The following is a 57,671-nucleotide window of genomic DNA, read 5'->3' as shown; positions in this document are numbered from 1 at the left end:
ACATCTTCTGGTAAAAAGGGGCAAACTATATCTTTTGTGTTATATAACGTTACCTCCTCCACCACCTGATTAAGATCATTTTCTAAACGATCGATAGAGACATGTATCCCCGCCGTTCCTAAATTGTTTTCCTGTAAAGCTTTTGCCACCTCGACTGGGTCATAACCAGCAGGCAATGCAGACAATTGAACTCCGTCCCAGCCCATCTCTTTCAACTCTTTAAATACAGGGGCAATCCCTCTTTTTAATTCCTCTCTTAATGTAAACAATTGTGCAGCAAACTTATATTCCATCGGACTCGCTCCTTTTTTTGAAAAATAAAAGTCTATAACTCTATATTAATCGGTATACGGGGAAAGACATTATCTTATCTTGTTCATTATTGGCAATTATTTTACTCTTATTGCTTTTCCCTAACCTTCCAATGAATCAAAAAGCATATTACATGTTCACTGATGCACAAATATATAAAATAACCAATCTTGTGTTATTTTATTTCTTACATACTACATATCTCCTAGGCTTCTATTTGAAATAAGAATATCATCTATTCTAATTTCCCTTTTTTCATTAGACGATTGGATAATAGCATCAATCATTTGCAAGGAAGGAAGCGCATCTTTAGCGTGAATATAATCTTGGCTATTCGCTATAATGCAAGTATAGAATGTATCAATTAGTTTTGTATGACTCGCTCCATAATAGAATTTCGAGCCATCCAGCTTTGTATCTTCTTCTATCATGACCTTTTTGCCATTTTCATCTAGCATCGTTAACCTATTGTCCTTAATTGTTAATTTTTGATTTTCAAAAATGATTTGAAGTTCAACACTGGAATTATTTCCATTTGCATTTGTTGCAAAAAAGAAGCCGTTTGCTCCGTTTTCAAATACAATTTTAGCTGTTGCTGTATCTTCTGTTTCAATCCCATAATCAAGAAGCTGATCAACAGAACCTCTTATCGTTGCTACTTCTCCTCCAAAAAGCTGCATTAAATCCAGTGTATGAATCGATTGATTAATCATTACTCCTCCACCAGCCAAGTCTAATTTTCCTCGCCACGGTTTCTTGTCATAATAGGATTTAGGTCTTGCCCAAGTAACAATTCCTTTTATTCCAACGATTTGCCCATATTCATTTGAATGGATAATTTGCTGCAGTTTTTCCACCGTTTCATTCAAACGATTTTGGAAGCATACACCTATTTTTACCTTTTGGTTAGCTTCTTCTAGTCTCACTAATTTAAGCCCTTCTTCTGTATTTAAGGCCAATGGTTTTTCTTGAAACACATGGATACCTTTTTCTACACAAGCCTTTGTTACAGGATAATGAAGATAATGCGGCAAACATATATGTACACAATCCAAAGACTCCTGTTCAAGCATTTCTTGATAGTCTGTATAAAAATTAACCCCCTGAACAATCTCCCTACGCGTTTCATCGATATCACTAACTGCCACTAACTCAGCTTTTGGATTTGCTAGTATAGCAGAGAGATGAATACCGGAAATATCGCCGAGACCAATCACAGCTATTTTTAACATAAGACACTCTCCTCTTTTTTTATAAAAAAGAGGTAGAATGGATACCCTTTAATTTCTTTATTTACATTCATCTCAAAAGTTTGAAGTATCCAAACTACCTAATTTCATTCAAAATAAAACCTATTCTTCTATCGATTTTCGACCCACTCTGTACTTTCTTTTTGCGCTTTCTCAAGGGCTGCTTCTGCACTTCTTTTTCCCGTTAATGCCGCTTCAATTTCAGATGTTAAAATATAGCGCGGTTGTGATGAGCCCCATGGATATCTTGGTGTTGTCGGCGTAGACATTGCTTCAAACACGGGAAGCATTAATGGCTGCTCTTTCACACTTGCCCATTCCGTTGCCGATTTCACAGATGGCACTAGACCAAGTTCCTCATAGACATATTTTTGGACAAAATCACTTGTTGCAAATTTAAGCCATTCCCAAGCCAACTCTTTGTTTTTGCTATCTTTTGCAATCGTGATTGGGCTTCCAGCAAATAAGCCTCCTTGACCATCGTCATTCTTAAATTCTTGCGAAATGCCAATTCGATCTCCAAGGCCTTGTGCATAAGCCGGTTTCACCGTATCTCCAGGACCTTGGTTTAACATAATCGCAATATTATTGTCTTTTGTTAACCATTTTTCATTCCCTTGGTTACTCACAATTCCTTTTGGAGCATAACTTTGCATATCTAGTAGCCAGTTCAATCCATTCAACATTTCTTTCGAATTAAAATTAAATTTGACCTCATCCCAAGCAAATCCTGTTCCCCACTGTCCGTTTTGCCCTTCCGCAAGATCTACTAAAGTGAAGGCAGAAGACCAATCCCCGCGGAACCAAATACCATAGTTTTGTTCCCCTGTTTTTGGATTTTTCCCAGTCATTTGTTTAGCCTTTTCTGCAACTTCCTCCATCGTTGGATATTCAGATAAATATTCTACTCCCCATTCATCAAATAGCTGTTTATCATAACTGATAAAACGCGCATCTCCCAAAAATGGAAGTCCAAAAATATCCAACTCCTTGCTATCTGGACCTAAAGCTTGCCAACCTTCTATTTGATTATCGATAAAAATATCCAAATTAAAATCTGGATCTTTGTCAATCCATGGCTGTAATGGTTCTAATACACCTTGAGGAGCGAAATCAGCTACACCTGGCATCTGATACACATCCGCTTCTCCTGATGTGATCATTGCTTGCGTTTTCTCTGTGTATCCTTCCCATGGCATCAGAACAAATTTCACAGTGGCGCCAGGATGCTGCTTTTCAAATTCTTCTTTTAATACTTTTACTCCTTTTGCAGACTCACCAGTAATCGGGTCTGTCTTGTCTTCCATGGCAAAATCCCCAATCATCATGACTGTTATTTGTTGCCCTGCCCATTCTCCATCTTTATCAGAACCTTGGGAACCCCCTGATTTCGAGCTACACCCTGCAAGCACAGTACCTATTAACAGCATTAATACAAAGGCAAAAGTAGCCGTCTTAGAAAATATACTCTTTTTCATTTTCTAACCCCCTATTTATTTAACGTATTGTCAAAACTTTTATAGTAAATAGGTTATTAAATCCTATCTGAGAGGGCTTTATAAGCAAAAAAATTGCCACCCCCTGAATTCTAAGGATAATTGAGGTTACGACACTCTCAACAACCTAGAAAAGGAAGTGACAATTTGTACCCTCAAATTATAACCTATTTATTAACTTTTATAAACTATCAAGAACAACTAATTCGAACATTGCTTACTTTATTGATTGGTAAGAGTATGTTTGATAAGCCTACTGAACAGCCAGTAAATAAACCATATCGAAAACTTCAAGTGGACGACCTTCCGGTCATTGAAGTTCTGGAACAGCTTGATTATCGAGTTCTTCTTAGTGAATATCTAGAGAAGAACGGGAAACCACTTAAACCTGTTCAAAGGCGTAAGAATGCAAAAGTTTCCGTACCTAAATCCATGAACTGCCCAAAGTGTGGTGCTCCATCAGATTATCTTTATGCCAACAATGGAGATAAAGGCCAGTATCAATGCAAGGTGTGTACAGAGCTCTTCAGTGAAAAGAACCGTTATTCTAAGGAAGCCATCCTGAAGTGTCCTCATTGTTCCAAAACTCTCGAGAAAATAAAAGAAAGAAAAGATTTTCACGTGTTTAAGTGCAAGAACAATGACTGTTCTTATTATCAAAAGAAGCTCAATGGGATGACTTCAAAAGAAAAGAAAAGGTTCAAAAAGGACCCTCAAGCATTTAAATTAAGATACATTTTCCGTCAGTTTCATATCGATTTCCAGCCGTTATCCAAGGAATCACCAGAACTGCCGGCCGTTGACTTATCAAAGATTTATGCATCACCACATACATTAGGATTAATCCTAACCTATCATGTAAACTATGGCCTTTCGGCCCGTAAAACAGCTGCGATTATGCAGGACGTACACGGAGTGATGATTTCACATCAGACTGTATTGAACTACGAAAATAGCGTAGCTTTATTACTTAAACCTTATGTGGATCACTATCCCTATGAACTTTCAGACCAATTCTGCGGTGATGAAACGTATATCAGAGTAAACGGTCGATGGCATTATTTATTTTTCTTTTTTGACGCCGTGAAAAAGATTATTCTTTCGTATCCGGTGTCGCCTAATCGAGACACAGCAACAGCCATTCGAGCAATTGATGAGGTCTTAATCAAGATGAAAGAGATTCCAGAAAATCTGACCTTTGTGGTAGACGGGAATCCAATCTATCTTTTAGCCCAACATTTCTTCGCTCAACATGGGATTTCATTCGATGTGAAGCAGGTCATTGGATTAACCAATGAGGACCCTGTTTCGACCGAATATAGACCACTGAAACAAATAATTGAGAGACTTAACCGCACCTTTAAGGGCAATTATCGCTCCACTCATGGATTCGGCTCTGAACATGGTTCCATTTCATACGTCACCTTATTTACGGCCTACTTTAACTTTTTGCGTCCGCATGCCGCCTTAGAAGGAAAAGTGCCCGTAGTGAATCCAGAACTCAAGGGGCTTCCAACAATGCCAGCACGTTGGACAAAGCTCATTGGATTAGCACAACAATGGATAGTAGAACAAAGACAAGCCTAACTTTTTGTTTAGCTGAGCCCTTAAGCTAATTCAGCAATCGGCGGAGCGAACTCTTGACAAACCGAACTTGCCAATGGTTTAAAATGGAAACAACCAAGGGCTTATTTGGTATGCCTTCTTTTGTTCCCTTCGCCCTTGTTAAACAATCCTCAAACCATTGGCGTGTTTGTCAAGAGCGATTGCGGCGCATCTCCATCCAGTAAATAGGAGAGAAACTAACCCTTTAGGTAGTTTTCATAAATCTTTTGACACTACCTTATTTAAAATCTCCTACTCTCCTTTAACTCCACTTAATGCAATACTTTGGATAATGTATTTTTGCAAGAACAAATACACGATGACAATTGGTAATACACTTACTGTTGCTAGAGCCATTGTTAAACCACCTAGACTAGAGCCATTTTCCAGCGAGAAACTTGCTAAATAAAGAGGAATCGTTTGTAAATTTAAATCATTAATAACAACTAATGGCCACATAAAATCATTCCAGCTCCATATGAAGGACAAAATGACCATCGTCGCTGCTATTGGACCTGCCAGTGGCAAATACACACGGAAGAAAATTTTGAATTCTCCAGCTCCGTCGATTTGTGCCGCCTCTCTTAATGTATCTGGCAGCTGGTCAAAAAACTGTTTACATAGAAAAATAAGCATTCCACTAATAATAGATGGAAGAATTAATGGCCAAAAAGTATTTAATAGACCAAGTTTATTGAAAAAAGTATATAAAGGAATTAACCGTGGCTCCATTGGAATCATTAATGTACAAAGGACAATCACAAACAAAATTCTTTTTCCCTTGAATTTTCCTTTTGAAAATGCATACCCCGCCAACAAAGAAGCAGATACACTCAAAAAGACAGAACTTACAGTAACAATGGCGGAATTTATATAAGACTGGATAAGTCTCCCATTTTCAAAAACGATGCCATAGTTAAAAGATGAAATAGCCTCTGGTATTAACCTTGGTGGAAAAGGCATGACTATATTAGCAGTTCGATCAAACCCTACGCTAATCATCCATACAAATGGAGCCATTAAAACAATCCCAAAAAAGAATAAAACAAAATATTTAATAACGGATGTCATTCTCTCCAACTTTTTCATTGAGATCGTATTTTTCATCGTCTCCCTCCCCACTAAGTTAGATTTTCATTTTTGACATTTTTAAGTTGATAAACGTAAATATTAAAATAATAATAAACATAATATAGGTGGCAGCTGACGCGATTCCAAATTCAAACCCCGTAAAGCCACGCTCATATATAAATGCTCCCATCGTTTGGATAGAACGAGCAGGACTTCCATTTGGCCCCCCAATTACATAGACCTCATTAAAACGTTGCAGGGCTCCAATCCAACCAGTAATCAGTAGAAAAGCAAAGGTTCCTGTCATATTAGGAATCGTAATAAACAGCCATTGTTGAAATCCACTAGCTCCGTCAATTTTAGCTGCTTCATACATTTCAGATGGGATTGCTTGAAGGTTAGCAAGACATATAATGATAACAAAACCAATCCAATGCCAAACAGCCAGCAAGATAACTCCCCATTTAGAAGTGCTAGGTTCAGAAAACCAACCTGGCGTTGGCAATCCGATGGAATCTAGCGCAAAATTAACAATTCCCATTTCCGGATGTAAGACAAATTGAAAGATCATTGCTGCAGCAACAATGGAAGTAACATTTGGCAAGAAGTAGATGACTTTAAAGAAGTTCTTCCCTTTGCCAACAGAGTTAATTAAGGTAGCAAAAATGAAGCCTAATGGAATCGTAATTATAACTTGAAATATTCCGATAAAGAAAGTGTTCCACACAGCATTCCAAAAAGGTCCTGATGTTAAAACAGTACGAAAATTATTTAGGCCAGTAAAAGTTTCAATTGTACCATTCGATTTGAAAAAGCTTAATCTAAATGATTCTAAAACTGGATAAACCATAAATAACAAAATCCCTAAAAAACTAGGAATTAAGAAAATATACCATGTCCATTGTGTGGTTCTTTTTTTCTTTTTCTTCCTAGTTGACTCCATGTAAACCCTGGTTTTCACACTTGCTTCCGTCGTCGAAACATGATTGTTTTCCATAAATTCTCCTTTCCCTAATGGATTCATTTTTACTTTTCCTAATTATGACAACGCTTTCAATTTTATAGAAATATTCACGAGATAATTACCTATTTATCTCGCTCACCCATTCTATAAACAAACTAATTAGATTCCCTAACGAAGTAAAATGGTTATGTTCCCTTCTGATTCCATTGTATGAAAGTTATCTATTTTTAACGTGGATAGAATTGTGTAATCTGAAGAAGAAATTGTTTTTTATTGCTCTTTTAAATAATCATATTATGTAGAGACATTGTGGGCGAATTAGCTTAATTCGTGTTTTTCATACGAATTGCTGTGCTATTACGGTATTCTGTAGGAGTTAGTTTCATTTGTTTTCGAAAAAAACGACTGAAATGTGAGGAATCTTCAAATCCTGATTCGAGAGATACTTCAAGAATCGATTTGTCTGGATGGATCTCCAGTAAATATTTGGCACGGTTTATTCGACAGCTCATGATATATTGCATAATTGTATATCCTGTTACATCTTTAAAAATTCTCGACATATAATACTTGCTAATATTTAAATGATGAGCAATATCATCCAATGTGATAGGCTCACAGAAATGTGTATCAATCCATTCAATCATTTTTTTGACATGAATATTTTTATCAGATTCAGCATGAAAATTATGTTCAAGCTGCTGCTTACTTAACTCATAAACCCTAAATAAAAGCTGCATCAGCATACTTGTTAATTCACCAATTTGAAATCGATTTTCGACTATATTTTCTTGCTTAGAGCTTTTCAATTTCTCCGCCATTTTCTTTATTAACACTTTTACTTCAGCAGATTTTTCTTTGTCTTTTATATGGAATAAAGTATTGCTTAATTGGTTAAAAGGAGATAACAATTCTGGAACATTTAAATTATTCAAAACCGGTCGCAACCATTCAGAAGAGAACTCAATAACACTTCGCTCATAAGGAATTCCTGGTTCAGGATAAGCGCGATGCAACGTTAATCCATTCATAATAATTAAATCATCTTCTTGTAAACGATAAATACGGTCTCCAATTAAATATTTACATTCCCCGCCATGAAAGTAGTATATTTCATACCTATCATGAGAGTGGTAACTAAAATCTTCATAGCTCTCCACCTTATCCATTAAATGATAAGCAGCGATTATTTTTTCCGTCATCTCTAACTCCCCCTTTTTAAAGCGGTTTCATAAATGGTCAAAATATAACTTGCTAATAACGAAAGACATACCCTTGTCTATAAATTATTTCACCTTTTGATTTTTTCTCTTATTTATTCTCTATTCTTATGATAGTAACCTTTTAAAATTACAAAAATAATGATTTCAATTGGTTAAAACGAATAATCATAAATTGTATCACTCGTTTCACTTAGACGGTTTAGAAGTCATTGTAACAAATTCTCCTTTATTTCTATTGCGTTTAGATAAAATGTACTCTTGAATGTGTATCTTTATATCTCCTTACGTTTTGCAGCAGCACTTGAAAATCCCCAGTACCCTGCGTATACTATTTAAATATGCCTCATTATACTGGATATCTTTATTATAAAAAATCTGTGTCTACTTTTTAGTCCAGCATCAAGATTACTAACATTAAGAGCGTCTCACTCATAAAGAGTGCGACGAAAAATTCTTAGAGATTTATAGTAAGACAATGATTTCAATCCACGCACTCATAAAGAGTGCGACAAAACCAGTCCTACGATTGTTTCTAGCGTACTTATATTTCAATCCACTCATAAGCCCCAAAATGAACTTGGACAATAAGAGTAATATTTATTATACTGCTTAATGTACCAAGGAGGCTGACATCATGAAACGAATAAAACATTCTAAAGAATTTAAATTACAAGTCATCAAGGAAGCCCAAGACACAGGGAAGAATACCCTTGTAGCTCGCCGGTATGATCTGAATCCCAATATGGTTAGTCGCTGGGTTCGTGAATACAAAGATGGTAAATTTGGTGAAGTAGATGTGGCTGTGCTGCCAGATATAGACTCCAAAGAATTATCCAAAGAAAATGAAAAACTTAAAATGTTATTAGGTGAAAAAGACCTTGAAATAGCGATCCTGAGGGATCTTATAAAAAAGAAAAACCCTCACTTGCTGAAAAGCATGAAGTAGCTAACAAATGGATTCAAAAAGGCTACTCGATTTCAAAGGTGCTTAAAATCATAGGTATTCCTCGATCCACATACTATTATCAAAAGAATTATCGTGTTGAGGAGAAAAAAGTAAGTGAGGGACGTCCAGCACCAGGTTATTCGATCCAAGAGGACGGTCAAAAGATATCAGACGAACAGATTAAAGAATTTCTAATAGAAGAGATTGCCGGTGATTGCTATAACTATGGTTATCGCAAACTCACTAAGGTCTTAAGGCGAAAATACAAACTTAAAATTAACAAGAAAAAAGTATACCGGATTTGTAAAGAATTGGGCATCTTACGCCCACAGCGCCAAAAGAAAGTCTCATACCCTAGGAAACTAGCAAGAAATCGCATTATTACAAGATCTAATCAGCTATGGGAAGCTGACATTAAATATGGCTTTATCGAAGGTGAGGATCGCTTTTTCTTTGTCATGTCCATCATCGATGTTTATGACAGGGGCATCATTACCTATCATATGGGATTAAGCTGCACTGGAGATGATGTCAAACAGACACTGAAAAGGGCATTATTAAAACGCCAACAATATGATGAATTGGAAAAACCTGTAATCCGAACAGACAATGGACCGCAGTTTATTTCCCATACTTTTGAAAAGTTTTGTGAAGATTCCAAAATTGAGCACGAAAGAATTCCACCAAGAACACCAAATATGAATGCTCATATTGAGTCTTTCCATCGCATTTTTGAGGACGATTGCCTATCCAGATGGCAGTTTGAAACCTACACAGAAGCATATCAAGAAGTCATGAATTTTATGGAGTTCTACAACGAGAGACGTATGCATTCTAGTATACTAGATTTGTCACCAAAGGAATTCTATCAAAAACAAGATTCATTGGTGATCAAGGAGGTTCGAGTGTAATGGATGTATTCATTCAAAGCATCAGCTTGATTTGGAGTGGCGGGCATGATAGCCTCGTTCGGCGATGCCAATGTTGTAAAACAGCTGGCTTCTTGGCAGGAGAATCATGCCCGCAGAGGCTCCATGTCAAGCAACATGGCCTTTTTGAAGAATAATGAAAGAAATCTATAAAATAAAAAACTGAGGAAATGAAAGAATAAGAGAGTTATTGTCCAAAATTCGGGGGTTAATCCGATAAAGAGTGCGACGGTGAATTGATTAGTAATAATTTGAGTTTAGCACATATTTCAATCCACGCACTCATAAAGAGTGCGACTGAAACATCTTCTGATTCTTATGTTTTTTTTACATTTCAATCCACGCACTCATAAAGAGTGCGACAACAAAAAGGATTTGGTAGCAGAGGGGATTCTTATTTCAATCCACGCACTCATAAAGAGTGCGACAGGGTGGGGCATTTTTTAACAGGGGTGAATTATATTTCAATCCACGCACTCATAAAGAGTGCGACAAACAGGAGACACTACCGTAACCTCTTTGTTAAATTTCAATCCACGCACTCATAAAGAGTGCGACTTCAACAAACTCTTCATTTGTTATCATTTCTAAAATTTCAATCCACGCACTCATAAAGAGTGCGACATAAAAGAGCTTTACAAGCTTGTTATGAGCTTGTTATTTCAATCCACGCACTCATAAAGAGTGCGACGTTATCTTAATCCTTTTTCTAATAAGTTTTTGCTATTTCAATCCACGCACTCATAAAGAGTGCGACTGTATCACTTAGAAATCACTGGTCAAGGTTGTAGGATTTCAATCCACGCACTCATAAAGAGTGCGACATATAACCTCCTTCCCTCATCGCAACCATTGACATTTCAATCCACGCACTCATAAAGAGTGCGACCCAAGGTGGCTCACCTTGTCGGGTTTGTTAAGGATTTCAATCCACGCACTCATAAAGAGTGCGACGTTGATAAAGGTAAATCAGTACAATCATACAATATTTCAATCCACGCACTCATAAAGAGTGCGACCTTCTAAATGCCATCTTTCGAAATTCGATTTTTATTTCAATCCACGCACTCATAAAGAGTGCGACAATTTTTAAATAAGTAGGAGACGAAAAATAATATATTTCAATCCACGCACTCATAAAGAGTGCGACACAATACGAAACCCCGGATTAGCACTTGCTTTTGATTTCAATCCACGCACTCATAAAGAGTGCGACGTTTGTATAGATCATTAAGCCTTTGTCTTGTAGTTATTTCAATCCACGCACTCATAAAGAGTGCGACGCTCATAAACATCTATCGCAATATCTGCACCAGTAAATTTCAATCCACGCACTCATAAAGAGTGCGACCGGTTCGATAGTTGGTGGATCGATAAAGATTTTTGATTTCAATCCACGCACTCATAAAGAGTGCGACAGTTATTCGCGATGACAATAGCACTGTTACAAGAATTTCAATCCACGCACTCATAAAGAGTGCGACCTCTTTCTCTGCTTTTTTGGTTTCTTGTCCTTTTATTTCAATCCACGCACTCATAAAGAGTGCGACTATTTAAAGTTGCTATTAATGCTGCTGTGGATGATATTTCAATCCACGCACTCATAAAGAGTGCGACTGATGTTAATGTATCGAATGAATCTTTAATTGTTATTTCAATCCACGCACTCATAAAGAGTGCGACAACAATGTGTTTTGGAAGAATAAAAGGGTACTCGGAATTTCAATCCACGCACTCATAAAGAGTGCGACATGGAAACTGTAAATAATCAAATTGGGTTTGTAATTTCAATCCACGCACTCATAAAGAGTGCGACCATAATCTTAGTATTAGTGTTTGTTAGTTTGAGAATTTCAATCCACGCACTCATAAAGAGTGCGACGGATATCCAGATGCAAAATAAGTACCTTCACTAATTTCAATCCACGCACTCATAAAGAGTGCGACCAGTTGGACATTTCTAAAATGATTAACGTGTTAGAATTTCAATCCACGCACTCATAAAGAGTGCGACGGGAGAAATTAATGCATGGGGCTATTAGACAACAAATTTCAATCCACGCACTCATAAAGAGTGCGACTTCTTCATTCCACAGTTTCTACATTCTCGAAGATTTCAATCCACGCACTCATAAAGAGTGCGACGAGATACCTAAGTCAATTCCTAATATGCGATTAATTTCAATCCACGCACTCATAAAGAGTGCGACAAAGAAGGTGAGGAAATGATCTGGTGGATATCAGATTTCAATCCACGCACTCATAAAGAGTGCGACTATTACATACATAAAGCAAACGATCTCCAGTAGATTTCAATCCACGCACTCATAAAGAGTGCGACATAGTAAACATGAGTGCCATAACCACTGTTTTTGATTTCAATCCACGCACTCATAAAGAGTGCGACATTTTTCCATCTTCTTGAATTGAATATTCTTTGATATTTCAATCCACGCACTCATAAAGAGTGCGACAAAACAAAAGTATATGCAACAAATTGAGGAATTATTTCAATCCACGCACTCATAAAGAGTGCGACTCCATTTAACCACCTATTACTTAAAACTACTTTTAAATTTCAATCCACGCACTCATAAAGAGTGCGACAACATATGTAGATAGTGCTTGGACTACTGGCTTATTTCAATCCACGCACTCATAAAGAGTGCGACGTAAATATAGGGGGCATAGTTTACATTTTTATGATTTCAATCCACGCACTCATAAAGAGTGCGACGGGATAAGATTTCCTTTATACAAATGTTAGGGAATTTCAATCCACGCACTCATAAAGAGTGCGACTAAATCCTCCTTAGTGATTATGATATTTTCTAATTATTTCAATCCACGCACTCATAAAGAGTGCGACTGTATCAACTACATTCGAATAGTTATTCTTACGATTTCAATCCACGCACTCATAAAGAGTGCGACCCTATCCTGATAGCTGTATGTCCCTGCTTGAAAATTTCAATCCACGCACTCATAAAGAGTGCGACGTTCTTCTGCTCCTACATCGTCTATAGCGACCTTAATTTCAATCCACGCACTCATAAAGAGTGCGACCTTCAGATTAGTTTCCTTAGAAATTCGTCTCATGATTTCAATCCACGCACTCATAAAGAGTGCGACAACGCAGCAATTACGAGGTCGATTCGTTCGAGTATATTTCAATCCACGCACTCATAAAGAGTGCGACAAAGAGGTTGGCTTCTATTTCGTATTTATCAGTAATTTCAATCCACGCACTCATAAAGAGTGCGACCTAAATCTATGTCTACATTCTTCGGCATTTTTTTATTTCAATCCACGCACTCATAAAGAGTGCGACCGCATAGGAATGCTCAATAAATTGTTTATCAAACATTTCAATCCACGCACTCATAAAGAGTGCGACCCTACATATTCATTAATAACTTCATCAGCGATAAATTTCAATCCACGCACTCATAAAGAGTGCGACTGGATCCAGCGAAGAGGCGTTTATGTAGTAGTAGATTTCAATCCACGCACTCATAAAGAGTGCGACCACTTATTGATAGGGGGGGCATTGAAATAATTTGATTTCAATCCACGCACTCATAAAGAGTGCGACAACACTGTCTTTACCATCTAAAGTAAAACTAGAATTTCAATCCACGCACTCATAAAGAGTGCGACGAAACAAAATTTCGTCTATCGTGTTCGACTGTAACTATTTCAATCCACGCACTCATAAAGAGTGCGACTAGATTACTAGTTGCAGCAGAAAGATCATTTATCGGTAGCATTTCAATCCACGCACTCATAAAGAGTGCGACGTGCACGGATCCAAATTAAAGCAGATGGTGATTTGATTTCAATCCACGCACTCATAAAGAGTGCGACATAATAGTGGTCAATTCATACTGATAAGGAGCATATTTCAATCCACGCACTCATAAAGAGTGCGACCTTGATGGACTGATTCTATTTTTCTTCTGTTTTGAATTTCAATCCACGCACTCATAAAGAGTGCGACAATATACACAAGGCGAGTACCGTAATCCCAATAAATTTCAATCCACGCACTCATAAAGAGTGCGACATTCTTTTACTTCTCCATTAGTACCATCTTTAACAATTTCAATCCACGCACTCATAAAGAGTGCGACTTTTCCATCTATATAAATAGAAGGTTCTATCTGTATTTCAATCCACGCACTCATAAAGAGTGCGACTTTTTGGTGGTCATATATCAGCTTTAACGTTGGAATTTCAATCCACGCACTCATAAAGAGTGCGACCTCTTCTTCTTGTTTTACAAATTGACCATTTATTTTATTTCAATCCACGCACTCATAAAGAGTGCGACAGAAATATTAGGTACTGATAAACCAATAATAAGAATTTCAATCCACGCACTCATAAAGAGTGCGACCTTTATGGCAACTCTTAAACCTTTAGGGTAATGAATTTCAATCCACGCACTCATAAAGAGTGCGACCTTTTTCAAACTCTCGTTCTTTTTGTTTTACTTTATTTCAATCCACGCACTCATAAAGAGTGCGACGTTTGGACATAGTACAAAGCGTTCTTTCCTATCAATTTCAATCCACGCACTCATAAAGAGTGCGACATCGGCAATCATACCTTTATCTACAAACTGTTCTTATTTCAATCCACGCACTCATAAAGAGTGCGACTTGTAAATCCCTATATTATTATTTGTGCTCCTAATTTCAATCCACGCACTCATAAAGAGTGCGACATTATAGAAACTCTATTAGATAGTGACCAAATGATTTCAATCCACGCACTCATAAAGAGTGCGACAGCTAAAAAGGGGTGTTTACTTTGCATGAGTGAATTTCAATCCACGCACTCATAAAGAGTGCGACTTTTCTTAGTTCTTCTTCCATTGCGTTAAATGCTTATTTCAATCCACGCACTCATAAAGAGTGCGACTTTCTCTACTCACAAGGTTTATGGTGGAACGGAATTTCAATCCACGCACTCATAAAGAGTGCGACGTTCTGTTGGTGAAATTAGATTACGGATAAGTCATTTCAATCCACGCACTCATAAAGAGTGCGACAATATTTACTCATTTTTAAATCTCCTTTTCTAATATTTCAATCCACGCACTCATAAAGAGTGCGACTGATAATTCAAATATAGATGTAGTACCTAGTGTATTTCAATCCACGCACTCATAAAGAGTGCGACTCATAGTCATAATTCACTTCTGATGACCCCTTGGATTTCAATCCACGCACTCATAAAGAGTGCGACTATATTATGTAGATTTCGTTCCCATCGTTTATTCAATTTCAATCCACGCACTCATAAAGAGTGCGACCAAAGGAGTAAATAAGATGCCTAGTATTTGCACTATTTCAATCCACGCACTCATAAAGAGTGCGACTGTCTTTTATTGTCGAAATCATAACTTTATTGTCATTTCAATCCACGCACTCATAAAGAGTGCGACAATAAATTTGTTTGTGCTTATTTCGGATTACCATTTATTTCAATCCACGCACTCATAAAGAGTGCGACTTAGAGCGTGACTATAGGCTTCTGAATAGGTGCTATTTCAATCCACGCACTCATAAAGAGTGCGACGTCTCTTTAAGTAAAGTATACCATTTGAGATAGATTTCAATCCACGCACTCATAAAGAGTGCGACAAGGAGAGATAAATATGACAAGGTATCCTAGTAAATTTCAATCCACGCACTCATAAAGAGTGCGACGATATTTCTTTTACCCATTCAATTAAATTATAACTTATTTCAATCCACGCACTCATAAAGAGTGCGACGGTGAATATAGGGGGGCATAGTTTACATTTTTATGATTTCAATCCACGCACTCATAAAGAGTGCGACTGGAATAGGTGACGATTTAGTACACTTAATAATAATTTCAATCCACGCACTCATAAAGAGTGCGACATCTTCATATAAGTATTCTCGTTTCTTCCAATCGATTTCAATCCACGCACTCATAAAGAGTGCGACGTTTTATATTGATTTGTTGGATTCCCGTTTATTATTTCAATCCACGCACTCATAAAGAGTGCGACTGGAATGTTACGTTTGAATATAATCGAGATTATATTTCAATCCACGCACTCATAAAGAGTGCGACACAAAGGAGGGGTAAAGGATGAAATACGTAGTTTTATTTCAATCCACGCACTCATAAAGAGTGCGACAAGAAAGAAAAACCAATTATTTTAACTAGAATTTATTTCAATCCACGCACTCATAAAGAGTGCGACTATTATAGTCACATAGCACGACAAAGCTATTTCTTATTTCAATCCACGCACTCATAAAGAGTGCGACTCTATTGGATGCTGCAAAATAACGAAAAAGCGAAAATTTCAATCCACGCACTCATAAAGAGTGCGACTTTTGCATATTTAGATCACATCCTAGAGATATGATATTTCAATCCACGCACTCATAAAGAGTGCGACATTAACTCGATATCTCGCTCTCCTAAATCGATGAATTTCAATCCACGCACTCATAAAGAGTGCGACTTCGCTCGTTGTTTAAGTATCCAAAGTAGATTATATTTCAATCCACGCACTCATAAAGAGTGCGACAAGCTGGAGACGAATTGTATTTTATATTTTTCTTATTTCAATCCACGCACTCATAAAGAGTGCGACACTTTCTCATGAAATTTAATGTTTTCGGTAGTCGATTTCAATCCACGCACTCATAAAGAGTGCGACTTCGGTTCCCGATCATCCTTTAAAATCGTTGTTCATTTCAATCCACGCACTCATAAAGAGTGCGACTGATGAACGTGGGCATGGTATAAAAGATGTTGTTATTTCAATCCACGCACTCATAAAGAGTGCGACATCCTTATCCGGTTAGGTTTATAAGGTAAAATATAATTTCAATCCACGCACTCATAAAGAGTGCGACGGAAGGTTCCCTCTGCTCCGTCGGCATAAGGTACATTTCAATCCACGCACTCATAAAGAGTGCGACATTTACCTTTCTTTTATTCGATCACCAAAAATGTGGTACATTTCAATCCACGCACTCATAAAGAGTGCGACACCTTTAACCAGCTACGAGCATTATTCGAAAGTATTTCAATCCACGCACTCATAAAGAGTGCGACGTTTTAGGGGGAAGTGCGCTTTTTTATTTGTTCGGATTTCAATCCACGCACTCATAAAGAGTGCGACGGTTAGGATTAGATTCAGTTTTTGTTTATCTGATATTTCAATCCACGCACTCATAAAGAGTGCGACAATTACAAATTAGTTATTAATGCTACTGATACCATTTCAATCCACGCACTCATAAAGAGTGCGACTGTGGCAAGGGGCAGGTTCTACAACAGTAGCAATATTTCAATCCACGCACTCATAAAGAGTGCGACACATGGGCATGAGGATTATTTTGGTCATCTCTATATTTCAATCCACGCACTCATAAAGAGTGCGACTCTTTCATATCATTGTTTTTTAATGCAGCAATTTATTTCAATCCACGCACTCATAAAGAGTGCGACGAGAAAGACAAGCCCTTATACTTAGGTATCTTGGGATTTCAATCCACGCACTCATAAAGAGTGCGACCAAATGACATTGATTTTGGAGATTATGTACAAATAATTTCAATCCACGCACTCATAAAGAGTGCGACTAAAAAAGGTCAAAAGGCTTGGAACGATGGTATATTTCAATCCACGCACTCATAAAGAGTGCGACGATTAAACTTTATCAAAATTACGATTCTAAAATATTTCAATCCACGCACTCATAAAGAGTGCGACCTACAGCATCATTAAAACCTTTTGCTAGTTCTTATTTCAATCCACGCACTCATAAAGAGTGCGACAAATTAGTGGTAAAGCATAGTGTGTCTCAGTTTGATTTCAATCCACGCACTCATAAAGAGTGCGACAGGACGACGGAAGTACTCCTGCTAATTCTCAAGAATTTCAATCCACGCACTCATAAAGAGTGCGACTTTCGAGAGTTTTCCTCATACATTTGGGATGAATTTCAATCCACGCACTCATAAAGAGTGCGACGGTATATCCCATATACTTGTCGGATACCTTTCTGTTATTTCAATCCACGCACTCATAAAGAGTGCGACTAGTCGCTACATCATTAGCACTTGATACCGTTATATTTCAATCCACGCACTCATAAAGAGTGCGACAATAGTGTCATGGTCTATCATCTTACAGTTTTGAATTTCAATCCACGCACTCATAAAGAGTGCGACTAATCAAGATTTCCTTACTCACAAGTTCACTTGATTTCAATCCACGCACTCATAAAGAGTGCGACTTAAGTTTGCTAAGTTCTGTCAGCACTTTTAGTTATTTCAATCCACGCACTCATAAAGAGTGCGACTTTTGTGACGCTGATGAATATATGTACCTTACGATTTCAATCCACGCACTCATAAAGAGTGCGACTCTAAAAAGCTGTATACCTTATCAGAATCCATAAAAATTTCAATCCACGCACTCATAAAGAGTGCGACATGGACATGGTAGAAAAAGCTTGTATGGACGTTACAATTTCAATCCACGCACTCATAAAGAGTGCGACGTTTTCCAGTTCTTTATTAACTGTTTGCATAGATAATTTCAATCCACGCACTCATAAAGAGTGCGACGATTAGCGCGGATGGTGGTATCTAATATTTTGGATATTTCAATCCACGCACTCATAAAGAGTGCGACGTATGCTTGCCTTGCTACTTTCGTTATTTCTTCTTATTTCAATCCACGCACTCATAAAGAGTGCGACTTCGAGTCTCTGGATCACGTTTATATCTATCATAATTTCAATCCACGCACTCATAAAGAGTGCGACATTCCATAGTATCTTCTTTAGTCGATGTAATCATATATTTCAATCCACGCACTCATAAAGAGTGCGACGCTGTAGGAACTGCCATCCGTTACCCCCCTTTCATATTTCAATCCACGCACTCATAAAGAGTGCGACACTCTGGATAATCTTTTAATTCTTTTATGTGATATTTCAATCCACGCACTCATAAAGAGTGCGACTTCATTCGGATTGTTAGTAAATACTCCCGATGTCATTTCAATCCACGCACTCATAAAGAGTGCGACAGCGGGAACGCGCCCACGAAACCCAAGTTACTAATTTCAATCCACGCACTCATAAAGAGTGCGACGGGGCATGTAACGGTTATTGACGGTTTCGCATCAATTTCAATCCACGCACTCATAAAGAGTGCGACCGTTCGTCAAACAGATTCTACACCTCGTACGGTTATTTCAATCCACGCACTCATAAAGAGTGCGACTAGTTTGCTATTCGCAAGGGTTAAATCGTCGTTCATTTCAATCCACGCACTCATAAAGAGTGCGACACTAAACGCCCATCTTTTTAAACCGTATATAATGATTTCAATCCACGCACTCATAAAGAGTGCGACGGGAAAACCAAATGCGGGAGGTGTCATCGTACCATTTCAATCCACGCACTCATAAAGAGTGCGACTTGCCATCCAATACAAATCACGCAACGTTACTTTATTTCAATCCACGCACTCATAAAGAGTGCGACAGTAAAGCAAGTGCTATTTGGTCAGCTATTAAAGATTTCAATCCACGCACTCATAAAGAGTGCGACGTTTCTTTACCGTCCACAATTGATTGCTTACCTTTATTTCAATCCACGCACTCATAAAGAGTGCGACAGCGTTTATTTTACATATAGTGTTAATTTACACACAAAAAACGCTATTTTCCTAATTACGTTAGGAACTATAAAACTTTGCTAAAGAAGAAAGCGAAAAACGAAAAGAAATCAAGGTGCGAAACCCTTAGTGGATTTATGTTAGCTTTAAATTCGCACTACAATATTAACGGTCCCTCTATATCCAATGAAGCTTTTGCTCCAATATGAGTTACCTTATTTTTATAATTATTACCTAATTGATAAAAACGGAGACTATCGCTATTCTGATCAATAATACCAGTTAATTCTATTTTAAGCGAAGTAAACTGAGTTGCATCTACTATACATTCAAATACCGAATTTTGAACCCTTTGTCCGTAATTTTGACAAACTTTGGCTACCTTTCTCAGTCTTTTTCGCCCACTACTGGTTGTGGTACTTACATCATAAGTAATTAAGATGAGCATTTTACACCTACTTCCACAGAAAGGATGGATATTCATCCAAATCCCCACGTAAATATCTAGCTAACAATAGGGATTGGGCATACGGAACTAATCCCCATTGAATTTTCTCACCTAAGTATGGATGTGTTATTTTTTCTTGTTTTTTGCTTTGCCAAGCCGTCAAAAATTTTCTTCTTGCATCATCTGTCATTAACACCGAGCCATTTTCTTTTTTTATAAAATCTTTTTTATTAAAGATCTTTTTATTTATCAATGATAAAACAAATTTATCAGCATATATGCCCCTTAATTCTTCCATTACATCCAATGCTAGAGATATCCTCCCTGGTCGATCTCTGTGTAAAAATCCGACATAGGCATCCAACCCGACACTTTCTAAGGCAGCCCCAGTATCATTGGCAAGCAACGTATACGCAAAAGATAGCATTGCGTTTACATTATCAAGTGGTGGTCTTCTTGACCTTGAACGAAAGAAAAAATCTTCTTTTTGTTGCAAAATCATTTCATCAAAAACTCTATTGTAACTGATTGCTGCTTGCCCTTCTAAACCTCTTAATCTCTCTAAATCTTCACATTCTCTAACTTCTCTTATTAAAGATGACAATTGTTTAGAAATACTTTTAAATTTAGCTACATCTATTCTTAATGGATAATCTCTTGTCATTCTTTCTAAAATCCATTTACTATTATATATTTTTCCTGCAATAAAATTTCTTGCTATTCGAGCTGAAGCAACTTCATCTGATGAAACTTGATACTGTTTTTTTCTCAAAATCACATTCCCGTTACTTTCACCAATAACTCTAGCAAGAAATCGCCCAGTAGAAGATAAAAATACAATAGAAATATTCTTTTTAGAGCAATATCCCATAAGTGCTGGGCTTGCTCCCTTAAATCCAACCGTAATAACTGATTCCAAATTATGCAAAGGTACTCTTCCTATTTTCTCTTGATCTCGTATTAAAACTATATTATCGCCATCCAAAGACAAATACACATCTGGTTGAGTAATATATAACGAGTTTAATAATCTCTTCATTCAAATAATCTCCCATCTAAATAACTCTTAACCGAACGTTTATGCATAATATTCGGCAAGCAAAGATCCTGAAGAGAACAACTTTTACAGAAAGAACCAGTTTTCACTTTTGGGGTATAAGATTTTTTATAATACTCATACATTTCACTAACTATTTTTCTTAATTTCATCTTATTCTCTTTAGTAATAGGAACTCTCACTCTATGTTTTATCTCATTATAAAAGATATATCCTTCTGTTACTTCGCAAAGCAGCATCTCTTCTAAGCAGAGTGCCTGGGCAGTTAATTGCATAATATCTGACTCATCTGTTTTTGGCTTTCCCCTTTTATATTCGATCGGATAAGCTAGATACTTCCCAACTTCATTTGTTAATTCTACTCCTTCATCACTTCGGACAAATTCTACCACATCACATATTCCCGTTATTTTTAATTCATTTGATCTAACATGCATAGCTCGGACAACCAGTTTATCTCCTCTTTTTTCTCGAATAAAAGGTTGATCCGCTTTCTTATGTAATGCATTTCCTTCAACAGTTTTCACATTTTCTTCCCATTGTTGTTCAATATGTATTAGAGCCCATTGCCTTCTACAGAAAAGAAAATGTTGTATCCCTGAAAGCATTAAATACTGGTCTTCCTCATTATAGTCCATCCATAATCTCTACTTTCAATCCTTCTAACTCTTCTACGTTAATATTATAATGCTGAGCTTCTTTTGGTTCATCAACATTTGGTGTAACTTTAAGTAAACGGTGAACTTTTGCAGAAGAATACTGACCAAGTTTTGAATTATGTTCCCACCAGCATACCTTTAAAACTTCCATGCTGCCTTCCGGACGAGCTGAAGAAGAATCATTTTCAAACAAAGTCACTAAAACATTTTTTATTTTTTCAGCATCTTCATGAGTAAAACCAGTTTTCTCCGCTAATTGGGTATTTATACTACCATAAAACACATATACGCCAAAATCCACTCGATGTTTCATTCCCATTGTATCTGAGCCTTTTGTTGATCCTGGCTCGGAATTCACACTTTTTGTTATTTGCATGCTAGTTATGTCAATGGGATTAACACTTGTTGCAGTGTGTATAGATACCGGTCCTCTTACTCCTACAGACACACCTTTATCAGTTCCTCCTTTAAAAGCGAATACTTGTCCAAAACTACGAACATCAAACCAAGCTTTGCATGCCGATTCCGCAAACAACTCATTTTTATTATTTTTTGCTTTTAATGCTTGCTTTAATTCTTCATTAGCATCTGCTCTTTCTCTTAAACTACCAAAATCATCTACTTTTTTATCATTGGATTGTACGAAAACAGTTTCCCCCATGTCTATCAAGCGATTACGAATTTTTCGTTTAATCGCTACATCGGAAATTTCTCCAAATCCGTCATAGTTTTGTCTGGGTCTATTACCATTTAATGGATCCCCATTTGGATTTGCCTTTGTAACAGATAGTACTACTGCAAAATCAATTTTATTCTCTATACTTGCCATTTCTAAATTTCCCCTTTCTCTTCTAAAATTTCTTCTGTAACTGCCTGCTTATCATTTTTCTGAAGAATATCATGCCTTTGACTATAAAATCCTAATAGATATTTTCCAGAAAGAGGCTTATTATTAAAATCTCCTGGATTTATCATAGAACCCACTTCATCAATTAATTTGTTATAATACCAAACCTTTTCTCCCAAACGGGCTTGATACGGTTGAAGGGCTTTTTGAATAGTTAACCATGTTCTTTCTGGATGCTGTGCGAACGAACTCATAAAACGGCGAGCATTTGTCGCACGATTATCTCCTTCTAAAGCTCTTCTTTCTAATACATCTGCGATAGCTAAAAGCCTACCAAATAAATAATCACGATTAGTATTTGTTTTGTCTAGTGCCACTGAATATCCCTCCTCTTTTTTATTAAATAACGAACAACAAATACTAAGTGTTTTTTCCCATTCCCAAGGCTCCATCGAAACAGGGTTAGATGCACGATAAAAAGCACTTCGAATAACATCCTCAGGTATGATTCGTCTGTCAATAATACATGGAAGCATTCTTTCCATCATGCCTTTTACTACTTTTTCATTCACTTTCGATCCATACGCAGCAAATGCAATGTCTTTTAAAGAAGGTGCACCAAAGAATGAAATAACTTCTCCATTGTTATTTTTCCGATAGCGATGCTGCCAAGTGCAAGTTAAATGCCATTCTTTTAAATTATCTAAATAAGTAGATTTATTAATACTGCGGTAATATAACACAGCCATTCTTCCAGTTGTCGCTGAATCAAGCACCATAATTTGCACATTTTCATTCAATGATAAATCGCTTTCATATCCGCTTATTGCTTTGGAAACTTCTCTAGCACTGTGCTCAAATGTATAGGATCCGCCTTTACTTTCTTCCTCTTCTTGAGTACTTTCTCCAGTAATCAATGCCCATGTATCTTCCATTAAATCTGGAACTTCACTTCCCCATACAAGAAAAACTCTTTGATCAATAATTTTAGCTTGCTTATTGATTAGCCATTTTAAGGCATTATGAGCTTTTTGCGATACCTCATAGCTTATATTTACAGCATCTGTCGGTTTTAAAAATCTGCCTCTATAAGTAAAACCACTCGAATCATTTGCTGAAATTAATTTTGCTTTATCTCCAGCGTTCCTAATCTTATTTGCGTGTTTTTCAGTGCTAGGTAACATTTCACCTGTAACATAGCATAGTTCTTCCTTGCCAAGTAAATCTTTGTAATATGAAATAAATGAATTGTATAATTCTAAATCATTCCACGGTTTAGGTAATTCTGCGTCAGGTGAATATATACTAAATCTTATAAATGCACTTTCTTGTCCACCTGTTACAGTAGAGAATATTTGCGGTTTCTCACCTATATATTCTTCCGTTGCTTTATCTAGTTTGCTAAATAATTGCCCTTTCTGATCTAACCAAATTATTTTTTCCTCTACTAAATCTTTTATCAACCGTCGTTTACTTAAATATTGATAAATTGATTTTACAGTATCGGTAGCATAAGGTGATTCCGACCATTCTTTTAATTGTGCGATATAATAAGAGAATGGCTCTTCTTTTTTTATCTTTCCTCCATATGCAACAAAGTCACCTGCTACATAGGGTAATTTATCATGAAGAGGATATGGTGCTATTACAGAGCCAGCTCTACTTGCGGAATTTTCTGAACTTGGAATTAAAGTATTTCCACTCGACTTATCTAATAAAAACGCAGAATGAAAATCACCATCTCCGGTAATCATTACTTCAATATGAGCAGTTTGAGTAGTATGAGAGATTGGAAGTAATGTAAATTCTTTACCGTTTTTTTTAACTTCTTTTTTTCCTACAATATCTAAGTTATCTTCATATGTTTGATATAGATTTAACATCCAAGTCATTTATAGTCACCTCCCCTCCTCTATTTGACTCCAAAGTATGTCTGCTGTTTCAATATTTGTTTCATCAAAGCGTTTAACATCCATTTCACGAATCTGATGAATATTAGTACATTCATCTGGACGAATAAATCGGATAACTCCATTTCTCACAATCGGATTCCATAACCGCACTTCAAGTTGCTTTGAACCTGTTTCATCTGGATAACTCAGACCGTGAAGCATTGTGCCGATATGCATCTCATCTAAATCATCATAAAATCCTTTGCCTTCACCAAATTCACAAGGTTCTACATAGCCTTGACATTCTCGTGTTCCTAAAAAGATATCTCTACGACCTCCAACTTTTAGAGAACGTTTAAGAATATTATGATGTTTATGTTCGTTACGATCAAAGGCAAGATCTGGGCGGTTAGGATTAAAAATAAAATGTGCTTTTACCTGATATCTTGGATTTTTTAGATATGTGTAATTAGCTAGAGTATTTCCACCACCATATTCAATAGGGCGAATACCTTTCGATTCCATTTGAATCGGATTCATTATTCTTATCTCATCAACAATATACATAATTGTCGGTTTCCAATAAATCGATTCCACAATCCCCTTAACACTTCCATAGCTTGGAACGCTATAACTCATCTTCTCCCCACCAATTTTAGTTAATGGATCAGTAAAAAGAGCATAATTACCACACACCTCAAATTCGATTGAATTCCTCATTAATAATTCACCCCCTACCAAAATATTCTATTTTATTTCCAACAATTTGATTTTACTGTATTTTTCTGAAAAATCAATAATCATTTATAATATATTATATGAAAAATATGAATTTTTCTTGAACATATTATTTCTTTCACCAATGTGCTATACTTTCTTTAAAAAATGTCGTCTTTAAGACGTGGGTTGAAAAATATAGTATATGATCAAGGATTCCAGGGGCGTTTAATTCAAAATGCCCCCTTCTCCTCAAAATAGCAAATTGGCATATCCCCCTTTTCCACTTAATTCCAATCCATACTCTTCATTGTAAAATCCTTCTTTTAAAACAGCTATCTTCCCATCTAAGTAATAAACCAATCCATTAGCCTGTATTAATTGTTCCTTTTCATACCTAAAGATTCCAATAGAATATTGTTGTGCTCTCCGAAGCAATTCTCCTAAATCCTTAATAGAGTGATCTCCATTTAAATCAGCTATAATCTCATCCCCGCCTTTATAAGGAACAATTACCGTAGTTGTCACCTGATCAATCACCTCAAAAAACTTTGCAGCTGTTCCATAGCTATTACTTAGCATCAGACTAAACTTTTCTTTTTTAGTAGCATTATATCCCTTTAATTGTTCATTTTGATTTCTTCCTGCCATTAAGAGATCTACTAAATTAGTATTGTACTCTGGTAAAGAATAATTTAATTTCATAGAAAATTGCTGATAAAATCCTTGAAAGTATCTATTCATTGCCTTCTCTGATAGAATATCCCCACCAAAACTTTCGGGATTTTTAGCAATTTCTTTAAAGATCGTTCTTGCTTCTACTTTACCTATTTTTATCTCTGGCAATTTATCGAGATTTTCTTCTGTATGATCAATAACATAGACTTGCTTTATTCCCATTTCTCCATGACGGTTACAACGACCGGCAGCTTGGGCAATGGAATCTAAGCCAGCAAGTGAACGAACAACACATTCAAAACTAACATCAACACCAGCCTCTATCAATTGAGTACTTATACAGATAACTTTTTGTTTTTGTTCTAATAAACCTCTGACTTCTTCTAGAATCTCTTTTCTATGAAAAGGGCACATAGAGGTACTCAAATGATATATGGGAATGCCCAATCTTTTCTCCTTTAATAGTTCATATAACTTTTTAACTACTGTTTTTGTGTTTAAAATCACTAACATGCTTGTTATGTCTAGTAATTTTTCTTCTATGAAACTAGCTAATCTTTCATTATCGAATGATTGTTCACTTGTTAAATCAATAATGTTCACACGTTTAAATGCTTTAATTACTTTATCGATTTGATTTATTATTTCTGCATCTTTATTTATTGCTAGTTTATGCTCTACAAAATCCAGAGCAGGTTGTGTTGCTGTACAGAGCACTATACTACTTTGTCCATAACTTTTTAAAAAATTTAATGCATGGTTAAATAGAGAGACACACGACGTAGGAACTTTCTGAACCTCGTCAAAAATAATAACTGACTCAGCTAAATTATGCATTCTTCTTATATTTCTTGTACCACTCGCATAAAATACATTTAAAAATTGTACCATCGTTGTAAAAATAATTGGTGAATCCCAATTATCTTTTGCAAGTTTTAACTTTTGCGTTGTACCCATTTTTCCATCTTCATTTTCATCATCATAGTTGTCATCGATTACATTGGAATGATGCTCTAGAATATTGGCATCATCATTCAATATTTTTCTTACCTCTTCTGCATTTTGTTCAATAATTGTTGTAAAAGGGACGACATAAATAATATGTTTCTTTCTATGCAAAACAGCATGTTTTATAGCATATCGAAGGCTAGCTAATGTCTTCCCTCCACCGGTTGGTATAGATAGCGTATATATACCGGAAGCTTTTTCACCAAATCGATCACATTGATCAGACATTTCTCTTCTTAAAACATTAATTGGTGTATCACTATTATCCTCACATTGAAATTCTCTTAATTTCTCCAGAATTTTTTCGTGATAACCTTTAAATAAAATTTCGTGATCCTTTTCTTGACGGTATGGCTTATTTTCTTCAAATAATCTCGTATTTGTTCTATCTCCATCAACTAATGCGCTAAATACATATTTTGTTAAGAACATACACTTTTCTTCATTAGACATATTTTTATCCTTGCTGAGAAAACCTTGTAGTTCTTGAGCTGCTTCATTTACATATTGCTTGAATTCATCCTGCTTCATTACCTTTTCAAAAAACTTTTCTTTTGATAAAGAAAATTCCGTTAAATCAGATTTCCTCACTCTTTTTAAGAATTCCGAATTCAATTCTAAATCTATATAATCTTTTAAATAGGAATGATGAGAAATAATTGCGTTTCCAACTATTTCTGCTAAAAGAGAGAAAATACTAATTTTTTTATCCTTATGATACATTTCATAAAGCAACTTTCCTCCTGCAGTTGAATGGTCTACACTTCCCCTTCTTTTAGCATTTGCTGGATCATTTACTGCCGTCCAAATATAAATTCGAAACTCCTCTGTATATTTCCCTAAATCATGTAGCATACCAGCAAGACCAGCAATATGCGGTACACCAATTTTTCTGCCTATAGTCTCTGCGATTTGCTTAACAGCTAGTAAGTGTTCTTTTACTGATTGGATTTCTCCATTTTCCTCTCTAATGTGGGCAATAAACTCCATATTAAACACCCTCCCTTTTTCTTATTATAAAAACCATTACTTTTATCCTATATTTTCCTATTTTTCCTCTTATTTCGCAATTGATTTAAAAAAATAAATAAAAAAGGATCTCAAAAGTCAGTATATGTAGTTCAGTTTTAAAGTAGAAAAAGAAAAAATATTCTAATTATCAAGGGTTTTAGATGTGCTTTCTATAAGAAAATAGCAAATTCTCTATTCTTATGATTGTTACCTTTTAAAATTACAAAAATAATAGTGAAAAAATGTTTTAATTGATAAAGTATTAATACTTCATAGATTCATAAAAAAAGACCGGCATGGCCGATCTCTCATAACTGAGCTTAACACGAGATAGAATGTGATATATCACTCTCACATCTCCTCGATACACAATCGAATCCCTCTAACCAAATCAGCATGAGACATACTTGGTATTTTCCCATGCTGAATAGCAAGTTCATGGGAAGCCGGAATATGAATAAATCCAGATTTCACATTAAGTTGATTTATCTTAATATGATATAACATTCGATACATAACATGATTACAAAGATAGGTACCTGCTGTGTTGGAAATATCAGCTGGCAAACCATTTTTTGTAAGTGATTGTACCATTTTGCGAATAGGAAGCGTACTGAAGATTGCATCAGGTCCTTCTTCTATTATTTTTTCATCAACTGGCTGATTGCCATTGTTATCTTTGGCTCCATCATTACAGTTAATCCCTATTCGTTCTGGTGTAATTTTAAATCGGCCACCGGATAATCCTAAAGAAATGACGGCATCTGGCGTAACCGAATCAAAATGATCTAATATTTCATTACCAGATTTGGAGAAATCAACCGAAAGAATTTTACCCACTATTATATAATCATTTATCGCAGTTCCATCCAATTCTTCTACAATTTGCTTTGTAGGATTAATGGAAAAATCTAAAAATGGTTCAAATCCAGTTAGTAGTAGTTTTTTCATATTACTGCACCTCATTAAGTCTTATTGGTCTTTTTCTATATATTGCACGCTTCTTCTTATTAACTCGATGATTCACTCGTATATTACCTTGAATCATCGTTTCAATAATAGCTGTATGAAAAAGCTTTTGTGCTTTTATACAAGCTTCTAATGTTTTATCATACACTGTTTCGTCTGCTGCTTCTGATATAATATCAGCTGCTATCCAATCTGGAAATCTAGACACGGCACTGGTCGCAGAAGCATTAGCTTCTACATTCCAGACGTAAAAAATCAAATCCTCATGCAATTGAAGGGGGAAAATATCAGGAATCCAATTATGACCATATTTTTTGTATCGATTTAGCCAATAATGGTTCTTTTTTTGAATATCCGTTCCTACAATTTTCTGTTGAATACTTTTTATAATATTCTTCAAATTCTCAACATGGAGGGAACTATTATTTAACTGACGACCTATTCCGTATATTAGGGCATTCGGGATAAAGTATGAAACCGGAAATCTTGGAGGACTATTATATCCTGCAAATGGCTGTACCCACTCATGTGAAGGGATTCCATGTCCATCAACGATTACATCTGGTGCCCATTTTTTCATCACTGCTGGAATAACATCAGCCTCTCCAAACTCTGTTTCCTTGTAAAGGACATCACGATATTCCAATCCCACTGCATTATAGCGGGCAGCATGATGTTTCCATTCCGGATTATCTTTTGTCATTTTTCTATGTAATTCTCTCCCATCAGGATTTGCCATAGGAAGTACGACAAGATTAACCTTTTGTAACACATCCGTTTTTATTTCCTGAATTAACTCCAAAATAGCAGGTGTGCTGGACACTTCATTCGCATGATGTCCTGCTTCAATAAAAATAGTAGGTTTATAGATGGATAGTTTTATGGAAGAATGAAACTCTTCCTTCATTGGAGCAGTAATCTCTAGTATTTGCAACGGATTCCCTTTATAAGAAACAGCAGGATACCATTCCCGTATCTGTTCTGATTGTCTGTGCTTATAAATTTTATTTACTTTAATAGCAACCTTTTTACGCTTGTTTGTCTTTACATCTACTAGGTAAGCAAATCTAGCATCACCATTCTTCGTAAAATCAATTTTTTCTGTTAGCCACCTATCTTTACTCTTTGATTGCCACCTGTAGGCAATTATTTCGGCAAAGGGAGTCGCAGCTTTTACTGCCTTCACAAAAGGGTGCACACCCCCAGGGGCAGTATACCCCTTCCCAACCGTTTCTTCCCCTTTTAGCATAAAGTAATCTAATGTATTAAAATAGATATCTTCATGCAATGCCTCCATAGAGGAGATTCGTTCTTCATTCAGAAAAAGCTTTCTTTCTTCTTCACTCATCGTTATATAAACATCTATTCGATCAAATAATGGTTTGGAAAATCCTTGGCCTTCTTCTATATTGCCAATCTCTTTAAATAGTAACTCCATCACTTCATGTTGGTAATAAAAATAAAAAGATTCTCTGTCGGTCATGTGTAACTTTTCATAAAGGCATTTGTCATTTTCTCTAATCCGTAGCAATCCTGTTGTAGGGAAAACTTTCTTACCCTTATCTATATAGGGAAATTCACGAACAGGAACGGTCAGCTTTTCACGTACGATTATTTGCTGCTCTCTATTATATGCTGTCAAACAATAGGTAGAAGGAGGACTTTCTACTAGAGAAAAATGAATATTTCCCTCTAAAATTCCTATCTCTCTTTCTATTAATAAATCAACTGGATATAACTCTTGAATCCATCTAATTGGTAATTCTACTCCTGCTAATAAATCTTTTTCACATTCAATCATTATGTGGCTAATATTGTCAGCATGTTGCTTCAATAATGGAAGAATCTCTTCCTCAATCCAGAAAAATCCAGGTTTGAAAGCAGAACGAACTTTTACATGGTTGGTGTCGAATATTTCTTCTACTTGTTCTTTCACTTGTTTTCGAACCTCTGTTGGTTCCGATAGAAAGATTTCAATCATAAGATTTTTTCTCCCTTGATAAATGCTTGCCTGTTGCTGACATAGCTCTTCCATTCTTTGTACTTCCCCTTTATCCTCATCCTCCCATCTTAGATGAAACATCACCTCTTCCTTCATTGCCTTATTATTATCTTCCAGCTCTTGTTCCCATGATAGATAGGATCCCCCTTCGATTGAGTCAAGTTTTTGTGGGAGTTTTTTTAGCTCCCTTTTTTATAAAGTAAAACCTCTAAGTTTGTATCCGCTTTCCAATTGGTTTTGTTCTTCCAACTGTTGATTCTCTCATTTTTTAAAAACCTTTTAATCCCTGTAAGGCAAAGTGAACGGGTTTTCCAATCGCTTGATTTAAGTATGGCATGTTCTGACGCACGGTTTCTGTTACTAATTTTGTGGGTATTTTTCTTTTCGCTCGATGCTCTTTCTTTGATTTTTCCGTGGCTTTTTCCCATTTCCCATATATCGTTTGGATGGATAGGTCATCCTTCAATCCAATCCACAAGCGCGCCATGCTCATGACTCCTTTTTTGCTCCATGCTCTTCCATTCTTTAATCGTTTGGCTAATTGATTCATCATCGCCTCTGCACTTCCCATTGGACGATACGCTGTCGTGTCCACACCTTTTTCCTGTAACCAACTACGGTAATCTTTTATGGTTTCCTGATGATGCGTTAAAAAGGCAAGGAAATGCTCTAGTTTTTCTTCTTTTTCTGGTGTATCCATTGTTCCTACTGCGCTATTCAACTCTAGAAGTAATGTTTCTACCTGGTAGTTTCTTAACGCTCTTTTCATGTAGCGGTATCGAGGATGGCTCTTCATTAGTTGCTTCATCGAACGAGCGACATGAAAACGATCCATGGTGAAAAAGGCGCGTTCCCGAAAATACTCCCGACATGCCGTTATCCAGCCTGCTCCATCACCATTAATAATAAGCAAGGTTTGGGTAGGATCATACGCATAATGATTCTGTAAGAACGTTTCAAAGGCTTCCCAAAAGGGTTCTTTTCCTTCATAAAGAAAATGCCTTTTATTTCGGAGCCTGATTCGCTTTCCGTTTTCTTTCCATCCCTCGTGTACAGCGGCGAATTTCAACTCCCATCCACGCTTTTTCTTTTCTTGACTCTTCACATATAATCCATCTACTTCGACAAACAATACCTTTTGAAAAGGGCGTTTTTCCTTAGCGGGAAGTACGCTTGTTTGAAGAAGATGTTGCCGTAATGCTTCGTGGCTCATCGCCGAATAGCCTAAAAATTGTTCGAACGTTTCCACCGCCTTTCGATAGGAGGAGCCATTCGTCGCTAGTTCTAACCCCCATTCTTCTAGTAGCGGACTAAATCCCTTATTCCCCTGAAACTGTAAATAGTGATCTAATAGACAAATATATTTTTTAGTCACACGATCAAAATAATAATTACGCTTCAGCTCCACAGCTCCAAACGCTGTATCTAATCGTATTTCTCGTTTATCACGTAAAGCAAATCTTCTTTTGTCTCGTTGCTTGGCAATCTCTTGATCCCAATTTTCTAACGTTTGAATAAGGATTTCTTGAAACGTCATTTGTAGTGTTCGAAATAAAGTTTTTTCCAATTCTTTTAATGATGGCATTTTTATGTTACATTGATTCATGAGAGCCTCTCCTTTTCGTAGTTTTCTAGTCAAACTCTACTTTACAAAAGGAAGCTCTCTTTTTTAATACTTAATTTTTTCCAGCTACCGCGCTTTCGCTTGGTGGCCTTTTTGTCTAGTTGGGGGACTCGTCCCCCAACTAGACAAAAAGGATATTTATTCTCCCACAAACATTTTACTCATACTCCCCCTTCAGAATAGTGCTTGCTACTACTGAAAAAATTCACCATTTTTGGAAGAATCGCAGATCTTCCTTTAAACTGAAGTATTTGAGTGTTCGGCAAAAAAACAATTTCCTCTTCTCTCTTACTATCAATAAATTCAATCGTAATTCCATCCTTGCAAATACTGCCAGTCAGAGGGAAATGAAGCTCTGTAGACATCATGCCGATTCTAGCAGCTAAATAACATGTCTCCCTTATAAGATTGCTAGTACAAGGTTGTAAGAAACGAAAACCGACCTTTGTTTCCTTTGCAGGCGCTGCTTCTTTAACCTTCGTAAAACCAATTCCATCCCAAAAATCAGATAAAGACTGAATAGGATAATATTCAGTTTCTTTTTCTATAGAAGTGACAGGAATGGGTAGATGCATTCTTTTTCCATCTATTGCATATGCAAAAAATTCATTTTCCTGAAAGCCGACTTTATAAACTAGTCCATCTAAATTTTCACCTGGCCAATAATGTGCAAAATAGCGAATCAGCTTATCCAAATCCTTCCCATTATTATAGGTGAATACTAGATTTCCACTTGCATCAATTTGACATGCCGTTTCTACGTCATTTTTTTCAAAATAAATTCTCCAATCATACTTTGTTGATTCTTTAAAAAAATCAAAAGAAAGAGCTGTTGTTTCAAAGCCTAGTCTTCCACAAAAATCGATTAGTGCTATTGGAATAAAATCTTCTCTTAAGCAAATACAAACATTTACCCCATCAGGAACTCCATCATTATTATTGTCTGCAAGTAATCCGCCTATCTTCCATAAAGAATTTAGATCCCTCATATCATCCCTACCTTATAATTTTAAATTTGGATCCAATTTATCTCGAAGCCAATCTCCAAGTAGATTAAAACCAAATACTGTCAACATAATAGCAATACCTGGGAAAGTCGACGTCCACCATGCAGATGCTATATAATTTCTACTATCAGCCAACATTCCACCCCATGATGGAATTGTTGGGTCTACCCCAAGCCCTAAAAAAGTTAAGGACGCTTCTAAAAGTATGAATTCAGCTATATATAAGGTTCCGAGTACTAATATAGAGGAAATAATATTTGGGAAAATATGTCGCCTAATAATAGAAAAATTAGTGCCTCCTACAGCTTTGGCAGCTTGAACATATTCTAGCTCTTTAAGCGTGATAACTTGACCTCTGATTAATCGAGCGAATCCCACCCAATAGGTTAAGCCAAGAATAAGCACAATATTCCAAATACCTGTTCCTAATACACTCATAATAACAATTGCGAATAAAATAAAAGGAAATGCAAGCTGAACATCAGCCACACGCATGATAATATCATCAAGCCATTTTCCGAAATAACCAGATATCAATCCAAATACCGTTCCAATAACTAGCGCTATAAGAACTCCAAAAAAGCCAACTGTTAAAGAGATTTTTGCCCCATAAATAATTCTACTAAAGAGATCTCTTCCCAATTGATCTGCACCTAGAAAAAAACTTGATTCTCCTGATTCATCAATCCATGAAGGAGGAGCTAATCTAGCTGTCAAACTCGCTTCTCCAGGATCCATTGGTGCAATTAATGGGGCAAAAAAAGCACACATGACACTTATCAGTACAAGCAATAAACCGATCATTCCTCCTAAATTATTTTTCAGAAACACCAAAAACTTCATTATTTTTGACTTTTTCTTTTTTTCAATCTCACTAGAAAGAATGGTAGATTCAGCTTTTTCTACTAAAGGTTCCATCATTTTGCACTCCCTCCTGCTTTAATCCTAGGATCAAAAAAGCTGTAACTTAAGTCGACAATTAAATTTACTATTACCATTAATAAAGCCAAGACAATAACGCCACCTTGAATTACAGGGTAATCCCGTTGATTAATGGCATCCACAATTAGTCTCCCAACTCCTGGCCATGAATAAACTAATTCAATGATAACTGTTCCACCTAACAAGGAGCCAAATTGTAATCCAAGAAAAGTAATAGTTGGTATTAGTGCATTTCTGAAAGCATGCAATAGTATAACTCTCCATTCTGCTATTCCCTTGGATCTCGCTGTTGAGACATACTGTTGATTAAGTGTTTCAAGCATCGAGGATCTTACTAGTCTAGCTAACACTCCAGATAATATTAATCCAAGTGTAAAAGAAGGAAGAATTAAGTATTCAAACCCTTCATACCCCGAAGAAGGAAACCATTTTAGATTGACAGCAAATATAATCATTAACATAATACCTAACCAAAAGTTTGGAAAAGAAACCCCTAATAAGGAAAAAACACGACCTGAAAAATCGATAAATGTTCCTCTCTTTAAAGCAGAGAGGATTCCAATTGGGAAAGCAATTAATATCGCTACCACAATTCCTCCTAAAGCTAAAATAACTGTTGCTCCCATTCTATCTTCAATCATGTGACTTACTGATTGGCCTGAATGAAAGGAAGTTCCTAAATCAAACGTTATGATACCTTTTAAAAATATCCAATATTGGACATATAAAGGTTCATCTAGCCCAAGACTTTTCTTTATTTGTTCAATCGCTTCATTAGTTGGTTCTCCAGCCTGAAACATAACAGCAACCGGATCTCCCGTTAACCGAATAGAGAAAAAGACTAATAAAGAAATCGCAAAAATAACAAATAAAGTATGCAATAATCTCCTCAGAATATATTGTATCAATGCGGATCCCACCTAATTATTAATTTTAAGATAAAGGATAGTATGAACCATACTATCCTTTAGGTCTTTTTCTTTATTCAACAGTGACATTTTCTAAAAACATACGGTCATCATGTGGTGGTTGGAAATTCTTCACTCTATTATTCACGGCATATAAATCAACTGTAGAATATAATGGAATTTCAGGAGTAAGTTCATAAACTCTTTCTGTTAACTCCATGAAAATCTTTTCACGTTCCTCTTGATCAACAGTGGTTCTTTCAGCAGTTAACAATTCTTCTACCTTATCATCTTTAAAAGTAGGGTTGTAATATTCACCTTCGTGATACATTAAGTAAGCAGTATTATCAAAATCTAATGTCCATCCGCCCCAGCCTTGTTGCCACATATGACCAGCGTTACCCTGAGGGACTAATTCTGTTCCTAATGTATTACTATCTACACTATTAATATTTGCTTTTAATCCAACCTGTTCTAAAAAGAAAGCTACGGCTTGAGCAATTTCTTTAAACGTTGCATCTGTTCCAGAAATATAGAAATCTAATTCTGTTCCCTCTGCAACACCCGCTTCCTTAAGAAGTTCTTTCGCCTTTTCAGCATCATATGGATAAGGCTCTAAATCCGGATTATTTCCAAATGATAACTCACTTTGGAACGAAGCAATCGGTTTTCCATATCCACTTAATATCTCATCAATTAACGCTTGTTTATCTATCGCATAATTAATAGCTTGTCTCACTCGAACATCATCTGTAGGTTTTTCATTAAGATCAAAGCGAATGGCATTAGCAGTTGGTGTTCCGACTTCTATTAGATTCAAAAATGAACTATCTTTCACTGTTTCAGCTTGGCTAACTTCAACTTTTTTCATAATATCAATTTTGCCTGTTTGCAATTCAGCAAGTCGCGTAGCAGACTCTGGTATTATTCTAAAAGTTACTTTATCCAACTTTGGAAGCTCTGCTTGCCAATAATCAGGATTTTTCTCAAGTACAACTTTATTATTTGATTCGTATTCTGTTAACTTAAACGGACCTGTTCCAACAGGATTATTATTGAAAAATTCATCGCCCTTTTCTTCAATATATTTAGGCGGTACGATTACTGCTCCATAGCCTGCTAGTTTTGTGATAATTACAGGATCCTTCGTTTTCATAATGAAATTTACTGTATAGTCATCCACAACTTCTACATGATCTATTGATGTATAATTAGCTTGTTGCGGTCCCTTTGCACCTTCCTCACCAAGTAAGCGATCAAAAGTAAACTTAACAGCATCAGCATTAAATGGCTCTCCATCGTGAAAGACAACTCCTTCACGCAATTTAAATTGTAATGTATTGTCATCAATATATTCCCACTCAGTTGCTAATCCTGGTTGAATCTCTAAATCTACTGTTCTCGTAACAAGCCCTTCATAAACAGAGGTCATTACCGTACTCCAATCTAAACGAAACGTATCAATTGGATCCCAGTTTTGAGGTTCTGTACCTACCCCAATTACAATCTCATTACCTCTGTCTGTAACAGGATTTTCCTCACTTGAATTATCATCACTTTTACTTGATGATGACGAATTTGAACTACATGCAGCCAATAATAATATACCTATTACTACAATAGATATAAATTTAAAACTAATTGTTTTTCTCATTTTTTGTCCCCCATTTTCCTAGTTATTGATTTCTACTATTAGCTAATTTTTTCACTCAGTTCTTTATTGTAAAGATGACATGCTACCAATCTTCCATCTGAAAATTCCTGTAATTTCGGGGTAACCGATTTACATACTTCCATACACTCATTACATCTAGTATGAAAGCTACATCCTGCAGGTGGATTAGAAGGACTTGGTACATCCCCTTGTAAAATAATCCTTTCCCGTTTTTTCAAAGGATTTGGAACCGGTAACGCTGATAATAGTGCCTTAGCATATGGATGTAACGGATCATTATATAGGCTCTGTTTATCCGAAATTTCAACCATCTTTCCTAAATACATAACCCCTATTCTGTCACAAAAATGTTTCACGACACTTAAATCATGGGAAATGAACATATAGGTCAATCCCAGTTCTTTCTGTAAATCCTTTAGCAAATTAAGAACTTGAGATTGGATAGAAACATCTAAAGCAGAGACTGGTTCGTCCGCCACAATTAGCTTAGGATCTGTTGCCAGTGCACGCGCTATTCCTATTCTTTGTCGTTGTCCCCCACTAAATTCATGGGGATAGCGATCAATCTGACTAGCTGTTAACCCTACTTGATCCATTAGTTTCAGTACTTTTTTCCTTCTCACTTGCTTATCATATAAAGAAAAATTGATTAGTGGCTCCTCTATGATTTCTCCAACTTTCAAGCGTGGGTTTAAGGAAGCAAAAGGATCTTGAAAAATTATCTGTAAATCTTTGCGCAGTAATCTCATCTTTTCTTTATTAAGCATTGCAATATTTTTCCCTTGAAAATAAACTTCGCCATTTGTAGGTTCTAATAACCGAATAATCGATCTACCTGTCGTACTTTTCCCGCAACCCGATTCTCCAACTATCCCTAGTGTCTCTCCTTTATAAACTTGAAAGGAAACATCATCAACAGCTTTCACTTGTTTGCCTTCTTTTTTTCCAAATAATCCTTCTTTAATGGGAAAATATTTTTTTAAATTCCTTACTTCAAGTAAAACTTCATTTGTCATCAGCAAGCACTCCTTCCATTACGTATGCTTGATCATATAACCAACACTTACAGGTTGATTTCTCATTAATTGAAAAAGTTGGAGGCTCCTTTTTGCACCTTTCATGGACCATAGAACATCTTGGGGCAAATCTACAACCTTTTGGCATATTGCCTGGAGAAGGTACTATCCCTGGAATGGAGGATAAGTATTCCCGTTCATTTTCGATGTCCGGTATAGCTTCTAATAATCCCTTTGTATACGGATGTTTAGGATTTTGAAAAAGCTCTACTACATTTGATTCCTCAACCACTTCTCCTGCGTACATGACAATGACAGTGTCACACATTTCTGCAACTACTCCTAAATCATGGGTGATAAGAATAATGGACATATCTAGCTCGGTTTGTATTTTCTTCATTAATTCTAGAATTTGTGCTTGTATCGTTACATCTAAAGCAGTCGTTGGTTCGTCTGCAACAAGTATGTCTGGATTACAAGATAATGCAATTGCAATCATCACCCGTTGTCGCATTCCACCAGATAATTGATGTGGGTATTCATGGAGTACTTCCGTTGGTCGAGGAATCCCTACTAGCTCTAACATATGCAAGGCTCGTTCATATGCTTGTTTTTTCGTTATAGTTTGGTGATTTCGAATAAGTTCTACTATTTGATAACCAATTGTATAAACAGGATTGAGAGAAGTCATCGGTTCTTGGAAAATCATTGCAATATCTTTCCCTCTAAATTTCCTCCACTCTTTCTTTTTAAGTTTTGTTAAGTCTCTTTGTTTTAAATTGATTATTCCACCTTTATAGCTTACAGCAGGAGGCAATAAGCCCATCAAGGCGAGAGATGTCATACTTTTTCCACATCCTGATTCACCAACAATTCCGAGGGTTGTCCCTTTTTTTAACGAAAAAGAGACATTATTTACAATGTTGATATATCTTCCTCCTGCCGTTACGCCCACTTCCAAATCTCTTACAGTTAACACTTCTTCTGTCAAAAAATCAGCCCCTCTATATTCAAAATATCAGAATATAATTAATCGAAAAATCTCACAATATTAAATTTTCAGAATTTTTAAATTAAAAAAATATTCCGAATTATAAAGTTGTCATTTTGTCGGAATTCTTAATCATTTTTCATAATAAATGTTTCATGTTCTGAAATTTGGAATTTAAGTTCCGAATATTTATTATGAGTTTCATTCTAGCATGATAAATTTAATTGTAAAATGTTTTGTTAGATCTTCTGACAGTATTTTTACATTTTGTTGTATAATAAATCATTCTATTAGATAATTATTCCATATACTAGATTCAGCATATATTTAATTCTTCCTTCTTTACTGTGGCACGCCTACTTTATATCCTAGTTTTACAGAGATTGCATTTGCCCCTTCTTTTACCTTTTGAATAAAAAGATCAAGCTTCTCTTCTTGAAAACGCACTTCTGGACCAGCAATACTAATTCCAGCAATAATTTTTCCTTCATGATCAAAAATTGGAGCTGATACGGATACTGTATAATTTTCAAGCTCTGATTTACTAACTGTATAACCGTTTTTGCAGGTTTCTTCTAATTGATAGCGAAGTTCATTCTTGTCTGTAATAGTTCCTTCACCAATCGGCTCCAAAATAACTTCTTCTAAATACTTTTCCTTCTCATCTTCAGGTAGATAAGCTAATATAATGCGAGAACATGCCCCAGCATATAAAGGCGATCTTCTACCTATAGCTGTATATAATCGAACAGGATGATTCGTATCCAATTTCTCAATATAAATTGCTTCTTTTCCATCTTGTATAATGAGATTAACCGCTTCATCTACCTCATCACGTAGATTTCGCATAATAGGCAAGGCAACTTGGCGAATATCAAGTCTGTCTGCAACCAATTGACCAAATTGCAAGAATAATAGCCCTAGTGAATACTTTCCTTCTTCATCCTTTTCTAGAAAATCCATATCTTCTAAAGAACCAAGCATACGATGCACTGATGTCTTAGGTACCCCTGATAAGGAAATAATTTCATTAAAAGATAGTTTTGGGTAAGTAATAAAAAGGGTGAGTATATCTTTTGATTTAATTACCGTTTTATTTTTATTTTGCATCCTTTACCTCTCCTAGTTGAAACGATTTTCATTTATTTTCATTTTTAAAAAAATATCTAGCTCTCTCATTCCTTTTTCCTTTTGAATGATTAGGTATTCTGCTTCTTGTAGGGTACTTTCTTGAAAACTAATTATTTCTCCTGGCTTTATTTGTGCTATTAAAGATAAATCCGCGGAAACTACTTGCGCAATTTTTGGATAGCCACCTGTTGTCTGTCGATCTGCTACAAGAATTATGGGATTGCCGTCAGGGGGAAGCTGAATGGTTCCGAACGTTACCGCTTCAGAAAGCAGCTCACATTTCTCGTTTAGTTTCACTTCCGGCCCATTTATTCGATACCCCATACGATCAGACTGTGGAGTCACAGTATATTTTCCAGTATAAAAATTCATCTGACTGTTAGTAGAGCACATCGAAAAATGATTTCCAGCTAAAATTCGGATTCTGTATTCATTAGAAAATGTAATAAATTTATGGAAATCTACAAACCAGTTGGTTGTAGTAAATGCATCTAAAGCTTTGTTGTTCTGGAGTTTAATGATAAGTTTCTCAGAAAGATGAGATATCGAATTAATCTCAATCCTATCCCCTGTTTTTAAAGCCCTGCCTTTATAACCACCCATACGAGCACGTAAATAGGTGCTCTTACTATTCAGCATCTCAGGAACAGTGAATCCTCCGGCAACACAAAGATAAGCACGGCATCCAGACTTTATTTTTCCAAAATTTAGTACACTTCCTTTTTTTACTAAAACAGGACGCCATAATGGAACACTCCTCCCCTCTATTACTGGAGATAGATCTCCTCCGGTAATAGCAATAAGCATATCATTTTCAAATAAAAGTGTAGGACCTAACAAAGTAATTTCTAAGCCAGCTTCTTCTTCTTTATTACCGACAATTAAATTACCAATTCTAAGAGAATAGCTATCCATTGCCCCGCTAACAATCACGCCATGCTTCTGGAAGCCATGTCTCCCCAAATCTTGGATACTTGAAAGCATGCCCGAATTAAGTACAGTAATTGTCATGCTTCTTCCTCCTTCTGGAAAAGAAATTCCTCTTCTGATATAGGAAAAAATTTCACAATGTCTCCAGCTTGAAGTAAACTTGGAGGATTTTTATTGGGCAAGAATAGTTGCAAGGGAGTTTTACCAATGAGTTGCCATCCTCCAGGTGTAGCAATAGGATATACCCCTGTTTGTACTCCAGCAATTCCTACTGACCCAGCAGGAATCAATTGTCTTGGTGTAGAACGCCTTGGTGTCGCAATCTTTTCTGACATTCCTCCTAGAAAAGGAAATCCTGGTGCAAAACCTATCATATGGACAAAGTATTCTCCACTAGAATGAAGGGCTATAACTTGATCAACAGTAAGATTATTATATCTTGCCACAAATTCTAAGTCAGGACCGTATTCTCCACCATAACATACTGGAATCTCCATTTTTCGATTGGTGGTCATTTCTGCTTCTTCAAGATGATTTATAATCTCTTCCATTCGCGATTTCACGATAAGAAAAGGAGACAAAGATTGGTTGTTTGTTTTTCTATAAGATTCATAAATTAAATATGGATGATAATAAACCGTTACATTTGTATATGCTGGAACACATTCAATAAATCCTGGAAAAGCATGATTTTCTAAATAGTTAGTTATCATTTGCACTTTTTGATGAATACCCGAGTCAATGCAATTACCAAAACGAACAACAATTGCTGAATCGCCAAAAGATTCTATTATTACATTATGTTGTATTCTAGATGCATCAAGCAGTTAAATCACCTCTTTCTACTTCTAAATTCAGTTACAACTACCCTTGCTTTCGATTCCCGAAATTCAGAAGTTAAGTTCCGCTTTTTAATTATAAATAATCTTAGCATGCCCTCTTCCAAAAAAATACTATATTGTCAGATTAACTTACACATCTTTTATGAGTGTCTCTCTCATTTTTATGTGGTTTATTGTATATTTCTTAAATAGTTTTTTCAAATGAAGAATAGGGAGAAATAAAAATGCTCATTCGAAATGTCCAACCATCGGTTTTATCACCATTATTAGAAATAGAAAATATCGCTTTCACTCCAGCAGAAGCAGCAACAAAAGAAACCTTTATAAATAGAATGGAAACCATTCCTGATACGTTTATTATTATGGAAGAAAACGGAGTAGTTACAGGGTATGTTAATGGACCCGTTATCTCAAAAGCCTTTATTACCGATGGCTTATTCTAAAAAACTGTTCCAAATCCTCCAAAAGGGTGCCAACAAAGCATTTTAGGCATTGCAGTCCATCCCAATTACCAAAGAAAAGGCATCGCTAGTATCTTGCTTGAAAAGTTAGAAAAAATAGCAGCAAAAGGTGAGCGATTAAGCATCACTCTAACTTGTCGCAAAGAGCTTATTCCTTTTTATGAGAAAAATGGTTATCAAAATCAAGGTATTGCCGACTCCCATCATGCTGGCGTGCAATGGTTTAATATGATCAAGCAGTTAAAAAAATAAAAAGGGGACAACATTTATAAACAGTGTCTTCACACTTTATAAATGTTGTCCCCCTTTTTTGTATCACTTTATCTCCTCTACTGAAAAAACCTGATTTAACACCTTAAGTGTTTTATTCTTAGCTGTTATCACGACTTCCTCTGCAGTTAATTGATAATATTCTGGTCTAAATAATTCAATAGAAGCATGATCTGAAAAACCTTTTTCTTTTATAATAGAAAGAATGCTAGGCAAATCAATCACTCCATCACCAGGATATAGACGATCCTCATCTAACAAAAGCCCCGGGTTAAAATCCTCTACGTCCTTAATATGAAATAAGAATACTTTGGAAATATCCGTATTTTTTAAATCTTCCATTGTGGAATTCATTGCATAAAACTGAAAGGTATCAAATACGATCCCAACATTTTCACGATTTACGGCTGCTACAATTTCATTAGCAAAGCTTAGTGTATTAACGGTTGCATGCGGATGGCCAATAAATTCAAGCGCTAGCTTTACTCCATATGGATTGGCTAAATCGGATAATAACTTGTACCGATTTATAGTCATCATTCACTAACCAATGTAAAACATCAATTTCATGAATCAACGTATCTGTAATGGCCATGTCTGTCGAATCACAGACAAGATTAGCACCTTCTTCAATTCCTTTTTCAATATAGCTAAGTGTTCGTTGTTTATTTTCTTCTCTGATAACTGGTCCTAAGAACACACCATCTTCTAAGCCATTTCCGATTTTAATATTTTTGGTTCTCTCTTTTAATGCTTCCATAAATTGATCTACAATTCCTTCTTCAACCGTTACTACTGCACAAGCCATACAGCGTTCTCCAGCTGAGCCGAACGCAGCAGACACAACATTTGTAATCGTTTCTTCTAAATTTGCATCATTTAATACAATCGTATGGTTTTTTGCACCTGTTAGCGCTTGCACACGTTTTAAGTTTTCGCTTCCTTTTTTGTACACATACTCACCAACTGGTTTTGAACCAACAAACGAAATCGCTTTAATTTCTGGATGTTCTAAAATTCCGTTTACTACATCATGTGCACCATACACTATGTTAAATACGCCGTTAGGAAGCCCTGCTTCTGTAAATAATTCTACTAATCTCTTTGTTAATAATGGTGTTCGTTCAGATGGTTTTAAAACAAATGTACATTCCAATACTACCTGATAATGCATAACCTAACATATTAAAATGCCCTATAGCGGTAGCATCACTGCCTGTAATTTTTCGCATAAAAGGCTGACATAATTGCGGTAAAGCAGCAGAGCAAAAACCTAAAATAATCCCGCCAAGAACAATAGCAACTGTATTTGAGTATCCATAAGATTTAATTATTAGGGATAATACACAAGCGAAGAATAAACTATGTCCCCCTGTGAAGAAAATATTCTTCATCGGAGTAATTCTTGCAAAAACTAAGTTCATAACAAATCCTAAAATTAAAGTACATGATACTACAAAACCATACTCAGATTGAGCAAGAGCTGTCGCAGCTTCAGGTGAGGCAACAACCCCTGTCAAATCGAAGCCAGCTTGGAATAATACGTTAAAGTTTTTTAGTGCTGCTGTCATTGTGCTCGCACCAATTCCAAAGATCAGAAATCCAATCAATGTTTTAAATGTACCTGTCATTACTTCTGTCATAGCTTTTCGTTGTGCTAGTAATCCAACCAAGGCAACTAATGCTAAAATAATTGCCGGATTACTAAATAAGCTAATAATGAATTGCATCATCTATCCAACAGCTCCTTATTTTCAAATTTCCCTGAATCCGTGATAAAAAATAATTCTTCCGATAATTTTAGGAATTCCTTATTTTCTTGCCATTCGTACTAATTTAAGTTGGATTGATTGTTTTTTGTGTACACTAAATAAAACCTGCTTACCTATAATTTTTTTCAGGTCTTATTACCTATTCAGTTTCCTAGGCTTATGTTGTAAATGAAAGATACAGTCGTTTAAAAGTAGGAAACCAAGGACTATGATTTCCAAACTTTAAGTAAATTCTTCGGGAATGCTTTACCAATTTTGCAGCTAATGTAATCAAATTCTGGATAACCGTTTTTACTCGGCGACGGAAGACCTTTCTTTTAAGCGGCGCATCCCCTGATTTCAGGCTTTCTTGGCCAATAATCCGAAGGAGATTGTAGGTTAAACATCCAAGATGTAAGATTAATTCATTGGTGGCAAATTTCCCAGAAGGGAAACGTTCTAGGTCTAAATCCGTTTTTAATTCACTGTGGAATTGTTCACAAGTGGCATGTTCGTGATAAAGGCTAATTATTTCCTCTGTTTCATTAGGTAGGGTAGTCCAATAGCTCTCAAACTCAACATCTGGGATTAAGAGGATTTGGCCGTTTTTATCAATCGTTCTTTCTGTTACTTTATAGACTTGGCGAATGGCTTTTTTCATTCCCTTTGGAGTTGTTTCTAAAGCACCATAGAATACACGTTTTCCTTCTCGCTCCTGAACGCATTTACCGAATTGTTCAGCTACCATGAGCCAGTTTTCAGGCTTTTCACGGCGAGGATTTCGTTTAATTATGAAATCGGCCTTTTCATTCACACAAACTTTTAGGTTTTCGACACTATCGTTTCCTGCATCCATACGGACCAATAACGATAGATCAGTAATCATCCGAGAATATATAATACTTTTCTCGAGAAATTTCTCAGTATCCTTTTGAACGTGTGTGCTTCCCTCCCGAAGTTCCACATTTACAACGTAGCCTTCTTGACCCAAATAGGAGAAGTTAGGGGAATACCCGTCACATCCTTTGTATGTGCGACTAACCCCTTCTTTCTTAGTATTTGAGTTATCAAATGGCGATACATCAATATCCAGAGGTACGTATGATTTTTTGTCACTAGTAATTGTTGGAGTGACAGGAGAATCAAATTGCCGTATTAGTTTAGCCGATTCTTCCAGAACAATGGATTTCCATCCAGTCACCTTGGCAATTTGATCGAGTCGTTGCCGTAGTGTGGGACTTGATGGAACCACTTGAATATCCAATGCACGATAAAAGAAGGGATCATCTCGAAATTCTTCGATATGGTCGAAATCATTCTTACCTTGGCACAATAGACCCACATAAGAAGTGGTAACATCCCCATTAAGAATGGCCGGAGACGACTTGATTTCTGGGACCTTTAAGGATGAAAAACGTTTGTAAAATTTTGTTTTTGATAAAAGCAAACCTATTAAACCTAGACCCGAATGGGTCGTTAATGTATCATCGGAATCTTCTAAAATAAACTTAACCAATTTCAACACCTGCCTGGTGAAATAAAATTATCAACATAAATCAGCTGATAACATTATTATATCAGGCTTTGTGGGCACATTTATTATTAATTACGTCACGGACTCAGGATTTCTATTCCCTGTAAAAATTTATTTAATTTCTCAAAAATTTCTTTTTTATCGACAATATTGGCAATACCAATAATATGTTGCTTTATCCCTTTATTACTTAATTCCTGTGCGACATCCACAAGAGTAATTAATAATTCACCATCAAATCCAGGTACACCATCTAATGAAGAATGTTCTACTTGTATAGGCAGTTTATTTTCTCTTACCACTTCATTAACTTTTATTTTTAGCATCAAACTTGAACCAACGCCTGCTCTACATGCTACTAATGCTTTATACATAAAAATCGCCCCTTTAGTTAAATAGTACTAATATATGAAAGTATCTCTTTCGGACTGTTGCTAGTATCTAATAGCTTAAAAAAATCCTCATTTTCCAATAACTTTACTAATTCTGCCAATGCTTCCAAATGACTATTATTGTCTGTTGCGCTTAAACAAAATAAATACTTCACTGGATCATTGGCTTCATTTCCAAAGTTAACAGGACGATCCAATGTAGTGATCCCTATTGCTGTTTCATTAGCTCCAAATTCCGCAGGAGCATGGGGTAATGCAACATGCTTAGTAATAACAATATAAGGTCCAATCGACTTGGCAATTTCAATAATTTTATTGACATACTCTTTTGTAACCTTGTTCTTCACTACGAGAGGTAGTGTACCTTTTCTAATTGCGTCCTCCCAATTATCCGCCTTTACATTTAATTGGATTAATTCTTCTTCTAAGATATTGTTTAACAATATCACTACCTCCTTACAAACACTTTACTTATCCATTTCTTTTGATAATCTTTCTCCGTTTATACTTTCTTTAAAATATTTTCCCTCCATCTCTCACATCTTTTAAAGTGATCACCTTTAATTAAATTGTAGTTTGAAGCGCTTTCTCCTTCAATGCTCATTGAGTTCTTATTTTGTTGACTGCTGAAACAAATCATGAACCTAAATAAAACAACTTCCTGTAAGCACGTTTTCAAACATCAATTTTTATAAAAATGTGATTTCCATCACATTTTTTATCCGATTATTTTGTTATACTTCCATTGAGAATAATTATCACTAAAAGAGGTGTTATCGATTGACTAAAGTATTAGATTTAAATCGAACCATCTTAGAATTAACAACCACTTATCCAGAATTAATTAACGTTTTAAAAGAGGTAGGCTTTGAAAAAATTACGGACCCTCGTATGATGCAAACCGCAGGACGAATCATGACCATTCCTAAAGGATGTCGCATGAGAAAAATATCAATAGAAACAGTAAAACAAGCTTGTATAGATCATGGGTTTACGATTATGGAAGAGGGAAGGGACACGTATGAGTGAATTAATAAACAATCGAAAAGAATTAAAAAAAGAAGCTTCCGAACGCCAACGGCTTTTAAAAGAAATCATCAAAGATTTACATGTTGGCAAGTCAGTTGAAGAAGTAAAAGCTCAATTTGAAAATGCCGTTGGTAATATTTCTGTATCGGAAATTTCCCAGCTTGAACAAGCTCTTATGGAAGAAGAAGGGATTCCAGTTGAAGAAGTACAACGATTATGTTCTGTGCACACAGCAGTATTTAAAGGATCCATTGATGATATTCATGCCTCTTCTTCCCAAAAATTAGAAGAAGAAGTTGGACATCCAATTCATACCTTTAAACATGAAAATAAAGAAATTGATTTATTGGTAAATTTCAAGCTTCAGCTTCATTATGAACGATTTGAAAAAGATGATTCTCCAGAAAATGTCCAAAAACTTCTGGAGGACATACAACTATTATTAGATATCGATAAACACTATAGCCGCAAAGAAAATTTACTATTTCCCTTTCTTGAAAAATACGGTATTTATGGACCTACCCAGGTTATGTGGGGAGTAGATGATACAATTCGTGATGCTATCAAATTAGCAAAACAACAATTAGAAGATTATCACGGAGACAAACAAGACATTCTGAATAATATTTACTTTATAATTCAGGAAACTACTGAAATGATTTTCAAAGAAGAGAATATTCTATTTCCGATGGCCCAAAGTACATTAACTGAAGATGAATGGATAAAAATTGCAACCGAAAGCGAAGAAATTGGCTATTGTTTTATTAAACCAGTAGAAAAATGGATTCCAAAGCGAGTATCTATACAAGAGAAAACCTCTATAGATATGATAGAAGATGGACTGATTCATTTAGAAACTGGCATTCTTTCTGTCAAACAGCTAGAGCTAATGCTAAATCATTTGCCAGTGGATATAACCTTTATTGATAAAGACGATGTTGTGCGGTACTTTTCTCATGGCAAAGAAAGAATATTTGCCCGAACAAAAGCCGTTATCGGACGTACTGTTCAAAACTGTCATCCTCCTAAAAGTGTACATGTAGTGGAAAAATTATTAGAAGAATTTAAGTCTGGAGAAAAAGATTGTGAAGATTTCTGGATTAAATTCAAGGATAAATATGTATATATACGTTATTTTGCCGTAAGAAATGAACAAAATGAATATATAGGAACTTTAGAATTCACCCAAAATATTCAGCCTATCCAAGCAATAGACGGGGAAAAAAGAATTCTTGGTTAATGAAATAAGGAAAGGGGCTGGGACATAAGTATTCCAGCCAAGGATAAATCGAACAATTATACGAAGCTACTAATGAAAGTTCCGTATAATTGTTTGGTTTTTTATTTGTTTTTTAAAGGATGTTCCCATGAAGTTTAGTGCGATTCCCCACAGCCAGAATACACTTCGCTTTCCGTAGGGCTAAGCTTAAGCCTCCTCAGCTTTGCCTCCGGGGGGCTGCTTTCGCACACTTTTTTACAAGAGGAAATATGATTAGTTGGTTAAACAGAGCAGCCGGAATACACGAAGACGCCACGGGGATTAGCGAGACAGTCTGAGACCATAAGAAAACTTCTATCAGTGGTGGTCTTATTGCCTATTAAGAGTGGGATAAATAAAGATAAAAGCTGTCCTATATAAATCTAACTACATAACTGGATTTCTCCTCATACACCTAGAAATCCAGCTTGTTTATGTAGTAGACTTTGCAGGACAGCCCGTCTCTTATTTTACATTTTAAAGAAGCTGATTTTTTCCTTCATCTCATCTGTCATTTTTCCTAGACTAACAGCTGAATGACTAACTTCGATTGTCGCTGAAGACATTTCTTCTGCTGATGCAGATATTTCCTCTGCTGAAGCTGCTACATCTTCAGAAATGGCTGATGTATTTTCCAATTCTTCTAAAATAATCTCTTTCTCATTTTGAATTTTTACTGACGCATCTTTCGTTTTTATTATCTCTGGTATCATACTTTCTACTGCTTTTAAGATCTCTTCAAAAGAATGGATAGTGCTGCCTAATTGTTCTTTCTGTTGAAGAAGGTCCTTGTTAACTTCTTCCGCTGTGCCAACCATATTTTTAGTATCTAGTGATACCCCTTTTATAATCGAATCAATTCTTTCGGAAGAATCTTTACTTTTTTCTGCTAATGTTCTTATCTCGTTGGCAACTACAGAGAAGCCTTTCCCTGCCTCTCCTGCCCTTGCTGCTTCTATTGCCGCATTTAATGCAAGCAGATTAGTTTGATCAGCAATGGAATGAATGAGTTCTGTCATTGCTTGAACAGAACTAATATTACCCCCTGATGCATTTACACGATTAATTACCTCCTGAAACGTTTGATTTAGTTTTTCAAATGACTGAATCATCTGCTCCATCTCTATACTGTTATCTTTAGCCATTCTCATAATCAAGTCTGCTGATCCATTTACACCTGTAACTGATTGATCCATGTTATTTAGGTCATCTGCAAATTGATGAATAACTGTCTTTATTGTCGTTAATTTTTCAAATTGGACTGAAGCTCCATCTGCCACATCCGCTATAGCTGAGGCAACATTTTCAGAAGTGGCGCTAATGTCTTGTGAGAAAGACGATAAATTTTTCGCATGGTTATCAATATTCTCAGCATTGTTTTGAAAATTTCCAATTACATCTTTTAGTTTATCTTGCATAATCGAAAGAGCTCTTCCAATATCGCCAAGTTCGTCTTTTCTGCTCAACTCTTTATTGGTAAACTGATTTTCTAATCTTCCAAGTGAAATAGCCTCTGCAAATCCGCTGTATTTTTTAGCAACTCTACCCATTTTAGTAGAATATATAACAATCAAAATCGTTAATATAGTTGTTGCAATCACTACTGCAACTGCAAAAGTAATCCCTAACTGATTTAAGCTAGCAAATAAATTTTTTTCACTAACGCTTATTCCTATTTTCCAATTAGTATTAGGGAGAGTGGAGTAATAAAAGCTGAATTTTTGTCCCTCTTCTGTATATTGTGTTTTTCCTCTTTCGCTTGTTATCAAATCGTCGGTTACAGCAGCATATGGTGACTTATCTTGATCTGCTATATTGGTATTTGATAAGAGCGTATGATCAACGCCGCCTAAAAAATATCCCTCTGAATCTATTAGAATTGCTTTTCCATTATAATTAATCTCTAAACCGTCGATAAGTTTCTGAATGCTGCTAATATCAACATCTACAGTAACTACACCAAGCAATTGATTATTGCTCTTATTAATTGGATAAGCTGCTGTTACCATCGATACATTTGTGGCAGGATCAAAGTAAGCTTTTGTCCATCCTCCCTCAATCTGTTTACCAACTGTATACCACTCTGTCGACCATATATCGATATCTCCTGTTGTGTATGAATCGTCGGTTACTATCTTATCACCATTACGATAAGCATATGGTGCAAATTTCTCCTTTTCTGGAAAGGCATCTTTTTCAAACCATATTCCCATTCCAAATGTTTCATCATACATCGAAATATAATTAGTTAATAACTCATTATAATTTTGTTCTGTTAAATTATCACTATTCACTTCAATTGCTTTTGCCATACTTCTCACAGCGCTTTTTTCCAATGCTAAAATCTCATTAACCTGTGCTGCTGTTTCATTCAGTTTTATTGTCATTTGCTCATCTAATTGATTAACAATTACTTGCTTTGAAAATATATAGCCAATTGCTGAAAAAATATTAAGGCAAACCAATACAACGGGAATAATGAAGATAATCATAGATTTCGCGATGCCTGTTCTTCTCTGCTGTGTTTTTTTCATCTGTTTCCTCCAATAGGTTTTTCTCACTTATATGATCGGAGGTAACTGCCTATTATTAAGGACTATTCTCTCTGGAAAATTATTTTCCAAATCAAAACCACCAGTGTGAACTGGTGGTTTGCTCTGCGGCTAAAAGCCTCTCTTACCGGCCTCGGCCTTAAAGGCCCACTGAAAAGGTTTCCCTTCTGCACCACATTCACTCACCAATTCTAAAGAATTTCTTTATTTACTTCCGATTTTTCTCACCAGTGAACGGATCAAATTCTTCGAACAATGTTAGCTGATCAGCCATGTAGTCTTCTTTCAGCTGATTTCTTATATATTCTTGTATTTGTTTCTTATTTCTCCCCACGGTATCAACGTAGAAACCACGACACCAAAATTTCCGATTCCCATAGCGATATTTCAAATTCGCATGTCGATCAAATATCATCAGGCTACTTTTTCCTTTTAAGTAACCCATGAACTGCGATACACTTAATTTTGGTGGGATACTAACCAACATATGGATATGATCCGGACAGGCATTTGCTTCATGTATGATGACACCTTTTCTTTCACATAGCTCTCTTATGATTTGTCCAATACTCTTTTTGTATTTGCCATAAATAATTTGCCTTCTGTATTTTGGGGCAAAGACTATGTGGTACTTACAATTCCATGTTGTATGTGCTAAACTGTTCATGTCCTTCATAAGGGAATACCTCCTTCTTGCGTGAGATAAACTGGTCGGGAAACCAACTTTATCCTACCATGAAAGGAGGTTTTTTTGTTACCTCGCTATAAGCTCTCCGGAACCCCCGGCATAGCCAGGGGTTTTCGAAACCATCAAAAAAATAGAGAAAAAAGGTGAATTTTTTCTCTAAGAATGAAAGTATTATTTCTAATATCACTTATTTACATCTATCACCGTGTCTTTAGAACAATTTTTCAGAAAATAATAATCCCGTTTTATTTAGATGCTATTATAACTGTGAAGGATTTAGAAGACACCACTAAGCTGTCACTAAATCCTAATAGGAATCACTAAAACCGTCCCCCTGATTCTCTATCTCCCTATCTTTGCAGTAGATGCTTCATAAATGGAGGTAACTGCTTCTTTTAGGATGTTGTTGAATTCTTCTTCTGATTGATTGACGTTTAGTTCTTCGCTTAGAGCCCTGGAGAAGCTTGCAATTATATTGTCGTTTTCTTTTAATTTTTGATTCGCTTCTTCTCTACTATATCCGCCAGACAGAGCTACTACGCGAACAACCCTTGAATGAGTGGTTAATTCTTTATACGTATTGGCAACTGTTGGAATCGACAACTTTAACATGACATTCTCATCTTCTTTTAAGTTATGGAGGTGTTTTAATAGTTCCTGTTTCAAAATAGCTTCCGATTGTTCTTTATCCGGGCTATTAATATCTACTTCTGGTTCAATTTGGTACTAATCCTGCTGCAATTATTTGTTTTCCTATTTCAAATTGCTGGTCCACAACTGCTTTAATGCTTTCTGGATTTGCTTCATTTATGACAGATCTCATTTTGGTTCCGAAAATATGACGTTCTTTCGCACGACGGAGTATGTCATCTAAATCTGTGATTGGCTTCATCAACTGAACCCCATTTGTGAGCTCTGCTAGCTCTTTATCAATTTTTAAAAAGGGGACAATCCCTTTTTTCTCTGCTAAATAATCGGCCGTATACATCCCTTCTATTTTGCTATCCATCGTTTGTTCGAACAAGATAGCACCAAGAATATACTCAGAATCAAATGCTGGAGAAGTAATAATTCTTGTCCGCATTTGGTGCACCAAATCAAACATTTCTTCCTCATTTGCATAAGTATTTTCTGCTACTCCATAATGGAGCAAAGCCTTTGGTGTACTGCCACCACTTTGATCTAATGCAGCAATAAACCCCTTTTTTGTTTTCATTTTCTCCAATTGGTTGTTCATCTTATTTTATCCTCCTCTTAATATGAATGATTTACTTAAATTATTCACATTCATGGAGAAGTTAAAACATTATTATTATTATTATTCTTCTTCTAGTTAGCTTTTTATGGTTTAGTCCTAGTTTCAACTAGGTACTTTTAAAAAAAGTAAATCTCGAAAATAATAGTTCTTTAGACCTATTTAAAAAGGTGCCATTTAGCGTTATCTTAATTATCAATGGGAATAGTCGGAATTTATTATTCTGAATTTTACCATCCTTCTGTTTTTTGAAAAATAATATTTAGAAAGGACTTGCCTATGATTGAATTAAAGAACATTCATAAATCTTATACGCGCAAGAATACGACAGTAGAAGCTTTAAAAGGAATTAATTTAAAAGTAAATAAAGGCGATATTTTTGGTGTCATAGGATACAGCGGTGCAGGAAAAAGCACCCTAATTCGCCTTGTGAATTATTTAGAAATACCAACAAAAGGAGAAGTCATCGTTAATGGTCAATCTTTAGCCAATTTTAATAAAAAGGAACTGAGGGAAACAAAAAAACAAATTGGAATGATCTTTCAGCACTTTAATTTATTGGAATCAAAAAAGATCTTCGACAATGTAGCTATCCCTTTAGTACTTCAAAAGAAAGGGAAACAAGAGATTAAAAAAAGGGTAACGGAATTGCTAGATTTTGTCGGATTAAGTGATAAATCAAACAGTTATCCAAGCGAATTATCAGGTGGTCAAAAACAACGCGTTGGAATTGCTAGAGCTTTAGCTTCCAACCCATCCATTTTACTTTGTGATGAAGCAACATCTGCACTTGATCCTGAAACAACACAATCTATTTTACAGTTATTAAAAAAAATCAATGCAGAATATAACATAACGATTATGATTATTACACATGAAATGGCTGTTATTCAGGAAATATGTAACAAAGTAGCAGTTATGGAAAAAGGAAAAATAATTGAGGTTGGAACCGTCCTTGAAGTGTTTGGAAAACCACAACATCCAACAACTAAAAATTTTGTGCAAACTGTCATTCATGCAAAAGTTCCAACTAGCCTGCAAAATAACGTTGATTTTAGACATCAAACTTTTAAACTTGAATTTATTGGAGAAACAGCTTCAGAACCAATCATCTATGAACTAATCCATCATCATCACCTCAAATTAAATATTCTTTATGCAAATATGACGGAAATTCAAGGTACTGCAATTGGTAATATGATTATTCAATTAAATGGCGAATCATCGAATATTCAACATGCCCTATCCTATCTTCAAAATAAAAATGTTCTTTTTGAGGAGGTACATACGTAATGACTACTAATATTACTTTGGATCAATTTTTTCAAGCTATAATTGATACTCTTTATATGGTTGGATTCTCCCTATTTATTGGATCCTTAATTGGAATCCCGCTAGGAATATTATTAGTTGTAACAAGAAATGGAGGAGTATTGGAAAATAAAATAATCTATTCCCTATTAAATCCAATCATAAATATTTTACGATCCCTTCCTTTTATTATTTTATTAGTGGCCATTATTCCATTTACTAGATTAATTGTACAAACATCTATTGGAACTGCTGCTGCAATAGTTCCGCTAATCATTTATATCGCCTCTTACATTGGCAGATTAGTAGAAAACTCTCTTTTAGAGGTTAATCCAGGAATTATCGAGGCCGCTCAATCAATGGGAGCTACTCCCTTACAAATAATCTGGTATTTTCTATTACCTGAAGCAGTTGGTTCTTTAGTTCTTTCTATTACTACCGCAACAATTGGTTTAATTGGTGCAACTGCTATGGCTGGAACAGTTGGTGGAGGTGGTGTAGGTGATTTAGCGATTGTTTATGGTTATCAAAGATTCGATACGGTTGTAATGGTGCTAACAGTCATAGTCCTTATTATTATGGTTCAAGGAATACAGTCACTTGGTAACTTCTTGGCACGAAAAGCAAGACGTAACTAAACAAGAATAGACCTTTCATTTTAAATATATAGATAAGGAGATAAAGTATGGGAACTTGGACAAAACAGGATCGATTTAATGCCCTTCTATCCGGTGAAAAAGCAGATCGTCCGATTATAAGTGGATGGAGACACTTTATTGATAAAGAACAAAATGCCAATGATTTAACAAGTTCAACAGTGAACTTTACAAAAAAATACAATTGGGATTGGGTTAAAATTAATCCTAGAGCTACTTATCTTGCAGAAATTTGGGGAAATGAATACGACTTTACAGACTATCATTCTGTCTTTCCGAGACAATTAACTACCATACTACCCAAACCTTCGGATGTATGGAAATTAGAAGCAAGAAAAGTGTTCAAATCTTCTTCTTTACTTGAACAACTAGCAGCTTGCAAAAATATTAGAACTGAATTACCTGAAATACCCTTAACACAGACTATTTTTTCTCCGCTATCTGTATTACTTTTTATTGCAGGTAGGTCTGCATATGTATATGAAACAGTATTTGGTATAGATACTCCTGTTACATTTGAAAGCTTATTTGTAGAGAACCGTTCTGGTGTACATCATGCTTTGCATGTTATCGTGCTAACTATCGCTGAGTATGTTCAAGAATTAGATAGAGTAGGAATAAACGGTCTTTTTTATGCAGTAACAGGCACAGCTAATCCTAATTTATTTGATGAAGCTGCCTTTAATGAATTCTCTAGACCATATGATTTAATCGTTTTAGAAGCTGCCCAAAATGGAAAAAGAATTTTACATACTTGCGGACCTAATGCGCAGCCTGAAAAATTCAATGATTACCCTATAGAAGGGATAAGTTGGGATACAAAAGCCACAGGGAATCCAAGTTTATTAGCAAATGTAAAAGCAACCGTGGTTGGTGGTGTGGATCATCATTTATTTGCAGAGAATCATGTTAAAACAATCACAAACGAGACGAAGAATGCTCTTAAGTTGATGGAAAATAAACCATTTATTGTTGCTCCTAATTGTGCCATTCCACTTAACGTTACGGAAGAATCATTGTATGCATTTAGAAAATCCATTACAGAAAAGGAGATCACAAAATGAAAAAAATATTAATTACTATTTTAGTCGGATTACTTCTTATTTTAGGAGGTTGTGGAAAAGACAAATCAACTACTGGAGAAGACAAGAAAGAAATAACAGTCGGTTTCGGTGTCGGGACATATGAAGAACAATTTCGTAACGGGATTCTACCGATTTTAGAGGACAAAGGATATGATGTCACGATTAAAACATTTAGCCAAAACATGCAAGTAAACCCTGCCATGAAGGAAGGCTCTATTGATGCAAGTGTATTTCAAAGTACTGCTTATATGAATGGTATCAATGAAGAACTTAATACAAACATGACTGGAATCACTTTTGTCCCGAGCGCTCCTCAAGGGTTATATTCTACTAACCATACATCATTGGATGAAGTTAAAGATGGAACGACAGTTGCTGTTCCAAATGACCCCGTAAACCAAGAGCGTGCTGTACGCATTCTTGAAGAATTAGGATGGATACAGGTTGATGAGAATGCGGGTACAACTGATTTTAATTTAAATAGTGTTAAAGCGGATAAGTATGATATTGATATTAAAGTTTTAGATCCCGCTCAAATCTTAGTTTCTTTACAGGATGTTGACTATGGAGTAGTAAATGGTAATTACATCGCAAGCGCTGGTAAAAAAATTACGGATGCCTTAAAAATTGAAAACACACCCGAAGAACATCGTATTATTGTATCCATTAATGAAGCGGATAAAGATACTGAGTGGGCTAAAGATTTAAAAGATGCCTACGAGTCTGATAAATTTAAGTCTTATATGGAATCACAAGAGAAATATGATGGATTCATTCTGTTAGATGCTTGGAAATAAAAAATAGGTGCTGTTAATATCTTTCCTGTGTAGGTTAAATTTACTGGCACAGGATAGATTCTATCCATTGTTTTATGCAAACATTTTTAAAATGACTACTAATTTTCCCAATAAAAAAGGAGCTTAAATCATGAAAAAGATATATTTTATCGGTGGAGGACAAATGGTTGAAGCAATTATTCGGGCTATTATTCATAACAAAATTGTAGAGGAGAAACAAATTACTGTTTTTGATATCGATCCTTCTCGCCTACAATATCTTGCTGAAACGTATGGAATTGAAGTGGTTTTTAATGAAAAAAGCGGCTTTAGGGATGCGGATCTCATTATTATTGGGGTAAGACCACAAGATGATATCAAAACGATTGGTAGTCTAATTGATCAATATGCCGATCAGACTGCTACCATCCTTTCCATTGTTGCTGGGGTTACATTAAAAAAACTTGAATCCTATTTACAGAACCGATTTGCCCTTGCTCGTGTTATCCCTAATACGTTAACAGATACTGGATTTGGATACAGTGCTGCTACACTAAATGAGCTTGCTGATAAAACCAAAATCGATTCATTTTTAAATGGCTTTGGTAAAGTGGAATACATGGATGAATCCTTATTAGATATATTTACTGGTTACGGGGTTGCAGGTCCAAACTATATTTATTATTTTATTGAATCATTAGCAGATGCCGGTGTTCTAGCAGGTTTGCCAAGAGACTTGTCTTGGAAAGTTGCTTTAGAAAACATGAATGGTGCAGTTGAAATGTTAAAGTTATCAGGAAAACATCCAAGA

General features: G+C 35.8%; 44 protein-coding genes, 2 pseudogenes and 1 CRISPR repeat array (2 of these 47 only partly in view). Of the genes and pseudogenes, 12 read left to right on the top strand and 34 right to left on the bottom strand.

Annotated features, from left to right (window positions below; genetic code table 11):
• The 3 genes from NKG37_RS14710 to NKG37_RS14700 all read right to left on the bottom strand — a co-directional run.
• Nucleotides 1–293 carry the 5' portion of a sugar phosphate isomerase/epimerase family protein gene (locus tag NKG37_RS14710; RefSeq protein ID WP_016204061.1) on the bottom strand. The gene continues 466 nt to the left of window position 1, outside the view, so 293 of the gene's 759 nt are visible here — the first part of the coding sequence; it begins with the start codon at nucleotides 291–293; its stop codon lies off the left edge, out of view.
• 213 nt (nucleotides 294–506) lie between these two features.
• Nucleotides 507–1,544, bottom strand: a complete 1,038-nt coding sequence (locus tag NKG37_RS14705; protein ID WP_254414858.1) for a Gfo/Idh/MocA family protein — start codon at nucleotides 1,542–1,544, stop codon at nucleotides 507–509.
• Nucleotides 1,545–1,672: 128 nt separating this feature from the next.
• Nucleotides 1,673–3,040 carry an extracellular solute-binding protein gene (locus NKG37_RS14700; RefSeq protein ID WP_016204063.1) on the bottom strand — a complete coding sequence of 456 codons (1,368 nt, stop codon included), beginning with the start codon at nucleotides 3,038–3,040 and terminating at the stop codon, nucleotides 1,673–1,675.
• A 165-nt stretch (nucleotides 3,041–3,205) separates the two neighbouring features.
• On the opposite strand from NKG37_RS14700, the gene NKG37_RS14695 reads away from it, so the two are divergent.
• Complete coding sequence (locus NKG37_RS14695) at nucleotides 3,206–4,645, top strand: DDE-type integrase/transposase/recombinase (protein WP_169187685.1); 1,440 nt, start codon at nucleotides 3,206–3,208, stop codon at nucleotides 4,643–4,645.
• Nucleotides 4,646–4,915: 270 nt separating this feature from the next.
• On the opposite strand, the gene NKG37_RS14690 is transcribed toward NKG37_RS14695, so the two are convergent.
• From NKG37_RS14690 to NKG37_RS14680, 3 genes are all read right to left on the bottom strand, one after another.
• Nucleotides 4,916–5,770 carry a carbohydrate ABC transporter permease gene (locus NKG37_RS14690; protein WP_169188249.1) on the bottom strand — a complete coding sequence of 285 codons (855 nt, stop codon included), beginning with the start codon at nucleotides 5,768–5,770 and terminating at the stop codon, nucleotides 4,916–4,918.
• 19 nt (nucleotides 5,771–5,789) lie between these two features.
• Nucleotides 5,790–6,758, bottom strand: coding sequence for a carbohydrate ABC transporter permease (locus tag NKG37_RS14685; RefSeq protein WP_254414857.1), 969 nt, complete (start codon nucleotides 6,756–6,758; stop codon nucleotides 5,790–5,792).
• A gap of 263 nt (nucleotides 6,759–7,021) precedes the next feature.
• Nucleotides 7,022–7,900: an AraC family transcriptional regulator gene (locus NKG37_RS14680; protein WP_254414856.1), complete on the bottom strand. Its 879-nt coding sequence runs from the start codon at nucleotides 7,898–7,900 to the stop codon at nucleotides 7,022–7,024.
• Between the two features lie 655 nt (nucleotides 7,901–8,555).
• Between NKG37_RS14680 and NKG37_RS14675 the strand changes: the two genes are divergently transcribed.
• Both NKG37_RS14675 and NKG37_RS26115 read left to right on the top strand, forming a co-directional pair.
• A protein-coding gene (locus NKG37_RS14675; RefSeq protein ID WP_254414855.1) for an IS3 family transposase occupies nucleotides 8,556–9,778 on the top strand; the annotation gives its coding sequence in 2 pieces (ribosomal slippage) (nucleotides 8,556–8,844 and nucleotides 8,844–9,778; 1,224 coding nt in all).
• A gap of 45 nt (nucleotides 9,779–9,823) precedes the next feature.
• Nucleotides 9,824–9,949: a hypothetical protein gene (locus tag NKG37_RS26115; RefSeq protein ID WP_263479876.1), complete on the top strand. Its 126-nt coding sequence runs from the start codon at nucleotides 9,824–9,826 to the stop codon at nucleotides 9,947–9,949.
• Nucleotides 9,950–9,994: 45 nt separating this feature from the next.
• A CRISPR array of direct repeats spans nucleotides 9,995–19,488; the repeat unit is 32 nt; unit sequence ATTTCAATCCACGCACTCATAAAGAGTGCGAC.
• Between the two features lie 157 nt (nucleotides 19,489–19,645).
• Here NKG37_RS26115 and cas2 read toward each other — a convergent pair.
• The 19 genes from cas2 to pxpB form a co-directional block, all read right to left on the bottom strand.
• On the bottom strand, nucleotides 19,646–19,936 hold the full coding sequence (gene cas2 / locus NKG37_RS14670) for a CRISPR-associated endonuclease Cas2 (RefSeq protein WP_254414854.1): 291 nt from the start codon (nucleotides 19,934–19,936) through the stop codon (nucleotides 19,646–19,648).
• Between the two features lie 7 nt (nucleotides 19,937–19,943).
• Nucleotides 19,944–20,975, bottom strand: coding sequence for a type I-C CRISPR-associated endonuclease Cas1c (gene cas1c / locus NKG37_RS14665; RefSeq protein WP_254414853.1), 1,032 nt, complete (start codon nucleotides 20,973–20,975; stop codon nucleotides 19,944–19,946).
• Nucleotides 20,972–21,631, bottom strand: coding sequence for a CRISPR-associated protein Cas4 (cas4, locus tag NKG37_RS14660; protein ID WP_254414852.1), 660 nt, complete (start codon nucleotides 21,629–21,631; stop codon nucleotides 20,972–20,974). Before cas4 ends, cas1c begins: the two co-directional genes overlap by 4 nt.
• On the bottom strand, nucleotides 21,621–22,481 hold the full coding sequence (gene cas7c, locus NKG37_RS14655) for a type I-C CRISPR-associated protein Cas7/Csd2 (protein ID WP_254414851.1): 861 nt from the start codon (nucleotides 22,479–22,481) through the stop codon (nucleotides 21,621–21,623). The genes cas4 and cas7c overlap by 11 nt, the downstream gene beginning before the upstream one ends.
• Nucleotides 22,482–22,483: 2 nt before the next feature.
• Nucleotides 22,484–24,391, bottom strand: coding sequence for a type I-C CRISPR-associated protein Cas8c/Csd1 (cas8c, locus tag NKG37_RS14650; RefSeq protein ID WP_254414850.1), 1,908 nt, complete (start codon nucleotides 24,389–24,391; stop codon nucleotides 22,484–22,486).
• Between the two features lie 6 nt (nucleotides 24,392–24,397).
• The gene (gene cas5c / locus NKG37_RS14645) at nucleotides 24,398–25,111 is read right to left on the bottom strand and encodes a type I-C CRISPR-associated protein Cas5c (RefSeq protein ID WP_254414849.1); all 714 of its coding nucleotides are present in this window, start codon (nucleotides 25,109–25,111) and stop codon (nucleotides 24,398–24,400) included.
• Between the two features lie 249 nt (nucleotides 25,112–25,360).
• The gene (cas3, locus tag NKG37_RS14640) at nucleotides 25,361–27,784 is read right to left on the bottom strand and encodes a CRISPR-associated helicase Cas3' (RefSeq protein WP_254414848.1); all 2,424 of its coding nucleotides are present in this window, start codon (nucleotides 27,782–27,784) and stop codon (nucleotides 25,361–25,363) included.
• Nucleotides 27,785–28,156: 372 nt separating this feature from the next.
• Complete coding sequence (pcp, locus tag NKG37_RS14635) at nucleotides 28,157–28,756, bottom strand: pyroglutamyl-peptidase I (RefSeq protein WP_254414847.1); 600 nt, start codon at nucleotides 28,754–28,756, stop codon at nucleotides 28,157–28,159.
• A gap of 1 nt (nucleotide 28,757) precedes the next feature.
• On the bottom strand, nucleotides 28,758–30,857 hold the full coding sequence (locus NKG37_RS14630) for a M14 family metallopeptidase (protein WP_254414846.1): 2,100 nt from the start codon (nucleotides 30,855–30,857) through the stop codon (nucleotides 28,758–28,760).
• Nucleotides 30,858–31,044: 187 nt separating this feature from the next.
• Complete coding sequence (locus NKG37_RS14625; RefSeq protein WP_254414845.1) at nucleotides 31,045–32,361, bottom strand: ISLre2 family transposase; 1,317 nt, start codon at nucleotides 32,359–32,361, stop codon at nucleotides 31,045–31,047.
• Nucleotides 32,362–32,561: 200 nt separating this feature from the next.
• A complete protein-coding gene (locus NKG37_RS14620) occupies nucleotides 32,562–33,389 on the bottom strand; it encodes a hypothetical protein (protein ID WP_254414844.1) in 828 nt (275 codons plus the stop codon).
• A 12-nt stretch (nucleotides 33,390–33,401) separates the two neighbouring features.
• Nucleotides 33,402–34,328, bottom strand: coding sequence for an ABC transporter permease (locus NKG37_RS14615; RefSeq protein WP_016204069.1), 927 nt, complete (start codon nucleotides 34,326–34,328; stop codon nucleotides 33,402–33,404).
• A complete protein-coding gene (gene nikB / locus NKG37_RS14610; RefSeq protein WP_016204070.1) occupies nucleotides 34,325–35,257 on the bottom strand; it encodes a nickel ABC transporter permease in 933 nt (310 codons plus the stop codon). Before nikB ends, NKG37_RS14615 begins: the two co-directional genes overlap by 4 nt.
• Nucleotides 35,258–35,330: 73 nt before the next feature.
• Complete coding sequence (locus tag NKG37_RS14605) at nucleotides 35,331–36,911, bottom strand: ABC transporter substrate-binding protein (RefSeq protein WP_016204071.1); 1,581 nt, start codon at nucleotides 36,909–36,911, stop codon at nucleotides 35,331–35,333.
• A gap of 38 nt (nucleotides 36,912–36,949) precedes the next feature.
• A complete protein-coding gene (locus NKG37_RS14600; RefSeq protein WP_254414843.1) occupies nucleotides 36,950–37,948 on the bottom strand; it encodes an ABC transporter ATP-binding protein in 999 nt (332 codons plus the stop codon).
• Nucleotides 37,938–38,939 carry an ABC transporter ATP-binding protein gene (locus NKG37_RS14595; RefSeq protein WP_101730205.1) on the bottom strand — a complete coding sequence of 334 codons (1,002 nt, stop codon included), beginning with the start codon at nucleotides 38,937–38,939 and terminating at the stop codon, nucleotides 37,938–37,940. The genes NKG37_RS14600 and NKG37_RS14595 overlap by 11 nt, the downstream gene beginning before the upstream one ends.
• A gap of 342 nt (nucleotides 38,940–39,281) precedes the next feature.
• Entirely contained in the window at nucleotides 39,282–40,049 is a 768-nt protein-coding gene (locus NKG37_RS14590) for an IclR family transcriptional regulator (protein ID WP_016204074.1), read from the bottom strand.
• Nucleotides 40,050–40,061: 12 nt separating this feature from the next.
• Nucleotides 40,062–41,081, bottom strand: a complete 1,020-nt coding sequence (locus tag NKG37_RS14585; RefSeq protein WP_016204075.1) for a 5-oxoprolinase subunit C family protein — start codon at nucleotides 41,079–41,081, stop codon at nucleotides 40,062–40,064.
• The gene (gene pxpB / locus NKG37_RS14580; protein ID WP_254416402.1) at nucleotides 41,078–41,767 is read right to left on the bottom strand and encodes a 5-oxoprolinase subunit PxpB; all 690 of its coding nucleotides are present in this window, start codon (nucleotides 41,765–41,767) and stop codon (nucleotides 41,078–41,080) included. Before pxpB ends, NKG37_RS14585 begins: the two co-directional genes overlap by 4 nt.
• Before the next feature lie 299 nt (nucleotides 41,768–42,066).
• Between pxpB and NKG37_RS26350 the strand changes: the two genes are divergently transcribed.
• Together NKG37_RS26350 and NKG37_RS26345 are read left to right on the top strand one after the other, a co-directional pair.
• Nucleotides 42,067–42,285, top strand: a complete 219-nt coding sequence (locus tag NKG37_RS26350; RefSeq protein ID WP_367975874.1) for a hypothetical protein — start codon at nucleotides 42,067–42,069, stop codon at nucleotides 42,283–42,285.
• Between the two features lie 93 nt (nucleotides 42,286–42,378).
• Entirely contained in the window at nucleotides 42,379–42,555 is a 177-nt protein-coding gene (locus NKG37_RS26345) for a GNAT family N-acetyltransferase (RefSeq protein ID WP_367975872.1), read from the top strand.
• 63 nt (nucleotides 42,556–42,618) lie between these two features.
• On the opposite strand, the gene NKG37_RS14570 is transcribed toward NKG37_RS26345, so the two are convergent.
• The 6 genes and pseudogenes from NKG37_RS14570 to NKG37_RS14545 all read right to left on the bottom strand — a co-directional run bounded on the left by NKG37_RS14570 (nucleotide 42,619) and on the right by NKG37_RS14545 (nucleotide 46,693).
• Nucleotides 42,619–43,110, bottom strand: a complete 492-nt coding sequence (locus NKG37_RS14570) for a sugar phosphate isomerase/epimerase family protein (RefSeq protein ID WP_254414842.1) — start codon at nucleotides 43,108–43,110, stop codon at nucleotides 42,619–42,621.
• 67 nt (nucleotides 43,111–43,177) lie between these two features.
• Nucleotides 43,178–43,720, bottom strand: a pseudogene (iolA, locus tag NKG37_RS14565) (methylmalonate-semialdehyde dehydrogenase); the annotation flags it as partial.
• On the bottom strand, nucleotides 43,698–44,303 hold the full coding sequence (locus NKG37_RS14560; RefSeq protein ID WP_101730588.1) for a PTS transporter subunit IIC: 606 nt from the start codon (nucleotides 44,301–44,303) through the stop codon (nucleotides 43,698–43,700). The pseudogene iolA and the gene NKG37_RS14560, both read right to left, overlap by 23 nt.
• Nucleotides 44,304–44,502: 199 nt before the next feature.
• Nucleotides 44,503–45,846, bottom strand: a complete 1,344-nt coding sequence (locus NKG37_RS14555; RefSeq protein WP_118977697.1) for an IS1380 family transposase — start codon at nucleotides 45,844–45,846, stop codon at nucleotides 44,503–44,505.
• A gap of 89 nt (nucleotides 45,847–45,935) precedes the next feature.
• The gene (locus NKG37_RS14550; protein WP_254414841.1) at nucleotides 45,936–46,232 is read right to left on the bottom strand and encodes a PTS sugar transporter subunit IIB; all 297 of its coding nucleotides are present in this window, start codon (nucleotides 46,230–46,232) and stop codon (nucleotides 45,936–45,938) included.
• A 17-nt stretch (nucleotides 46,233–46,249) separates the two neighbouring features.
• Nucleotides 46,250–46,693, bottom strand: coding sequence for a PTS sugar transporter subunit IIA (locus tag NKG37_RS14545; RefSeq protein ID WP_016204081.1), 444 nt, complete (start codon nucleotides 46,691–46,693; stop codon nucleotides 46,250–46,252).
• A 337-nt stretch (nucleotides 46,694–47,030) separates the two neighbouring features.
• Here NKG37_RS14545 and NKG37_RS14540 point away from each other — a divergent pair, with 337 nt between their 5' ends.
• Nucleotides 47,031–47,279 carry a DUF1858 domain-containing protein gene (locus tag NKG37_RS14540; RefSeq protein ID WP_016204082.1) on the top strand — a complete coding sequence of 83 codons (249 nt, stop codon included), beginning with the start codon at nucleotides 47,031–47,033 and terminating at the stop codon, nucleotides 47,277–47,279.
• Nucleotides 47,272–48,519, top strand: a complete 1,248-nt coding sequence (locus NKG37_RS14535) for a DUF438 domain-containing protein (RefSeq protein ID WP_254414840.1) — start codon at nucleotides 47,272–47,274, stop codon at nucleotides 48,517–48,519. Before NKG37_RS14540 ends, NKG37_RS14535 begins: the two co-directional genes overlap by 8 nt.
• A gap of 488 nt (nucleotides 48,520–49,007) precedes the next feature.
• On the opposite strand, the gene NKG37_RS14530 is transcribed toward NKG37_RS14535, so the two are convergent.
• The 3 genes and pseudogenes from NKG37_RS14530 to NKG37_RS14520 form a co-directional block, all read right to left on the bottom strand.
• Nucleotides 49,008–51,071, bottom strand: coding sequence for a methyl-accepting chemotaxis protein (locus NKG37_RS14530; protein ID WP_254414839.1), 2,064 nt, complete (start codon nucleotides 51,069–51,071; stop codon nucleotides 49,008–49,010).
• 226 nt (nucleotides 51,072–51,297) lie between these two features.
• A complete protein-coding gene (gene tnpA / locus NKG37_RS14525; protein ID WP_100525941.1) occupies nucleotides 51,298–51,765 on the bottom strand; it encodes an IS200/IS605 family transposase in 468 nt (155 codons plus the stop codon).
• A 354-nt stretch (nucleotides 51,766–52,119) separates the two neighbouring features.
• Nucleotides 52,120–53,014: pseudogene (locus NKG37_RS14520) on the bottom strand (fructose bisphosphate aldolase).
• Between the two features lie 297 nt (nucleotides 53,015–53,311).
• Between NKG37_RS14520 and NKG37_RS14515 the strand changes: the two are divergent.
• The 5 genes from NKG37_RS14515 to NKG37_RS14495 all read left to right on the top strand — a co-directional run.
• Nucleotides 53,312–54,325, top strand: coding sequence for a methionine ABC transporter ATP-binding protein (locus NKG37_RS14515; protein WP_016204086.1), 1,014 nt, complete (start codon nucleotides 53,312–53,314; stop codon nucleotides 54,323–54,325).
• The gene (locus NKG37_RS14510; protein WP_254414838.1) at nucleotides 54,325–54,981 is read left to right on the top strand and encodes a methionine ABC transporter permease; all 657 of its coding nucleotides are present in this window, start codon (nucleotides 54,325–54,327) and stop codon (nucleotides 54,979–54,981) included. Before NKG37_RS14515 ends, NKG37_RS14510 begins: the two co-directional genes overlap by 1 nt.
• A 47-nt stretch (nucleotides 54,982–55,028) precedes the next feature.
• Nucleotides 55,029–56,063, top strand: a complete 1,035-nt coding sequence (locus tag NKG37_RS14505) for a uroporphyrinogen decarboxylase family protein (protein WP_224427952.1) — start codon at nucleotides 55,029–55,031, stop codon at nucleotides 56,061–56,063.
• Entirely contained in the window at nucleotides 56,060–56,881 is an 822-nt protein-coding gene (locus NKG37_RS14500) for a MetQ/NlpA family ABC transporter substrate-binding protein (RefSeq protein ID WP_101730211.1), read from the top strand. The genes NKG37_RS14505 and NKG37_RS14500 overlap by 4 nt, the downstream gene beginning before the upstream one ends.
• A gap of 130 nt (nucleotides 56,882–57,011) precedes the next feature.
• Nucleotides 57,012–57,671, top strand: the 5' portion of a protein-coding gene (locus tag NKG37_RS14495) for a pyrroline-5-carboxylate reductase family protein (protein ID WP_016204090.1). 147 nt of this gene lie beyond the right edge of the window; 660 of the gene's 807 nt are visible here — the first part of the coding sequence; it begins with the start codon at nucleotides 57,012–57,014; its stop codon lies beyond the right edge, outside the window.

This window comes from Niallia sp. RD1, from assembly GCF_024219955.1.
In the GTDB taxonomy this organism is placed as follows: Bacteria; Bacillota; Bacilli; order Bacillales; family Cytobacillaceae; genus Niallia; species Niallia alba.
The sequence above is the reverse complement of the archived record's forward strand: the minus strand, read 5'-3'. Positions and strand labels throughout refer to the sequence as shown.

Excerpts from the sequence above, each read along its gene's own strand:
- NKG37_RS14510 (WP_254414838.1), top strand. The coding sequence starts at position 54,325 with ATGACTACTAATATTACTTTGGATCAATTTTTTCAAGCTATAATTGAT.
- NKG37_RS14600 (WP_254414843.1), bottom strand. The coding sequence starts at position 37,948 with ATGACAAATGAAGTTTTACTTGAAGTAAGGAATTTAAAAAAATATTTT.
- cas4 (WP_254414852.1), bottom strand. The coding sequence starts at position 21,631 with ATGGACTATAATGAGGAAGACCAGTATTTAATGCTTTCAGGGATACAA.
- NKG37_RS14690 (WP_169188249.1), bottom strand. The coding sequence starts at position 5,770 with ATGAAAAATACGATCTCAATGAAAAAGTTGGAGAGAATGACATCCGTT.
- NKG37_RS14500 (WP_101730211.1), top strand. The coding sequence starts at position 56,060 with ATGAAAAAAATATTAATTACTATTTTAGTCGGATTACTTCTTATTTTA.
- cas2 (WP_254414854.1), bottom strand. The coding sequence starts at position 19,936 with ATGCTCATCTTAATTACTTATGATGTAAGTACCACAACCAGTAGTGGG.
- NKG37_RS14530 (WP_254414839.1), bottom strand. The coding sequence starts at position 51,071 with ATGAAAAAAACACAGCAGAGAAGAACAGGCATCGCGAAATCTATGATT.
- tnpA (WP_100525941.1), bottom strand. The coding sequence starts at position 51,765 with ATGAAGGACATGAACAGTTTAGCACATACAACATGGAATTGTAAGTAC.
- NKG37_RS14685 (WP_254414857.1), bottom strand. The coding sequence starts at position 6,758 with ATGAATCCATTAGGGAAAGGAGAATTTATGGAAAACAATCATGTTTCG.
- NKG37_RS14605 (WP_016204071.1), bottom strand. The coding sequence starts at position 36,911 with ATGAGAAAAACAATTAGTTTTAAATTTATATCTATTGTAGTAATAGGT.
- NKG37_RS14505 (WP_224427952.1), top strand. The coding sequence starts at position 55,029 with ATGGGAACTTGGACAAAACAGGATCGATTTAATGCCCTTCTATCCGGT.
- NKG37_RS14560 (WP_101730588.1), bottom strand. The coding sequence starts at position 44,303 with ATGCAATTCATTATTAGCTTATTTAGTAATCCGGCAATTATTTTAGCA.
- NKG37_RS14585 (WP_016204075.1), bottom strand. The coding sequence starts at position 41,081 with ATGACAATTACTGTACTTAATTCGGGCATGCTTTCAAGTATCCAAGAT.
- NKG37_RS14550 (WP_254414841.1), bottom strand. The coding sequence starts at position 46,232 with ATGTATAAAGCATTAGTAGCATGTAGAGCAGGCGTTGGTTCAAGTTTG.
- NKG37_RS14630 (WP_254414846.1), bottom strand. The coding sequence starts at position 30,857 with ATGTTTCATCTAAGATGGGAGGATGAGGATAAAGGGGAAGTACAAAGA.
- cas1c (WP_254414853.1), bottom strand. The coding sequence starts at position 20,975 with ATGAAGAGATTATTAAACTCGTTATATATTACTCAACCAGATGTGTAT.
- NKG37_RS14700 (WP_016204063.1), bottom strand. The coding sequence starts at position 3,040 with ATGAAAAAGAGTATATTTTCTAAGACGGCTACTTTTGCCTTTGTATTA.
- cas7c (WP_254414851.1), bottom strand. The coding sequence starts at position 22,481 with ATGGCAAGTATAGAGAATAAAATTGATTTTGCAGTAGTACTATCTGTT.
- NKG37_RS26115 (WP_263479876.1), top strand. The coding sequence starts at position 9,824 with ATGATAGCCTCGTTCGGCGATGCCAATGTTGTAAAACAGCTGGCTTCT.
- NKG37_RS14705 (WP_254414858.1), bottom strand. The coding sequence starts at position 1,544 with ATGTTAAAAATAGCTGTGATTGGTCTCGGCGATATTTCCGGTATTCAT.
- cas3 (WP_254414848.1), bottom strand. The coding sequence starts at position 27,784 with ATGGAGTTTATTGCCCACATTAGAGAGGAAAATGGAGAAATCCAATCA.
- NKG37_RS14590 (WP_016204074.1), bottom strand. The coding sequence starts at position 40,049 with ATGCAAAATAAAAATAAAACGGTAATTAAATCAAAAGATATACTCACC.
- cas8c (WP_254414850.1), bottom strand. The coding sequence starts at position 24,391 with ATGACTTGGATGTTAAATCTATATCAAACATATGAAGATAACTTAGAT.
- NKG37_RS14625 (WP_254414845.1), bottom strand. The coding sequence starts at position 32,361 with ATGCCATCATTAAAAGAATTGGAAAAAACTTTATTTCGAACACTACAA.
- NKG37_RS14615 (WP_016204069.1), bottom strand. The coding sequence starts at position 34,328 with ATGATGGAACCTTTAGTAGAAAAAGCTGAATCTACCATTCTTTCTAGT.
- NKG37_RS26350 (WP_367975874.1), top strand. The coding sequence starts at position 42,067 with ATGCTCATTCGAAATGTCCAACCATCGGTTTTATCACCATTATTAGAA.
- NKG37_RS14535 (WP_254414840.1), top strand. The coding sequence starts at position 47,272 with ATGAGTGAATTAATAAACAATCGAAAAGAATTAAAAAAAGAAGCTTCC.
- NKG37_RS14680 (WP_254414856.1), bottom strand. The coding sequence starts at position 7,900 with ATGACGGAAAAAATAATCGCTGCTTATCATTTAATGGATAAGGTGGAG.
- NKG37_RS14620 (WP_254414844.1), bottom strand. The coding sequence starts at position 33,389 with ATGAGGGATCTAAATTCTTTATGGAAGATAGGCGGATTACTTGCAGAC.
- pcp (WP_254414847.1), bottom strand. The coding sequence starts at position 28,756 with ATGAAAAAACTACTACTAACTGGATTTGAACCATTTTTAGATTTTTCC.
- NKG37_RS14570 (WP_254414842.1), bottom strand. The coding sequence starts at position 43,110 with ATGACTATAAATCGGTACAAGTTATTATCCGATTTAGCCAATCCATAT.
- cas5c (WP_254414849.1), bottom strand. The coding sequence starts at position 25,111 with ATGAGGAATTCAATCGAATTTGAGGTGTGTGGTAATTATGCTCTTTTT.
- NKG37_RS14515 (WP_016204086.1), top strand. The coding sequence starts at position 53,312 with ATGATTGAATTAAAGAACATTCATAAATCTTATACGCGCAAGAATACG.